A 40,992-nucleotide genomic window follows, 5' to 3' on the forward strand; every position below is an offset into this window, starting at 1 on the left:
GAGTCCAGCCTGATACGAAGGTGCCCCCTGTGGACTTGCTTGTCTTGGAAAAGAGAATGGAGGAGTTGAGTCTGGGAGAGAACCTGAAAGCCCCCTCTGCCGATGTGCTCTTTGCTCCTGTGCAGAAGGCGGCGTCCAAAGAACAGGCTCTGCAGGCTTGGCCTTTCTACAAGGAGGTGGCCAAGGCCTTCGAAGAGGCGAGGGGATCGGGTCAACCTTACCCGGGCCCTGAGTTGGCCGTGGAGATTGGTGCCGATGCTCTCAAGAATGAGAACGTCGAGGTCGATCCGGGTGAACAGAGGGTGATGGCACGCCTCTGCCTGACAGCCGCAAAGAAGATCCCGGGAAAAGGGAAGAACGGGAAGCTTGGAATCTCAGGGCCGGTCTCTCGACGAGAGCTCACCTATGTCCCGCCCGTACCGGATGTGAAGGCCCGGATTGAAACCGAGTTCGAGATGAAATTCTGGGTCCGCCCGGACGGGACGATAGATCGGGTTATCCCTCTGAACCGGGCCGGAGATGTTGAACTCGAAAGGGTGGCTGCAAACTACCTCCGAAAGTGGCGCTTTCGAGCCATTCCTGCCAACAAGCCCCAGATCGAACAGTGGGGGACTGTAACCATCAAGTTCAGGCTTCAATAGTTCCGGGGATCTGGAAAAGGGGGGGTCGCAGATGATCACCCTCGGGTCGGCAGGCCCCCAGGAGACCGCCTTGCATCCCCTCAGGGTTTTTCCCGTCTTCCTGCCGCAAAACGCCGGTAGACAGCCTCTTTCTCCCCTCTGAGTTCCAGGAGCCAGTCGACCACTTCACGGACGGCACCGTATCCTCCCCTTGCCCGAGTGACATAGACGCTGTGGTCTTTCACCTCGGGACAGGCGTTGGAGACGGCTACGGGCAACCCGACCCGCCTCATTACGGGAAGGTCGAGAATATCGTCCCCCACGTAGCCGATCTGCAAGGGATTGAGGCCGTGTTTTTCGATCAGCATCTCCAGGGCGTCTTCCTTGTGGAAATAACCCTGGCATACCTCGTCCATGCTCAGTTCTTTAGCACGACGATCAACGGGCATGGATACCCGACCGGTGATGATTCCCACTTTCAGACCTGCTGCCCGGGCCAGAGTCACCCCCATGCCGTCTTGGATGTCGAACCGTTTGGCCTCCCCCGTCCGGCCCACAAGGATCACGCCCCCGTCCGTCATCACACCGTCGACGTCGAATAGCAGGAGACGGAGCCCGCAGGCCCGCCTTCTCATCTCGTCCTCTTCAAGAGTCAGCACGCGTGGCTCCTCATTCGATCAGTCCCTCCCGGAGCAGATCTTGGACGTCGATCATACCAACAGGTCTGGTGTCGGCATCAACCACCACCAGGTTGTCGACCTGAGCCTGGCGGAGCCGTTCCAGAGCGTCCTGTAGAAGGGTCTCTTCCGACACCCACCTCGGGTTCCGCGACATCAGGCGGGCCACTTTCTCCTGGGCTAGGTCACCCCGGTCTATCAAACGCCGGAGGTCGCCGTCCGTCAGTATCCCGATCAGACGTCCATCGCCGTCCACGATGGAGACAGCTCCCAGCCTGGACTTGGTCATCTCGATGGCCGCCTCGGCGACGGTTGCACCCTCGGAGACGACGGGATTGGCCGGGCGGATGATCTGGCGCACCGTATAGGTGGTGAGCTTGGTGTGGAGGCTGAAATCGCTTATGCCACGGCCGGTGAGCACGTTCTCGGAAAGGATCCTCAGAACTCTCCAGGGAACCGTGATCGCATGGGCTCCACATAGGATCGCCATGCGCACGTGCTCCAAGTGCCGGACCGATGAGACCATAATCTTGGTAGGATAACGGTATCTCTCCACCATGTTGACCGCTTGTTCGATCATGGCGAAAGAATCGTGGCCCTGGTCGTGCAGCCGGCCCACCAAGGGACAGACATAACCGGCCCCCGATTCGGCCGCCAGATAGGCCTGATTAAGGGTGTAGACCAGATGAATGTTCGTCTTCTCTCCCCGCTGGGTCAGCCGGTAAGCGGCCTTGAGACCTTCGTTGGTAACCGGGATCTTGAAGGTCGGTGTCTTTGCCAATCCCGGCAGAGCCGAGATCCGCTCGGCCTCGGCCAGGATTTCGGAACAGGTCCTGCCCAAAGCCTCGACGTGGAGTTGCTCGGCAATCTTGGACAGCTCCACGATCGCACCATCCACGTCGCGGATACCCTCTCGGTGCATGAAAGTCGGTGTCGTGGTGATCCCCTGGAGGAAGCCGAAATCGAGAGCGGCTCTGATTTCATCGAGGTCCACCGAGTCAATGAAGAGTTCCATCTCTACCCCTCCTTTACTATGGCGTTGATCTCGAGGAGAGGCTTAAGGTACTCCTCAAGGTCGTCTAGGTACATCTGGCTGGAGGCGTCGCATCTTGCCTCCGGCGGGTTGGGATGGCACTCGATGAAGAGTCCATCCACGCCGGCAGCCACTCCGGCACGGCCGAGAACGGGCAGGTACTCACGGCTGCCTCCCCGAGGATCAGAGCTTGGGATGCCATAGCGGCGTACCGCATGGGTGACGTCGAAGACGACAGGATAGCCGGCCTGGCGCATGATGTGAAAACTCCGAGGATCGACGATCAAGTCGTTGTAACCGAAAGTGTAGCCCCGCTCCGTAACGAGGATCCGGCGGTTTCCCATGCGCTCGATCTTCTTCACAGGTTTGGAGATATTCTCTGGGGCGAGGAACTGCCCCCGTTTGATGTTGACCGCCTTCCCGGTTCTGGCTACCGCCTCTGCCAGGTCCGTCTGCATGCAGAGGTAGGCCGGAATCTGGATGAGGTCGAGTACCTGGCCTGCCGCCGCAACCTGGCCCAGGTGATGGACATCAGACATGACAGGCAGACCGAACTCGGAACGGATCTGATCGAGAATTCTCAGTCCCTCATCGAGTCCCGGGCCGCGGTAGTACTCGGCCGAGCTCCGGTTGTCCTTCTGGAACGAACTCTTGAAGATCACAGGGACTCCGAGGCGTGCTCCGATCCGGCCGAGGGTTTCGGCCGTCCGTTTCATTACCTCCGGCCCTTCAATCACACATGGACCGGAGATAAGGAAGAGATGGATCCTACCGCAGGGAATCCCTGATACTTCGACAAGAGCCACCGGGTCGATCAATGTCATATCCAACCTCCATGCTAATCCGGCTCTCCCTTTGGCCGCGACTCCAGGATGGCGCGAACCCGGGCCAGATCCTCAGGGGTGTCCACGGCTACCTGGCGGAAACGGGTGGTGAAAGTGTGGATCGCATAGCCTGCTTCCAGAAATCTGAGCTGTTCGAGTTTTTCAGCTTTTTCAAGAGCACTCGGCGGCAGGGAGGCGTTGAAATCCACGAGTACCCGCCGCCTGAAGCCGTAGATGCCGTACTGCGCCCAAAAGGTGGCCCTTTTCGGCCATTCGGCCATCGGCACATCTCGCACATAGGGAATAGGGCTCCTCGAAAAGTAGAGGGCGCGACCGTCTCTGGCCCTGACTACCTTAGCGATACCCGGGTCGGTGAGGTCCGAGACCCGTGTTACTCGAAACACGGGGGTCACGATGTCGGCCCCGGTGCCCTCGAATGCCCTGACCAGCCCATCGATCAACGTGGGTTCCACTAGGGGTTGGTCTCCTTGGACGTTGACGATGATCTCCCCATCGAGGCTGTCTACGATCGAGGCGATGCGAGCGGTTCCAGAGGGGAGTCCGGGATCGGTGACAACGACTTCTCCCCCCCATTCCCGAACCGGGTCGGCCACCTCGGTGCTGTCGGTTGCCACCAGAACACGCCGGATGCTCCGAGCCGAACGGGTGCGATCGTACACGTGACGGAGCATCGGTTTACCGGCGATATCGAGGAGCACCTTGCGGGGCAGCCTGGTAGAATGGAGGCGTGCCGGAATAACGGCGACTGCTCTGTCCTGCATGGATAGTCCCCTGGTGAAGATCTCACATCCATACATTTCCCCTGCCTTTGACAGGCGTAACACAAATTTACAGGCAGTTGACCCCCACGTCAACCGCTCTCCCTATTGAAGAGCGGCCAGGCCACGGCCGTCCACTCCTTCTTCTGCCCGGTCGGCGGGCGAGGGCAGATTCCTGTCATCACCGGGCGAGCCAGGGTGCGTTCTGACCCTCTTGGGGCTCAATCGAAAACGCCTGCCTGGACTTGCACCCGTTTTTCTGCTAGTATTCATATGTTTCCGGCGATTCATCACTCTTTGCCCTTCTCAATTGAGAACCCGCTGCGAGACGGATCGATGAAGAAAAAAATATATGCGGCTCTTTTCCTGGTTTTTTTCTTGATTATGAGCCTGCTGACTATTTTCGGCGATAACGGACTGCTCAGAGCTTTCAGGTTGAAGGGAGATCTGGAGAAACTGACCAGAACGAATGCGTCGCTGCGCCGGGAGAACACGGCCCTGATGGAGGAGATCGGTTACTTGAGAGGGGATAGGAGGTACCTGGAGCTCCAGGCTCACAAGCAAGGGCTGGTCAGGCAAGGTGAGATCATCTTCCGGTTTGAGAAAGAACGGTAAGGTAGGTCTTAGGGGTTACAGGATATGAAGGAGTCGCTGTCGATCTGGCGCCGGACACACGGGCCCAGGTGGGAATCCTCTCGGTTAGTGGAGGCCCGGTGAGATCCTTTCTTGTTTATCTGCTCCTCCGGGTCCTCACCTTTGTCGTTGACATTCTCCCTCTGGAGTTCGCCCTGAGGACGGGTCGATGCCTTGGGGGGTGGGCCTTCAGAGTCGTGAGGAATCGTAGAAGAGTCGCCTTGGACAATCTCCGGACAGCCTTTGGTGCGGAGAAATCCCCTGGAGAATTGGAGGCCATTGCAAGAGAGACTTTCCGTAATTTGGGGATGACTCTTGTCGAGTTCCTCAGGATGCCCAGGCTCGGTATGGACTATGTCCGCCGATACGTTCGCCTGGAAGGCAGGCAGCATCTGGACCAGGCCCTGGCTGACGGAAAGGGCGTGATCGCCCTGACCTTCCACTTTGGCAACTGGGAGATGCCCGGGCTGGGAGCCTCTTTGTTCGGATATCCGATCGTCGCCCTGGCCCAGAGGATCCATAATCCATGGATCGATCGTTATGTGAGAAGGACGCGGGAGGCTGCTGGAGTGACGATCCTTCCCAAGCGCCAGGTGAGCCGTCAGGTAATAAGCCATCTGCGTCAGGGAAAGATAGTAGCTATTTTCGTGGACCAGCGGGAGAGAACCAAGAGTCAGGTCAAGGTCGATTTCTTCGGCAAGAAGGCTCCCACTACGCCTTCCCCTGTGGTTTTCTCGCTCAGAACCGGGGCGCCTATGATCCCGATCTTCACCATCAGGGAAAACAATAGCCATCACCGAGTCACCATCGGGAGGCCTCTTGTACCGGTGACCACTGGAGACATGGACAAGGATCTCGAAACCAATACCGCGATCTACACCGAGATCCTGGAGAATATGGTAAGGCAGCATCCGGACCAGTATTTCTGGCTCCACCACCGGTGGGGTGGAAAGAAGAGGAGGCACCGTCGCAGGACACGGTAGGTTCTTGTCTGAGGGGTTGTTGCCCCCGGACTGCCGCGGGCTACCGTGGTCCCCTGGCCGCGGTTTCGGTGATCGAACGGATGAGCTCGGTCGTGGAGTGGGATTTGGAATCCCCCACAATGGCGATTTCACCGCCGTAAGAGAGGACGGCGTCCCGCTCCGGCACTGTCTCCTCGGTATAGTCGGTGCCCTTTGCATGGACGTGGGGTTTGAGAGCTAGGAGAAGACGATCGACCTTTTCCTCGGAGAAGAGTGTGATGTAATCCACACATTCCAGGGCCTCGAGAATCTCCACTCGTTCGCCCTCGGGCATGATAGGCCGGCCGGCTCGTTTCAGTTTTCTCATGGATTCGTCACTGTTCACCGCCACAATCAGGACATCGCCCAGTTCCTTGGCTCCTCTCAGGCAGCGGATGTGGCCCACGTGAAGGAGGTCGAAACATCCGTTGGTCAGAACGATGCGCTTGCCTCGGGATTTCAACCGGTCGACGATTTTGAGCAGATCCTCTTGATCTGCGATGAATTTGTTCCCCCCCATGCAAAGCCTCCGGATCGTCCCGGAAGATTCAGGACCTAGCCTTGAGCTTGTAATCCTCTTCTATGACGCGGAGCAATTCTTCGGGTGAGGCTGTGGCCGTGCCGCTCTTCATTACGACCACGGCTCCCGCGTAGTTGGACAGCCTGGCGGCTTCGTAGAAAGTTGCCCCTACGCTCAACGAAGCGGTCAGAACCACCGCAACCGTATCCCCTGCACCCGTCACATCGGTGATCTCGTCGCTGCCACAGATCGCGATGTCGTGGGCCTCACCGGACCGCTCCACCAGGACCATGCCCTTGTTGCCTCTGGTAATGAGTACAGCCTTCAGATCCAATTCCTCGACGAGCCTTCTCCCCACACGAAGAGCATCCTTGCTGCTTGTTATCTTTTCTCGAGAGACCGCCTCCGCCTCGGATTCGTTGGGCGTTATTGCAGTCACCCCGGAGAAGAGAGCAAAGCGGTGCCTGGAATCGACCACAACCGTCTTGTGCGCGGCAAGAGCCTTGAGCTTATCCAGAATCATCGGGGTGACCAGGTTGTACCCGTAATCGGAAACAATGAGAGCGTCGACTTGGCCTGAAATCCTGTCAAGGTAGGCGGCCAGCCGCTCTTCCACCTCTTTCGGGAGAGGTTCTCTCACCTCCCGATCGATACGGATTACCTGCTGTTTTGAGGTATGGTCATCCCCGGCCATGATGCGGGTTTTCGTGGTCGTGCCGCGATGTTCCAAGACGATCAGGCCCTCCAGATCGACGTTCATTCGTGAAAATTGATTTACCAGAGCCCTCCCCGCCTCATCATCTCCCACAACGCCGAGGGGAAGGACGCGGACCCCCAGACAAGAGAGGTTATGGATCGTGTTTCCCGCGCTTCCCGGGAGGATCTTCTCTCCCTCGTGGCGAACCACCAGGACAGGAGCCTCTCTCGAGAGCCTCAGCGGTTTGCCGTAGATGTAGATGTCCGCCACAACATCACCGAAGACGGCGATTCTGCGGTTTTCGAACCCTCTGATAATCTCCTTGAATCTCTCGACGGGTATGTCCATGGAATCCTTTCCATCGATCTGTTCGGCCGCTTGCTCAGCGGAACAACCGGGCCCTTCCCCTCCGGCGCACATCCAAATCTCGACCCCGGCCGAAAAACGACTTCACGGGCCGCGGGTTTCAGGGCAGAAAGGCATCAGGACGAGTCTGAGCCGGCCCAGGCTCAGGCCGTGCCTTTTCTCTGGGACCCTCCGGTCCGGCCGTGAGGCTCCACAAATCGATGGATCAGCCTCTCGCTCGCCTGGATAACCTGTTCCGGCTTGATAGCCGTCATGCACTGATGCTCGCGAGGGCAGATCTTAAGGTGGCATGGGCTGCACTCGAGATTCTCCCTTAAAAGGGCCGTCTTTTCAAGGTTCAGGTTGGTGTATCGTGGATCCGTAGGCCCCATGATGACCACCACGGGCCTGTCCAGGGCTACGGCAAAATGCCGGGGTCCGGTATCGTTCGTAATGACAAGGGAGGATCTTTGGATCACCGCCATCAGGACATCAAGGGGCACAATGGGATCGGAGAGCACAACGGGCCTGTTTTGCATCTCGGCCTCGATCTCCCTGGCGATTTGCTCTTCACCCGGGCCCGGGATTATGAGCAGACTGCATCCATATTCGTCTGTGAGGCGGTCTCCCACCTCGGCAAAGTAGGAAGGCTCCCAGCACTTTGAGGAACCGTAAGCCGCACCGGGGATCATTACGATGATCATCCCCTCCTGGTCTATGCCATGTCTGGCGAGGATCGCCCGGGCCTCCTGCCGGGCGGGGAGCGAAACGGCCAGTTCGGGTTTTGGGGGTGGGCTCGGGCATTCCATGGCCTCTGTGATTCTCAGGTAGTATTTCACCATGGGAACGGGAACGATTCTGGAGCCCTCACGGATAGGTTCTATGGGGTCTGTAAGGAGAATACGTCTCCCCTCGCGGCTGTAACCGATACGACGCTTGATGCCTGCGAGAAAAGCCATGAAGGCCGAGCTGAAGGAGTTCGGAAAAATGACGGCCAGATCGATCTTCCGCTCCCGCAGCCGTGCAGCCCAGGAGAGGAGCCTCCGCCTGGCGAAACCAGATCGTCTCTCCTCGTACTCGAGGATCTCGTCACAATAGGGGAGGTTTTCGATGACCTTCTTTAGCGAGGCCCTCACAAGCCAGGTGATATGAGAGTCTGGGAACCCGTTTCGGATCGCTTTCAGGGCAGGAGTGGCCATGGTGAGGTCTCCCACCCAGTTTGGGCAACGGACAAGAATCCTCCGCGTAATTTCCCTGTCTATGGATCGGACCAATCGCTTCGCACTCCCATGAAGTCGTTGTACTTGATGGCATAGTGGATCTTCCCGGCCTGAGTCAGGCGGGCCGACACCTCCTTGTCCCTCGAGCGGATGGTTCCCTTCGTTTCCTCCCAGATCCTTCTGTCCATGCCTTCGATCTCTGAGACCAACTCGCGATATGTGGCAGAAGATGGAAAACCCGCCCTTTCGTTGACAAACCACGGATACGCCGCAGCCAGTTTCTCGATAAGGAGGTTATGGTCCTCCCCGAAGTCCAGGCAAGATTCATCGGTGAAGTTGGAGAGGCCCTGCATCTTGTGGAAATCGATGAGACCCTTCTGCCGGGCGAGTTCATGGGCGACCGTTCCGGCGTACGGGAAGAAGATAGACCAACGAAACCGCCCCGGCTTAATCGTAGCCAGGAGGTCAATGGTGGCGAACAGATCCTCTATGCTCTCTCCGGGAAGTCCGATCATCACGAATGCGGATGTATGGAGACCCGACTCATGGGCGGCTCGGAAGGCCCTGATGATGTCTGCGTTGCTCATGGGGCGGTTGAGGATCTCCTTTCGGACCCTCTCGCTTCCGCTCTCCAGGCCGAACTTGACGATGCGGCATCCGGCTCGTCTAAGGCTTCCGGCGATGTCATGGTCGAAGACCTTGACGTGGGCATTACACACAAAGGGAAGGGGTATTCGTTCCTTGTAAGCCTGGCAGAATTCATGGACGTAATCCCTTCGGAATGTGAAGAGATCATCATCGAATATGAACATTCTGATGCCCTTGTACCGGCCGAGGAGATACTCCAACTCGCCGATGACCTCGTCCACGGGGTGATGGCGGATGTAGTTCAAACCGGCAGGGGAGAGGCCGGTATCCTCCTGGTAGATATTCACCAGCCGGTGGTTGAAGCAGTACGTGCACCGGAACGGGCATCCTCTGGACGCCATGACGCCGACCCATCCGTCCTTTGCGTCGATCATCTTCTGGAAATCGAAGATCTCATAATCCTTGGGAGGGAGATTCTCGACGGAGATGAACGGGCGGACCCGGTTCTTGACGATCGTACCGTCCCTTCTGAGCCACAGGTTCTGAATACGGGAGGTGTCCTCGTGTCTTTCCAAGGCATGGGCAAGGTCGGCAAGGGCTTCTTCTCCTTCTCCGACGCAGGCATAATCGAAGAGGCCGGTCGCGAGAACCTCCGAGGGGGCCACGGTCGCATGAATCCCTCCACATACAAAGGGAGCATCCGTGCAGCCTCGAACGGCCCTTGCGATCCGGAGGGCATATTGGAGCTGGTTGGTTACCACGGAGAAACCCACAAGATCAGGTGAGAAGGCCTTGACATCGTGTATGATTCTCTGGATGTCGAGAGGATAGCCGAGACTCTCGTTGACGTTCAGAAGGCCTGTGACATGCCCCTGCTGCCGGAGGACCGCCGAGAGATAGGCTATACCGTAGTTGAAGCCGATCTGCGCGTGGAGGTTGGGATAGATGAAGAGAATCCGCATCTTTAGCCTCAGGCAAAAGATATCACGGGCCGCCTTGAAGTTCAATAATGGTGCCCCTCCAAGGGGGAGATCGGACCTCTCCACTCAGACAGCAGCGTCGTATGCTTTACAACCTCCAGAGATCCTCGATTGAAAAGCCAGGAGACTCCGGCTACGCGTGTGGAGTTTCCTGAGTTTTCGGCCGAGGATTCTTGCAAGTATATGGCTTCACGATTTTTTTCTGTTTTGGCAGGAGAACACCCTTGTCCCCTCGCTCCTGAGCTCACGCGGTGACCCTATCAACGTTCGCGGGCGGGGAATTCCTGCCCCTTCCCCACGAACACGACCCACGAACACGAATCACGAACACGAATCACGAACACGACCTTTCCCCTCCCCGCTCACCGTTGATGGGTACCCCACTGCTTCCGCAATGTCGCTCGGAGGCAAGGGTGTTCTCCAAAAGTCAGGAAACTCCACCTACGCGTTGATTGACAGTTGGTGGGCCTGAGGGTATAAAGTCTTTTTGGACGCAATGCGGAGAAGGCCGCCGTGGGTGATGGAGAATCTGATCTGCTGCCAACGGCTGAGAGGGATGGAGAGATGGTCCCTGTCTCGGTTTACGTTTTGACACACAACAACAGGCGAACGATTGAGCGGTGTTTGAGGAGCCTCCAGTGGGCGGACGAGTTGATCGTGGTCGATTCCTTCAGCAACGATGGGTCCTTTGAAGTGGCCAAGAAGATGGCGGGCAGAGTTATCCAGAGGAGTTGGCCGGGGTTCCGGGAGCAGTATCAGTACGCCGCGGATCTGACCAGAAATGAGTGGATCATGTTCGTCGATGCAGACGAGGAGGTTGAGCCGGAACTGGTCGATGAGATCCGCCGGGAGCTGGAGCAGAACCACGGCGAATGGGACGGGTACATCTGCCATCGCCGGACGTTCTATCTGGGCCGGTGGATTGCCCATGGGGGGTGGTATCCTGATTATGAGATCCGCCTCTACCGGCGGCACAAGGGCCGCTGGATGGGAGATCTTCATGCCAAGGTGGTTGTGGAGGGCAGAGTGAAGCACCTGAAACACCACTACCTGCACTATACTTACAGGGATATCTCGGACCAGATTCAGACGATCGACCGGTATTCTCGGACAACCGCCCAGGAGATGGCCGCCTCGGGTAAGAGGTCGAGCTTGCCTAGACTCCTCTTCAGGCCCCCCTTCCGTTTCTTGAAGGAGTATCTGCTGAAGGGCGGATTCAGGGACGGGGTGCCGGGGTTGGTCATAGCGGTCTGTACCACCTTCTATGTTTTTGTCAAATACGCAAAACTCTGGGAGCTGGAGAGAACCTCCAAGTTCGGCGATAAAGAAGGGCAGGGGGAGGGATGGGGAGGTGTCTTCCCTGGGGAGTCGTCCTGAGTTCTTATCACCGGCCGTGTAGGGATTCTCTTCTGTGGATCCCGAAATGCCGCTTCTCTTCGGGGTGGAAACCGGAAGAGGGGATGTCGAATTCCTAGGGCCCTGAAAGGGACGAGTGTGGCATCCGGGAAACTCAAGATCGCCTTTGTTTTGGACCGGTATGTACCGTCGAGAGGTGGGGAGAGGTACTTCTCCTGGTTGGCCGGGGAACTCTGCAAGAGAGGGCACGACGTCCATGTTTTCGCCATGGAGATCGAAGATGCTCCGGAAGCTGAGTTTCAGGTCCACTCCGTATCTGCCCTGCCGTGTCCCCGGAGTTTGAGGATCCTCTCTTTTCTCGTCAATTCGGCTCGTGCCGTGGGATCTTATGATTTCGACATAGTTCACGGCGTGGGCGAGAGTTTTGCTATGAACGTTTTCAATCCCCACGGGGGCGTGGAGAAGGCCTATCTCAGACAGGAGTTCTCCTCGGTCCGAAACAGGTTCTACTTCTTGTACAAGCTCCTCAAGCGGTACCTTTCCGCCTATCACTACCTCATGCTTTGGATCCAGAAGAAGCAGTATCTGAGTGACCGTGTGAGGAAAATCATCGCCATTTCAGAGATGATCAAGAGGGACATCATTCGGTACTACGGGGTTCCAGAGGAGAAGATTGCGGTGGTACTCAACGCCGTGGACCTGAAGACCTTTCATCCGGAAGCAAGAGCGGTCTTTCGGACGCCGAAGCGGGAAGAACTCGGAATCGATGGGGATACGATCGTCCTCCTTTTCGCGGGAAACAACTATCGCCTCAAGGGACTCGAACCGCTTCTGCAGGCCCTTGTCATTTTGAGAGAGTGGTTTGCAGACAGGCCGTTCTTGTTGCTCATCGTGGGCAGGGGGCGGATCGGCCGCTACGAGAGGATGGCCCGGAGACTGGGTGTTTCGGGCCTTACCCGCTTTCTGGGACCCGTAAAGGGCATGGAACGGTTCTATGCGGCCAGTGACATCTATGTCCACCCCACCTTCTACGACTCCTGCTCGCTTACGGTCCTGGAGGCATTGGCGAGCGGGCTTCCGGTGGTCACCTCGAGATTCAACGGTGCCGCCGACGCCATCACGTCTGAAAGGGCAGGCAGGATTCTCGACGATCCGGGCGATGTGGACGATCTGGCCCGATCGATCGCCTACTATTTTGACGAGGACCGCCGCGAGCAGGCAAGAGTCGCCGCAAGACAGGGGATGGAGAGATACTCGCCCGCCTACAATCTCGAGGAGACCCTGAGGGTCTATTACGAGGTCGCAGGGGGGCGGCCGATGGGGCCGGGCGCATGAAGATACTCCACTTGTTCAGTGACTGGAAGTGGACCGGCCCTGCAGAACCGACCGTCCTGCTCTGTGAAGCTCTGCAGAAAAGGGGTCACCAGGTTACTCTCGCCTATCGTGCTTCCCCTTTTGAAGGTACGGACGGCATCTCCAGGAGGGTCGGGGCCAGGAGTTTCACGGCCACGGAGCGGTTCAGCCTCCGCCCTTTAAAAAAGGGATACATGCCCTTTGCCCTGGCCTACAGCCTCGGGGATCTCGTGTCTCTGCGGAGGTTCATCGACCAGGAGAGATTTGATATCGTCAATGTCCATCATTCCCATGACCATATTCTGGGCGGCCTGGCAGCACGCATCTCGCAAACAAGGCCTGTGGTTATCCGAACCGATCACAAGCGGGACTCCATTGCTCCGTCTCCGGGAAACCGGCTGCTCGTGTCGAAACTCACGGATGGGATCCTGACTTTTTCGGAGAGGGCCGAGAAGATAGATGCGGCGAATTTCTCTCTTCCTCCTGAGAGGGTTGGCAGGGCGGGTGTCGCCCTGGAGCTTGAGAAGTATGATCCCAAGGGACGTTTCCGAAACATGCGGGAGGACTTCAACCTCGGTGAGAGGGATCTGGTTATCGGTATGGTGGCCCGCTTTCAGAAGTACCGGAGAACCGATGTTTTTCTCACGGCACTGGCCGCCTTGGTAAAGGAATTTCCCCGTGTAAAGGCTCTTCTTGTGGGGAGGAGCGGCCAGATCAGGGATAGCGTGATCGAACCCACGCGCCGCCTGGGACTCGATGCAAGTGTGGTCATGGCCGGCTACCAGACAGATAACTATCTCGACACCCTGGCGGCCATGGACATATTCGTCTTTCTCATGGCAGGTTCGGACGGAACCGCACGGGCCCTTCGAGAAGCCATGGCCATGGCGAAACCCGCGGTCGTGGCCAGGCGAGGGATGCTTCCAGAGCTTGTCGAGGACGGAGAGACGGGCTTTGTGGTCGAAGACACTCCAGACAATCTACTGGCTGCCCTCCGCAAGTTGATTTTGGACGAGAATCTCAGAGACAGGATGGGGCGGGCGGCCCGGTCCAAAGCACTGAGGGAGTTTCGGCTGGACAAGCAGGCAATCGAGGTGGAGGGCTTCTACGAGAGGGTGCTGCGGATGGGACCCAGGGCGGGTGAGGGGCAAGGGAGTCGTGGGAGAAATTGAGAGCCAGAAGGTGAGGGTGAGTGTCATCATCCCCACTTACAACCGGGCCGACCTTTTGAAAGAGGCTATCGACTCGGTTCTCGAACAGACATGGAGGGAGTTCGAGGTCATTGTCGTGGATGACGGTTCCACGGACGCCACCGGTGATGCGGTCAGGCCCTACGGCGGCCGTGTAAGATATGTCTACAAGGAGAACGGAGGCCCCTCGTCTGCCCGGAACGTGGGGATAAGGGAGGCAAAAGGAACCTATGTGGCCTTCCTCGATTCCGACGACCTCTGGGAACCTGAGAAGCTGAAAGTCCAGATGGGCTTCATGCTGGAGCACCCGGAGGTCAAGCTCACCTGCACGGATTCCAGTCTCATCGGTTCTGGCGGGAAGAGGGAGAGAAGGCTCAGCCGGGACCTTGTGGGGAATCTGTTTCCCCTTCTCTATTCGAACAGCTTTGTCAGAACCTCGACGGTCGTGATGGCGAGGGAGTGCTTCCAGGAGATCGGGTATTTTGATGAGCGGTACCGGAGCGCGGAGGACTACGACCTGTGGCTCCGGGTGGCCAGGCGGTATCCCATCGCCTATCTCAGCCGGCCTCTGGTTCGCTACAGGAAGCAGGAGGACAATGTCAGCCGCGATAAGCTCACCCTGAGGCTGAATGCACTCCAGATCCTGGATTCCCACTACGATCCGCGGGTGATACCGCCATCGAGGTACCGGATGAGGATATCGGATCTCGAGATATACTGTGGCCGGGCATACCTGCGGGGGGGTGATCTCGGGAAGGCCCGAGAAGCCTTCGGCAGATCGTGGCGGCTCACACCCTTCCGATTTCGGCCGTTTCGATACTGGTTGGGGGCATGGCTCAAGGCCTCCGGAAAACCATGAACCTCTATGTATTGATGCACCGGTCTTTTGCCCCGCGATACAGGATTCCCCAGTTCATCCCCTTTCTAAGGGCGAGGGGGATCGAGACCGATCTGGTTCGACTCCCGGCCGGGCTGGTAGGCCGGTGGAGTCGGTTCACCCGGGCCGACCGGTACGACGCCGTTCTGTTGGAGAGAAGGCTGATCCAACCCTGGGAACTGGGCCTTCTCAGGAGGCGGTCTCGGAGACTGGTCTTCGACTTCGATGATGCGATCATGTACCGTTCTTCCCGTTGGGGGAAACCCGAGTCCGGCAGCAGGATGGGAAAATTCAGGCGAATCGTGGAATCCTGTGATATGGTCTTCGCAGGAAACAGCTTCCTGAGGGAAGTGGCCATGAGGTTCACCACCGGGGACCGCGTCTTTGTCATCCCCACCGTGGTCGATCTGTCGCGCTATGCCGTGAGAGAATACGGGGAGTCGGCAGGAGAGGTGACTATCGGCTGGATCGGAAGCAGCGGGACGATCCAATACCTCCAGGGGATCCTCCCGGCCCTCGAGGAGGTGGCAAGAAAAAAACCTCGGGTCTCTCTCAAGATTGTTTGCGACCGGTTCCTTGACAGTCCCTCGATCAGGATCGTCAAGAAATCCTGGGCCGAGGATCAAGAGGTGGGAGACCTCCAGAGCTTCGACATAGGTATCATGCCATTGACCGATGACCCGTGGGCTCAAGGCAAATGTGGTCTGAAGATCGTCCAGTATCTGGCTGTGGGGGTTCCCGTGGTCTGTTCCCCTGTGGGAATGAACCGGGATATCGTGAGGGACGGGTCGAACGGTTTCTGGGCGAAAACGAACAGGGAGTGGGTGGAGAAGCTGTGTACTCTGGCGGAGGATCCCGGGCTGAGGGAGAAGATGGGGCTTGAGGGGCGGAGGATTGTGGAGGGGGGGTACAGCCTCCAGGCAGTGGGAGAGAGGCTGGTGAGACTCCTGGACGGATTGGTCAAGGACAAGAGCCACCCTGGACCGATCCCCAGGGGGTGAAAAGCTTCCTCGTCAAGGTCGGCTTATGAAGACCGGAGAAGCGGATTGGGTCTACATCAGAGAGGGAGACCTCCACGGCCTCGTCGATTCCGAGGCGAAAGGACTTTTGGAGCCGGGCTCGGGTTTTTTCGATGACCTTGACGCCCGGGTTAAGGTTTGTGGGGGAAGGGTTCTCAAGGATTCCAGAATCAGATGGGCCGCAATAGTGCCCGTCGGGCAAGGGATGGCCGTTTTTATCAAGAGATTCCGGAGCATCGGTGGGTGGCAGAAATGCAAGTATCTCTTTCTCCCGTCACGGGCCGTGACGGAATGGCGCATCTCTCGGTTCCTCCGGCACAAGGGTATTCTCACTCCCAGGGCCGTGGCCGCATTGGAACGGCGAAAGCATGGGATTCTGGAGGAGAGTTTCTTTGTCACCCAGGCCCTTGAGGGCGCCTCGGATCTTCTCCATTTCTGCAAGGAGCGACTCCGGAACCAGAACGATAAGAAGCGCGACGTCATCGGGGTTCTGGCCGAGACGATCCGCAAGATTCATGACGCGGGGCTTTTCCACAGGGACCTCCACGCGGGGAACCTCCTCCTCACCGGCGGCCGGCCCCTCTCTCTCTATCTGGTGGATCTCCACCAGGCAAGAAGGCGGCGCCGGGTCTCCCTCGCGGAGCGGCTGTGGAATATGGCTCAGCTTTTCAATTCCCTGGACTTCATCATGGACCGTGAGGCGAGGGAGGCGTTCTTCCTGGCATACTCCGGTGGTTGCGGGCTGCGAGGCGGGAGCATGGAGGTGCATCTCAGGCGAGTGGAAGGCATGATCCGCAAGATGGCTGCACGGCACGAGAAGAGCCGGGCCAAGAGGTGCCTGAAGGAGAGCACCCTTTTTGCTCTTGAGAGGGGTCGCGGCTGGAGGGTGTTTCGGCGGAGGGAGATCGGTGCGGATGAGATCGAGGCGATCCTGAGTGTCCACAGGGAGACCGTCCGGCTCCGGCCCGAGGATCTGCTGAAGCACTCGGCAAAAACCATCGTTTCCCTGGCCGACCGCGTCGGGGCCCGGGGTTTGAGAGTGTGCGTCAAGCAGTACAGGTATGAGCGGCCGTGGGACCGCTGGAGAAACTCCATCCGCAGGCCAAAAGGCAAGGCCTCGTGGGTGGCGGGAAACACGCTTTTCAGGCTGGGTTTCTCCCCCCTCAAACCCCTGGCATATGCCGAGAGGCGGAGGCTGGGCCTGCTACAGGAGGCCTTCTTCATCACCGAATCCTGCGTGGGGGATACGGAGCTGGACCGGTATCTGGTTCAGAGGTTCGAGGAGAAGCCGAGGTCTCACCTGCGGAGGTTTATCGAGGAGTTTGCCGGCTGGCTGGGAAGCCTCCATGGTGCGGGGATCTATCACCGGGATCTCAAGACCTGTAACATTCTGGTGAGGGAGAGACCGGACGGGTGGAGCTTCAGTCTCCTCGACCTGGAGGATGTGACCCAGGGGACCGCCGTAGGAAGCGAGGAGGTCCTCAGGAACCTGGTCCAGATCAACTGCTCCATTCCAGGGTTTCTGAGCTACACTGACCGGGTTAGATTCTTCAAGGCATATCTCAGGTCGAATCCGATCTCCGTCGATGAAAGGGGGGTTATCAGGCGGGTCCTGGAGGAAAGCCGCAGGCAGGGGGTCGTCTATGTTTCTCCGGGCGGTTTGGTGGTGGAGGGATTTGAATAGCAGGTGGTGATGGAGCTTTCCGTGATCATAGTGAACTGGAACACCCGCGACCTCGTCCTGGAGTGTCTCCGATCCCTGTACAGGGACACAAGTGGTCTCTCCACAGAGGTATTGGTCGTAGACAACGGGTCTTGCGACGGAAGCGCTGAATCCATAAGGGCGGCATTTCCCGGGGTCATCCTGATCGAGAACAGCAGAAACCTAGGATTTGCCAGGGCAGGCAATCAGGGTCTGGCACGTTCCCGGGGGCGATACATCCTTTTTCTCAACACGGACGGCCTTGTTCAGGAAGGTGCTGTTCGTCTTCTCCTGGACTTCATGGAGGCCACACCCCGGGCGGCGATCGTGGGGCCCCAGCTTCTCAATCCCGACGGGAGCAAACAGAACTCCTTTGACAATTTCCCGACTCTCATCTCCGAGGGGCTCAACAAGAGCCTCCTGAGACTGCTTTTCCCAGCCCGGTATCCAAGCAAGCGGCTCTCCTTCTCCTCACCCGTAGAGGTGGAATCGGCGATCGGTGCCTGCCTTATGGTGCGACGGGATGCGATCGACGACGTGGGCCCCATGGATGAGGATTACTTCTTTTTCATGGAGGAGACAGACTGGTGCTTCCGGATGAGGCAGAGAGGGTGGAAGGTCTATCTCGTACCCCAGGCCAGGGTGATCCACCTCCAGGGGCGGACTGCGGGGAGAGTGAAAGCCCGGGCCAGGGTTGAATACTACCGGTCCAGATATCTTTTCTTCAAGAAGAACCGTGGGGAGCTCCAGGCTGGAGCCCTCCGGGTCATCCTTTTTTTGAAGTTGTCCGTGGCACTGCCGGCCCAGGGTCTTATCTGTTTCTTGACGCTTTTTCTGGGCAAAAGGGCCCGCCGGAAGCTGGCCGTTACCTGGACTCTTTTCCTGTGGCATGTGAGATTGTGCCCGGAGAAGCCCGGGCTCAAGGAATATGCATGAGCTTCTGTTGGGCTCACCCTCTTTCGGCGCTTGCATCGAATCATAAACCTCGATTCTACCAATCCATTGTGGCCATGAAACAAAAGAGGAGATGATCGCTTGCAGGGAGAAACTCCCTGGTCGTCTCGGGGGTGGCAAAAGAGCGCGGGGTCTATCAAGAACCGGCCATGGGATGGCACGCTATTTGATTATGAAGACGCGGAGGGTTCGCCTGATGCGGGCCTTTCCCAATGGGTGGCGGGTTGGCGATTGTAACGGAATCCGGAATCGGGAAGCATCGGGTTTTTGTCCTGGGAATCGACGGCGTTCCCTTCTCCTTGATCAAGGCTCTGACCGAGAAGAATCTCCTCCCTCACCTCAGATCGATCCTGTCCCAGGGATCGCTGAGGAGGATGAACTCCGTGCTGCCGTGTGTCTCTTCGGTTGCATGGGCCTCTTACATGACCGGGGTCAACCCGGGCCGACACAACATTTTCGGCTTCATCGACAGGATGCCCCGGACCATGGAAATGTACATCCCAACCTCCAGATACATGGCTGCAGAAACCCTCTGGGAAAGGCTGAGCAGAAACGGGAAGAAGGTGGTGGTCATCAACGTCCCCGGGACCTATCCCCCCCGGGCGGTCAATGGCCTGCTGATTGCAGGATTCTTATGTGCCAACATCGACAAGATTTCCTACCCGAGGGAGATAGCCCAGGAGCTGAAGGCCATGGGATACCGCATAGACATCGATTCCTGGAAGGCGAGAAGATCGAGGGACGATTTCCTGGCCGAGGTCAACGATGCCCTGGACAAACGATTTGCGGCTGCCTTCACCATGATGAACCGGCTTGATTGGGACTTCTTCCAGCTCCATATCATGGGAACAGACCGGATCAACCATTTTCTCTGGAAGCAGTGGGAGGACGGGGATCCCGTCTACTCCCCCCTTTTCCTCGAGTTCTACCAGAAGCTCGACCGCTATGTAGGGGCTCTCGTGGAGGGGATCGGGGTCGGGACAGAGCTGGTGATTCTGTCTGACCACGGCTTCTGCGAACTGAAACGGGAGGTTTTTCTGAACCATTGGCTCCAGCAAGAGGGTTTTCTAAAGATGCGCAGGGAGTCCGAGGCGCTCGCAGATATCCATCCCGAGTCGCGGGCCTACACCCTCTATCCGGGTAGAGTCTATGTGAACCTGAAAGGACGCGAGGCAACCGGGACCGTGACAGAGGGAAGGGAGTACGAAAGGACAAGGGAGGACCTGACCGAGGGCCTCCTCGGGATTCGTGATCCAGAGGGGGGCAACCCTATCATCCGAGCCGTGCTGAAGAGGGAAGAGGTCTATACTGGCCCGTATCTGGCTTCGGCTCCGGATCTGGTGGCGATACCTGCAGACGGCTACGACCTGAAGGGGAGTTTTGGCAAGCCTGCATTCACCATGCGGAGTGAGGTGACCGGCATGCACACCTATGACGAGGCATTCCTCTTCGTCAGGGACCGGGAAATCCACAAGGAGGACAACGGGTTTGCAATCATGGACGCCTATTCCGTTGTCCTGAAACTCGCAGGTGTAGAGAGGCCGGCGGACGTTGAAGCCGAGGACCTGATTTGACACAGGGGAGATGAGGAGCCATGAGGAACATCGCCGTCGTTGGCTGCGGTTACTGGGGAAAGAACCTGGTGAGGAACTTTTTTGAGCTCGGCTCTCTCCACACCATATGCGACACCGAGGAGGAACGGCTCAGGGAGTTTGCTTCCAGGTATCCCCAAGCCGGTACAACACAGGATTTCTCTCAGGTACTCGGCAACGAAGAGATCAGGGGGGTAGCCATTGCCACGCCGGCTGAGACTCATTTCAGCCTGGCCCGTGAGGCCCTCGCTGCCGGAAAGGACGTCTTTGTGGAAAAGCCCCTTTCCCTCAGAACCACAGAGGGCAGGGAACTCGTGGATCTGGCCGCGCAGAAGGGCGCGATTCTCATGGTTGGGCATATCCTGGAATATCACCCGGCTATCATCAAACTGAAAGAGATGGTGGACGGTGGAAGCCTCGGCAAGATCAACTACGTATATTCGACGCGCCTGAATCTTGGGAAATTCCGCACAGAGGAAAACATCCTCTGGAGCTTTGCCCCTCATGACATTTCGGTGATTCTGCTGCTGCTCGACGAGATGCCGACCCACGTCTCGGCTCACGGCGGGACCTATCTGAACCAGAAGATCGCGGATGTGACCGTGACGACCATGACATTTGCCAGTGGTGTCCAGTCGCACATCTTTGTCAGTTGGCTCCACCCTTACAAGGAACAGAAGCTCGTCATAGTGGGCGACAAGAAGATGGCGGTTTTCGACGATGTGGTTCCAGAGGACAAGTTGCTGCTCTTCAATCACCATATAGACTGGGTCGGCCGGGTCCCCATTCCCAGAAAAGAGGATGCCGAGGTGGTCCGGATTCCCGAGGCGGAACCCCTCAAGGCGGAATGCCGGCATTTCCTGGACTCCATTGAGTCACGGCGTCAACCGAGAACAGACGGCAACAGCGGCCTTCGCGTTCTTGAGATCCTGGAGTGCTGCCAGCGATCACTGGAGAAGTCAGGAGCCGTCATCTCTGTCGGAAGGGGAGGGTTTTTCGCACATCCCACGGCGCTCGTGGACGGGAGCTGCCAGATCGGGGAGGGAACGAGAATCTGGCATTATACCCATATCACAGAGGGAGCCCGGATCGGAAAAGACTGCAGCATCGGGCAGAATGTTTACGTGGGTAAGGACGTCCGAATCGGCAACAATGTCAAGATCCAGAACAACGTATCGGTCTTTTCAGGGGTAACCCTTGAGGACTATGTCTTTTGTGGCCCCTCCATGGTGTTCACCAATGTCCTCAACCCGAGAAGCCACATCTCCCGGAAGCACGAATTCCGGCCGACCCTTGTCAAGAAAGGGGCCACTATCGGGGCCAATGCCACGGTCATTTGCGGCCATACCATAGGCCAGTATGCCTTTGTCGGGGCCGGCTCGGTCGTGACAAAGGACGTTCCGCCCTATGCCCTGGTCTACGGCAACCCGGCCAGAGTCAAAGGATGGATGTGCGAGTGTGGCGTTGATATTGAGTTCAAGAAAGGCCTGGCCATCTGTCAGGCCTGTGGGAAGACATACAGGAAGGACCACAACAGGGTCAAACCCGTGTAGAGCAGCGGCACCAAGAAAAGGCGCAATGGAGAGCGCCCGCCCACCGTCGATTGGTGCCCCGCCGCTTCTGTAAAGTCGTTCAGGAAAATGGCGTTTTCCGAAAACCGGAAAACTCGAGCGGGTTTACATTTGAGGCGCCTTCGATTATAATCAGGCTCTACTTATCTACAATCGAATCTACAATCAAGCTGTACAGATTCCCTGGTCTGGATCGTCGGGCGGTCAGGAGGCAGGGCCTGAAGGGGACAGAGGCTCTGGCCAGTCCTTCCTGCCCGCATGGGATACCAGGAGTTCTCTCAGAGACCGGAGAAGAGAAGGGAGGTGAGAATCGTTTTCGAACAAGGAAATCTCTAAACAAGGAGGGAATAAAAGATGAAGAGAACCAAGCCGAGAATCTACGCTTTTTCTGTTGCCGCCTCGTTCCTAGTCCTGGCTTTTCTGGCTCTGGCGGTTTCCAGTCCGGCCCTTGCGGGTGATCGGAGGAAGAAGACTCTGGTTATCGTCAGCGTGAAGGAGGCCGTGACCATGGACCCCCATGTTTCCCTGGACGGGCAATCTCCATTGATCTGGAGAGGGGTATACGAACCCCTGCTCAATCTGAGGGAGGACACCTTCGAGATTATCCCGGGATTGGCGAAGAGCTGGGAGATCTCTCCGGACGGTCGGGCATATACGTTCCATCTTCAGCGAGGAGTGAAGTTTCATGACGGGACTCCCTGCACGGCTGCGACCGTGAAGTTCACCCTGGAGAGGAGCAGGTCCTTGGGCAAGGCGGGTTCGTACGTGCTTGCCCCGGTGGAGAAGATAGAGGTTCTGGATGACCTTACCCTTCGGATCACCCTGAAGTATCCGGTCCGCTCTTTCCTGTCGGCAATGGCGGGGATGTATACCCCCTCTTTTGTCGTGAACCCGAAGCTCGTGAAAGCCCACGAAATCGTCACCGAAAAGGAGGGGAAGAAGGTCAGCGACTGGGCGGAGAAATACCTCTATGACCATGCTGTCGGGACCGGGCCCTACCGATTCGTCAGGTGGGATCACGGCCAGCAGATTGTCCTGGAGAGATTTAAGGACTACTGGCGAGGGTGGAAGGATCGGAATTTCGACAGGATCATCATCAAGTACATTCAAGAACCCGCCACTGCCAACCTGATGCTCCAGCGGGGTGAGGCTGACATCGTCATCGGTCTGCCGGACCAGATGAAAAACGATCTGGAGAAGATAGAGGGCAAAGGGATAGTCGTCTACAAGCATCCCTCCTTGGAGACTTACTATATCGGCCTCAACTGCAAGAAAGGCCCTACGGCCGACGTGCGGGTCCGCAAGGCCATCGCCTATGCCTTTCCCTATCAGAAGTACGTGAAAGAAAATCTCGAAGGCCACGGGAAACAGATGGTGGGGTTTCTGCCCAGCACGTTTCCGGGATTCAATCCCAACATCCCCACCTACCACTATGATCTCGAAAAGGCCCGGAAACTCTTGGCCCAGGCCGGATATCCCAATGGTGGATTCACCATCAAGTACGTCTGGGAGACGGGGTATGAGTGGAAGAGACCGGTTGCCGAGACGCTCCAGGAGAGTCTCAAGCAACTGGGGATCAAGATGACGATCCAGGAACTCAACAACGCGGCTTTCAATGCCCTTCTGTCCAATCCCGAGACTGCCGAGCACGCATACGGAGTGGTATGGTGGCCCTTCGTGGATTCTCCTGTCGATTACTTCTGGTCCATGTGCCACAAGGATGCACAGGCCTCGGGCGGATGGAACTGGGTATACTACGACAACCCTGAGGTGAACGAACGGATCGACAAACTCGAGTCGATCCTGGACGACAAGGAGTGGTACGACAGTGCCACCAGGATTCAACAGATCCTCTATGATGAGGTTCCGTATCTCTGCCTCTATGAGACGGAGTACCGGCTTCCCATGAGGGATAACGTGAGAGGATTTGTCTACAACGGGCTCTACACGGATACAATGACCTTCTATGACATGTGGAAGGAATAGGGTGACCCCTCTACCCCCGAACATGGATGCGGGAGGGCTCCGGTTCGGGGGTATTGTCTGCCTGAGGTGTCCATGTACCGTTTGATTCTCAGAAGACTGGCATATCTGGGACTTGTGATTTTCGGGATGTCCCTGATTACATTTACGGTAAGCCACATCGTACCGGCCGACCCGATCAGGATCATTGCGGGCCAGCGGGCCACAAAGGAGACGATCGAAATCTACCGGAGGCAGTACGGAATGGACAAGCCTCTCCCGGTTCAGTACATGATATATGTCAAGAATCTCGTGAGAGGGGATCTGGGGGTGTCGATCATTTCCCGCAGGCCTGTCATTGAGGATCTCAAGGACTACTTCCCGGCAACCGTCGAACTGGTTGGATTTGCCATGTTCGTCACTCTTGTTATCGGAATTCCCCTGGGTGTGCGCTCAGCCGGCAAGAGAGGGCTTCTCACGGACCACTGCTTTCGCGTCTTTGCGGTCCTCGGAGTTTCCATGCCGATTTTCTGGCTGGGGCTGGTCAACCAGTTCGTCTTCTATGGAAGACTCGAGATCCTGCCCATCGGCGGGCGGTTGGATGTCTACACTCTTCCACCCAAGGCCTTCACGGGCCTTTATCTCATAGACAGTCTGATCGCAGGGGATATGGAGGTCTTTTGGGATGCCCTGAGACACCTTGTTCTGCCCGGAGCCACCATGGCCTTTGGCACTCTTGCCGTGGTCACCAGAATGACTCGTACGAGCATGCTGGAATGCCTGAGCCAGGAGTATGTTCGGACAGCCCAGGCAAAGGGGCTTAACAGGTTTCGGGTGACCTACATTCACGCCCTCAAGAACGCCGCCATCCCGATCCTTACAGTGGTCGGTCTCCAGACAGGATTCCTCCTGGCAGGGGACTTCCTGGCCGAAACGATCTTCAACTGGCCGGGCATCGGCAGGTACGGGGTGACGGCTATCAACAACATGGATTTCCCTGCAATCATGGGTGTGACCCTGCTCGTTTCCATGGTCTATGTGTTGGTCAATCTGGTCGTTGATCTTCTCTACACACTCTTTGACCCGCGGATCAAGTACTAGGGGGCCGATGGACTTGCTGGAGCAGAATTCTCAGATCGATGAGTGGGAAGCCGAGGCCGGCCTGAGCCCTGCCGGAGGTTTCCATGCGCTCCACCGGAGCCTTTCGAGGCACCCCCTTGCCCTGGTGGGCCTGGTCATGATCGTGATTTTACTCGCTGCCGCGGTTTTCGCTCCTGTAATCGCGGGTTATGATCCATACCACATCGTTCCTGAGGAGCGCCTGGCCCCCCCGAGCAGCCGTCATCTCTTTGGAACCGATGACATGGGACGGGATATTTTCAGCCGCGTGGTCTACGGTGCACGGCTCTCTCTGACGGCCGCCCTGGTCGTCCTGGCCATTGCATCGAGCGTGGGCGTTCTCATCGGCTCGATAGCCGGCTACTGGGGGGGGAGGGTGGACGAAGTCCTCATGCGCTTGACGGACATGTTTCTGGCATTCCCGGCCATGATTCTCGCCATGTGTATCGCCTCTGCCCTTGGTCCGAGTCTGATCAATGCGATGATCGCCATCTCCGTGGTTTGGTGGCCCTGGTATGCCAGACTGATAAGGGGACAGATCCTTTCGCTCAAGAACAAGGAGTTTGTCGAGGCTGCGAGGGCGCTCGGTGCCAGCAACACACGGATTCTGTGGAAGTATATTCTCCCCAACTGCACCGCACCTTTGATCGTGCAGGGAACACTGGACATCGGCTATGCCATATTGACTACGGCGAGCCTTTCTTTCATCGGTGTGGGAGCCGTCCCCCCCACGCCCGAGTGGGGCTCCATGATCTCCATAGGGAGGAGTTATATCCTCGTGCAGTGGTGGTATCCCACATTTCCAGGTCTCGCCATCTTTTTTGCGGTGGCCGGATTCAACCTGCTGGGTGACGGGCTCAGAGACATCTTTGACCCCCGCCTAAACGTGTAAGAGGAGCGGCTTTCGCCGTTGCCGTGAGTGAGAGAGGGTTTTTTCATGCAGGCCATGGTCACGTTGACTCCCGAAGAATCGAAGCGTCTGATCGCCAAATCCATTGCCCACATGGAGCCTGTACGCAAGGCGAAAGAGGAAGGACTCATCGGATTCTCTTTGTGCACCTCGGCGGGTTACGTAATCGAAGAGCTACTGGGTCGCGGGGCGGTCAGTCTGAGTGGATACTGCTGTGGTTTCATCTATTCCGGGGGATCCTGTGTGGTTCCTCCGGACAGGCGGGAAAGGCTCTTGCTGCTCGAAAGGGGGGAGAAGCGTTGGCTCGACTTCCCGGAAGAGAATCTCAAGGCCTTCATAGACAGGATGGATCAGGACGATATCATTATCAAGAGTGGGAACCTGATAGACCCCGAGGGAAACGTGGGAGTCCTTGTGGCGTCTCCGGATGGGGGAGAGGCAGGAGACTATCTGCCCCACATTCTGGCAAAAGGGATCCAGCTCATCGTGCCCATGACCCTCAACAAGACCATTCCCGTTCCTCTCACAGAGATTATCCCTCATATGGGAATATCCAGGTTCAGACCAGACATGGTCCATGGCATGTCCTGCGGGATGATGCCTCTTCCTGGAAGAGTGATAAGGGAGGTGGAGGCTTTCGGAAATCTCTTTGGGGTGAGGGCCCTTCCTGTGGCAATGGATGGTGTGGGCAGCGGGGCAGGGTCTGTGACCCTTGTGCTCATGGGAGACGATCTAGCCGTTGAGAGGGCTTTCCGGCTGATCGATCAAATCAAGGGGGAACCGCCCCTGGAGAACATGTTTTCCAGATGTGCCGGATGCGAGGGATCCTCTGGCAAGGTAGGGGCGGCCCGGTGTTCCACCCGGGCAAAAAGAGGTGCCTCGGCGGTCCGGAGGAGAAGGGGATAGGGAGATGCGTATCCTGATCGTAAATCCAAACACGACCTCTGAGATGACCGCGTCCATCGGAGAGGCTGCAAGGCGCTATGCCCGGCCTGACACGGAAATCGTCGCCCTGAACCCTGATAGGGGACCAGTGAGCATCGAGGGTTACTTCGATGAGGTGGTTGCTGCCGAAGCGACAGTCGAACTCCTGGCCGAGCACGGCGGGAGATTCGATGCTTACGTCATCGCCTGTTTCGGCGATCCGGGGCTGTTTGCGGCCCGGGAGATTCTGGACGCCCCTGTCATAGGGATTGCCGAGGCCGCCATGCTGACCGCTTGTATGCTCGGGTACCGGTTCAGCATTTTGGACGTTCTTGCCCGGTCGCGGCCGCAACTCGAGGATCTGCTGGATCGATATGGGTTGAGACAGCGTTGTGCCTCTATCAGGACATTGGAGATGACGGTGCTGGAAACACAGGCCAAGTCCGAAGAGGTTCGCAACCGTCTGGTCGAGGAGGCAAAAAGGGCGGTGGAACAGGATCGGGCCGAGGTGATTCTCTTGGGGTGTGCCGGAATGGCCGGACTCGACAGAACTATCGGCAGGGCCCTGGGTGTTCCTGTTCTCGACGGTGTGGTGTGTGCGGTGAAGATGGCCGAGGCCTTGGTCGACTACGGCGTCGCCACCAGCAAGATCACCGCGTTCAAATATCCCGAGCCAAAGACATTCAGGAATTGTTCGGCCACGATCGTCTCGGTGGGTCAGGGGCTCGGGCCTGCCCGGAAAGAGGGGGGCTGAGTTTCAGCCGGCAGACAGGAGCCTGGCAGGGAGAGTGGCCGGCTGTAACGAGCAGCAGACTGGGAACAAAGGGGCAAAGGCGATCAATTCAACATTACTGGGAGGTGAAAGATGGACCTGAGTTCAGAGAAGATCAAGGAACTTGATACGAAGTACGTGGCACAGATCTTTCCCCACCCCAAGCCCGTGGTGGCGCTGGAAGGCAAGGGGTGCATTCTCAAGACCGCCGACGGCAGGGAGTATCTCGATCTGATGAGTGGAGTGGCTGTGGCCTCCACCGGGCATTCACATCCGAAGGTGGTTGAAGCCATCTGCGATCAGGCACGGCAAGTCATCCATGCCAACTGCTTCGGCAATTACGCCTACGGTGTTCAAGCCGAGCTCTGTCAGATGATCGTGGAGCGTGCCCCCAAGGGCGGCCGACTCGAGACGGTCTTTTTGTGCAACAGCGGCGCGGAGGCTATCGAGGGGGCCATCAAGCTCGCTGTCAAGGCCACGGGCCGCAAGAGATTGATCTATTTCAATCGTGCCTTTCACGGGCGGACCTACATGACACTGTCGGTGAGCTCAAAGCGACTGTATAAGGATCCTTTTGAGCCGCTGTACCCCTGGACGATTGAAGTGCCCTTCAACGACATCGAGACCACACGGGGGGTCATGAACGACGACGTAGCCGCGATCCTTGTCGAACCGATCCAGGGCGAGGGTGGCATCCGCCCGTGTAGGGATGACTTCCTGCCCGCTTTGCGCGACCTGGCACATGAGTTCGGGGCACTGTTGATTGTGGACGAGGTACAGACGGGGTTCGGGCGGACCGGCCAATGGTTTGCCTCCGAACATTACGGAGTGGCCGGTGACGTCATGACCGTGGCCAAGGGGATAGCCTCGGGCATGCCCCTGGGAGGGTTCATTTCTTCCCGTGAGTTGATGGACACCTTCAGGGACCCGCCCATGGCCCACTGTTCCACCTTTGGAGGCAATCCGGTCTGCTGTGCTGCCGCCGTTGCGACCATCAAGGTCATAGAGGAAGAGAATCTGTTGGAGAACGCCAGGGAACGGGGGGGCGAGCTTGTCCGCGGGATGGAGGAGTTGCGGCGGAAATACCCGGATCTGATCAAGGAGATCCGGGGCCGTGGACTGCTGACGGCCATGGAGCTCATCAGGGATGATGATACCGGGGCATTTGTGACCAAGGTCAAGGAACTGGGGGCCACGGTGGGCTGGACGATGAATGCCGGTGCCACAATACGCGTGGCACCTCCCCTGGTTATTACCAAGGAACAGGTTGCCCAGGCGCTCGACATCTTCGATCGGGCCTTCGCTAATCTGAAGAGATAGGCCGGGCACCATCACGACTTCCCCAGGCTCGGAGGACAGGTCCGATCTGGCTGGTCCGCGCGGGTGGCGGACCACGTCATTGGAAGCCTGTTTTTCGGCGCTGCAGGTGAGGGCTGATCAGATTGAAAGGGGAGTTGAATCATGGCAAGGGTGATCATTTCAGGAGGACGAGTTGTTTGCGGGACAGGGACGTTCAAGGCGGACCTTCTTGTTGAGAATGAGAAGATAGCGGCTATCGGCAAGGCCAAAGGTTTCGGCCGGGCGGACAGGACGATCGATGCGACCGGTATGATCGTCTTGCCCGGGCTCATCGACGTGCATGTTCATTTTCTGGAGCCCTTCATGGGAACGGTGAGCCTCCAGGATTTCTTCACCGGCACACGAGCCGCGGCCTTTGGGGGAGTGACCACGGTTATCGATTTTGCCCATCAGGAAAAGGGCAAGTCCCTCGCAGAGGCGATAGAGCGAAGAAGAGAACAGGCAGACGGACATGTGGTAATCGACTACGGGCTCCACGTTGGGGTGACAGACCCGACCCGGGCGACCCTTTCGGAGGTGGAGAATGTCATCAAGTCCGGTGTTCCCTCCTTCAAGGTCTATACAATCTATCGAGACGAGGGATTGATGCTGGACGATGGTGCTCTCCTCGCTCTCTTGCAGGAAACCCGGCGCCATGGGGGGCTGGTGATAGTGCATGCGGAGAACGCCTTTGTCACAGAATATCGCCAGCGGGTCTATCTTGACCACGGGAAGACCAGCGCTCCCTATCATGCCCTGAGTAGGCCCAATGTCGTCGAGGAGGAGGCGATCCAACGGGTGGCGCTCCTTGCCAGATTTGCAGAAGCGCCGTTCTATATCGTTCATCTCTCGACCCGTGAAGGCGTGGGGATCATCGGGAGAAACAAGGCAGAGGGGTTTCCAGCCTTCGCGGAAACCTGCACCCACTACCTTTGCCTGACAGACGAAGTATACGACCGGGCCGATGGGATTCACTATATCATCAGTCCCCCGCTCCGGAAGAAGCAGGACATGACGGCCCTGTGGGAGGGACTGGCAGACGGCTCTCTCTCGGTGGTGAGTTCCGACGACATTTCGTTCAGCAATGAAGCAAAGCTCATGGGAAAGGACTCCTTTGACCGGGTGCCCAATGGCATGCCGGGTGTGGAACTGAGGCTGCCTGTGCTTTTTTCCGAGGGCTTTCGGAAAGGGCGGATCACCCTGGAGCGACTGGTCGAGATTACAAGCACCAATCCGTCGCGTCTTTTCGGGCTCTTCCCCCAAAAGGGGGTCATACAGGTCGGAAGCGACGCCGATCTGGTGATCCTGGATCCGACAAAGGAGGTCGTTTTGGGGAAAGATACCCTCCATATGGTGGCGGACTTCTGCTGTCTGGAGGGTATGAAAGTGAGGGGCTACCCGGTAGTGACCATGTCCAGGGGGAAGGTCATCGTTGAGGATGGCCGGTTCCTTGGCAAAGAGGGGGACGGGAGATTTCTCGAGAGGAAGATCGATTTGAAGGGCCTGAGGAATCTGCGATGAAACCCGGCAAACCGGGAATCAACTTGGAAAGACTGAAACGGAACCTTACGGAACTCTCGCGTTTCGGCCGACAGGAAGAGGGCGGTATCACGAGGCAGTCTTTTGGTGAGGCGGATCGCCAGGCCAGGGCATGGCTGGTCGATCTTATCCGTGACTCAGGGCTTCGGCCGGGAATCGACGAGGCGGGAAATGTCTTCGGCAGACTGGGGCCCGATGGGCCGGCGGTCCTGGCCGGGTCTCACATAGACACCGTGCCGCAGGGGGGAAGATTCGATGGCGCCCTGGGCGTACTTGCCGCTCTGGAGTGCATGCAGACTATCCGCGAGAAGAACCTTCCCATCCGTCGTCCTCTGGAGGTGGTGGCCTTCTCCGACGAGGAAGGAGCGTATTGCAGTTTCTTGGGAAGCCGGGCCCTCACAGGACGACTGAGCCCGGACGAGCTGAGTCGAGCCGAGAATGGAGAGGGCCACTGTCTGGTGGATGCCATGAGAAAGTGCGGTCTCGACGTCACAAGGGTCGGCCTGGCTCGGAGAGAGCCGGGCGAGATCCTCGCCTACCTGGAACTTCATATCGAGCAGGGGCCGCAACTCGAGTCCTGTCAGGTGCCGCTGGGAATTGTCCGGTCCATCGTCGGAATCGCGTCGTACTGGGTCACTTTTACCGGAGAGGCTGACCATGCCGGAACCACACCTCTTTCGATGAGGAAGGATGCTTTCTTGGGAGCGGCTGAGTTCTCCCTGGCCGTGCATGAGCGCATCCGTTCCGGCTCGAGAGGTGTCGTCACCGTGGGCAACGTTCTGCTCTCTCCCGGTGCCTTCAATATCGTGCCTCGCGTGGCACGGTTGGCTCTGGAATTCAGGGAGTCTTCCCAGGAACGGCTGAAAGAGATGGAGGAGGAGATTCTGGAAATCGGAGGCCGCATCGCCCGGGAGAGAAACCTGGGGTTCACGGCAGAAAGGGTCTCCTGGGACCCGCCGGTCCGGCTAAGCCGGCGCGTCCAGCGCATCCTGAGAGACGAGGCCGACGCCCTTGGGTACCCTTACCGGCTCATGGACAGCGGTGCCGGTCACGACGCACAGGTTCTCTCCCTGAAGACAGACGCAGGAATGATCTTTGTCCCGAGTCTTGGAGGGAAGAGTCACTGCCCCGAAGAGGACTCCAGGTGGGAAGATATCGAGAAGGGAGCCCAACTGCTCCTTTCGGCTCTGCTTCACCTGGCCAACGAATAATAGCAAGCAAGGCGGTTTACAGGGGAATCGATGAGTGATTCGGTCAGGCCGGGAGAAGATTCGCTCCTCAACGTGGAGAATCTGAGGACCTACTTTTTCACCTCCCAAGGCACGGCCAGGGCGGTGGACGGGGTCAGCTTCCATGTCGGAGACGGGGAAGCCCTGGGGATCGTCGGTGAATCAGGATGTGGTAAGTCCGTCACTGCCCTTTCGATCCTGAGGCTGATTCCTGATCCACCGGGCAGGATCGTAGGAGGCCGGGTCCTGTTCCAGGGAGAGGACCTGCTCGAGTGCCCGGAGAACCGAATGCAGAAGATCAGGGGGCATCGGCTCTCAATGATCTTTCAAGAACCCATGACCTCCCTCAACCCGGTCTTTACGGTGGGGTTTCAACTCGCCGAGATGTTCAGGTTCCACCTCGGGCTGGGAAGCAGAGAGGCAAGGGAGAGATCCATCGAGATGCTGCGGCTGGTGAACATTCCCTCACCCGAGAAGAGGATCCATGAATACCCCTACGAGCTCAGTGGAGGCATGCGCCAGAGGGTCATGATCGCCATGGCCCTGTGCTGCAATCCCCGGTTGGTTATTGCAGACGAGCCCACAACGGCCGTGGATGTGACGATCCAGGCCCAGATTCTGGAGCTCATGATGGAGCTCAGGGAGAAGTTTTCCATGGCCATCATTCTCATCACCCACGATCTCGGCATCGTGGCGAACACGGTGGAACGGATTCTGGTCATGTATGCGGGTCAGGTCGTGGAAGAGGGGGATGTATATGCGATATTCGAAAACCCCCTCCATCCGTACACGCGGGGGCTCCTCAAGGCGGTCCCGGTGATCGATAGGGGGGGGAGTTCAGTCGAAAGGCGGCTCTATGAGATCAAGGGTGTTGTCCCGAGCCTCTACAGACTCCCGGCCGGCTGTAATTTCTATCCGAGGTGCGAAAGACGAGAGGATCGTTGCAAGGAGGAGAAACCCGAGATCAGGGAGGTCGACCAGGGCCACCGGGTCCGCTGCTTTTACCCCCGGTAGCCCCGTAGAGAGGAATGGTCCCTTGAATACGGCACTCCTGGAAGTCAGAGGGCTCAAGAAGTATTTCCCCATTCGGTCAGGCCTGCTCTCCAGGGTTTCCGGATACGTATTTGCCGTAGACGGTGTGGATCTCGTCATTCACAGGGGAGAGACCCTCGGACTGGTCGGGGAGAGCGGATGCGGAAAGTCGACCCTCGGCCGGGCCATCCTCAGGCTTACCGAGCCTACAGCCGGTGAAGTGCTTTTTGAGGGCACCAGCGTCCTGGGTCTGGATAAAGAAGCCTTGAAAGGTATGAGACGCAATTTCCAGATCATCTTTCAGGACCCGTTTTCGTCACTGAACCCCAGGATGACGGTCGAGGAGATCGTAGGAGACGCGCTGACCATTCACGGTATCCGGGATAAGAATGAGAGAGAAGAGAGGGTGGCGGCGATCCTCAGAAAGGTGGGCCTCCGGAGAGAACACCTGAAGCGCTATCCCCACGAGTTCAGCGGGGGTCAACGCCAGAGAATCGGTATTGCCAGGGCTCTGGTTCTGGAGCCGAAACTCCTCGTTTGCGATGAACCCCTTTCTGCATTGGATGTCTCGATCCAGGCCCAGATCATCAATATGCTCATGGACCTCCAACAGAGCATGAATCTTTCCTATCTTTTCATAGCCCACGACCTGAGCGTGGTGGAACACATCAGCACCCGGGTTGCCGTCATGTATCTGGGAAAGATCGTAGAATTGGCGGAGAAACGCGACCTCTATGCTTCGCCCAGACATCCTTACACGCAGGCTCTTCTTTCTGCGGTGCCAGTTGCAAATCCCCGGGTCAAGCCCCGCAGAATCATGCTCCACGGAGATGTCCCAACCCCCATAGCTCCTCCCCCGGGGTGCCGATTCCATCCGCGGTGCGGAAGCAGGATGGAGGTCTGCGCCCGCGAAGAGCCGAGGTTGCGTGAGATCAGCCGTGATCATTTTGTAGCCTGCCATCGCGGGTAGGCTCCCGTGTAAGGGCCTGGATCTTTCCGGGGAAGGACAGGTGCCACGGGCCAACCTCTCTTCTGCCTCAAACCGAGGAGGATCAAAGGGGTTCAACGGGGAGTGGACCGGCTCTATCCACTGGCGATTGCGACGTAGATGAGGCTCTCCCCCTTGGCCGGGGAACTCTCCCTGACCTTGATCTTCTCGGCCTGATGGAAGACGGAGTTGAGTCTTCTCCAGTATTCCCTGTCTTCCTTTTCCACCCAAGTGGAGACGACCCCGTTGGGCGTGAGGACGTCTCTGATCCTCCGGAGGCCCTGCTCCGTGTAGAGCCTCCTGTTCTTTTCAAGGACAAGCCAGCCCGGCCCGTTGTCAACGTCGATGAGGACGGCGTCGAATCTCTCCTCGGTCTCGTTGAGGAAGTCGAAAAGATCGGAATGAATCAAGACCGTCCGTGGATCTTCGAGAACCTTGCCGTTGAGGTCTTGAAAGTACTGCTGGTTCCAATGGATGACGGCTTCCTCGATCTCGGTGACAGAGACCCGTGAAACCCGTGGAGAAGAGAGTGCCTCCTGGAGGGTGAAGCCCATTCCCAGCCCCCCTACGAGGATCTGGTATCCATCTGTCTTGGGCCGGAGGCGCTCAAGAGCAGACCTGGCGAGGACCTTCTCCGAACGGTTATTGTAAGAGGCCATGAGGAAGGTGCCGTTGTAGATAATCTCGTAGATGCCCCCGTCTCGCCGCTGGAGCTGGATCTCACCCCTCTTCGTGTAACGCCGTTCCAGGACCTCACGCATCTTAGTACCCATTTTAACCCTTTTCGAGTGAAAGGGCACGGTGCTGGTCGTAGACCTCGGTTCTGGGGAAACCTGTTGGGTGCCCCCCGGACTTTCCTCACTTTTGGAGCGCGCCGGTCGCCCTAGGCGAGATTGCGGGAGAGTCAAGCACCTCGATAGGTGAACATGAGCGGAAAAGCCCACAAAAATTCCTCTTGACAGTTGTTCCCGTGTATGCAACTATAGTAGCAAAATGGCAAACTATAGTAGGGATAATGCCTCGACGAGTCGGTAAGCAGACAGAAGAGTTTGAGATTCTACGGAAGATCAAACAACTCAGGCGAGAGAAGGGAATCTCCTTGCGCGAGATGTCCAGGAGAACGGGCCTGTCTGAATACTACCTGAGTCAAGTTGAAAGAGGAAGGGCAAACCCCTCGATCGGAGCGATCAAGAGAGTCACCGACGGTCTGGGTGTGCCCCTCATGGCTCTTCTGACCACGGGGGGAAAAGAAAACCGGAGCTCCGGAGAAGTTGAGGAAGTGAGGGTGGTCAGAGCAGACAAGAGAAAGACCTTGGTCTATCCAGGGTCACTCAGGACAGCTTCACTGCTGACTCCGGATCTTCAAGGCAGGCTGGAGGTTCTCCTCACAGTGGAGAAACCGGAGCCGGAAGGAAACGATGAGTGGTACTGCCACGAGGGAGAGGAGTTTGGCCTGATCTTGGAGGGGAGATACGAGGTGACTGTGGAAGACAGGGTCTACTTGTTGGAGGAGGGCGATAGTATCTGTTTTCCCAGTCGTCTTCGTCACAAGATGCGAAACCCAGGCAACAGATTGTCCAAGACCCTGTGGGTTATCACTCCACCATCGTTTTGAGGCGCTTGTGAGAGTTTGTCCAATGAGGCCGTCATTGGAAGAGAGGTGGTGATCCCAATGGATGGATGAGGTTTCGGTGTGAGGTGAATGAATTCCGCGTGTGAGTGCTCTGGAAAGGAGGGAGGAACATGAAAAGAACGAGGAGGTATTCGAAAGGGAAACAGAAGATGACGAGGAGAGAGTTCCTCAAAACCACGGCCGCCATAGGCGCCAGTGTTTCTGTGGGCCCTTTCATATTAGGGACCAAGGGTCAGAAGTTGGCAAAAACCCTGAGAGTGGACAACTGGGGAGGGGCATACCAGGATGCCTGCCGAATCGGATACAGGCTCTTTGAAGAGAAGTACGGTGTCAAGATCATTGAAGGGAGTTTTGCCACGACCGACGAGATGCTTGCAAAAATCAAAGCCAGTCCTCCTGGGGAATACGATGCCGTGTACTTGGACGACACGGGGGTATATAAGGGAATCAAACAGGGCCTTATCGAACCCCTTGATGAGAACAACCTGACGAATTACAAGTATCAGATGAAAAAATTCCAGCATCCCCCGTATGACCCTGGTCCTGAAATCTACTCCATGGCGAACGAATATTACTCGACTGCGCTGGTTTACAATACGGACGCGATTGCAGGGACGCCTGAATCGTGGGAGATCCTGTGGGATAAGAAATACAGCAAGAGGATATCCCTTTGGGATTGGGCGTGGTGCCGGATTGCCAATACTGCACTCTACTTGGGGCAGAACCCGAACGATATCTCCGATATTGATGCGGTCTTCAAGGCTATGAGCGAACTCAACAGGTCCGTGCTGAAGTATTACAAGTCCGGGATGGAGATGCAGCAGCTTTTGACGAATAGAGATGTTGTCTTGGGAGAGTTCTGGAGTGGTCGGACGCTGGCCCTTAAAGATCAAGGTGTGCCTGTCTGGTTCAAGATCCCCAAGGAAGGAGCGTTCATCAATGTGGGCACGGTCTGCGCGGCAAGAGGGACGAAGAAGAAGCTGACAACGGAACTGTTTATCAACTTTATCACCGGCCCAGAGTCCTATCCGAAAATAGCAGAAAAGATTCACTATGTCCCCTGCCTCGACCCAAAATACTACAAGGTGAGTGAGCCGATCCGGTCCAACCCCGAGTTCAATCCGGAGGCTGTAGAAAAGTGTGTCATCACCGACAACGCGTATAAGGACAAACACGAGAAGGAGTGGACCGAGCGCTTCAATCTGATGAAGGCAGCTGGATGATGCTTACCGGGGAAACGGTGCCTACGTCGGTTTCCGATGGAGGAACTCGAGGCACCGTCTCCCTTTCCGGGCCCAACTATGATTGACGTCGAATTGCGACGGATAACAAAGAGATTTGGGGACTTCACGGCTGTCAATGATATTTCCCTCGGAGTCGAGAAGGGAGAGTTTCTCTCGCTGTTGGGTCCGAGCGGGTGTGGCAAGACGACCACGTTGAGAATCATTGCAGGATTTGAGGAGCCCTCCAAAGGTTCTGTCTTCATAAAGGGAAGATGTGTCGATGATGTGCCGCCCTACCAGAGGAACATCGGGATGGTTTTCCAAAACTACGCCCTGTTCCCTCACAAGACTGTTTTCGGTAACATAGCCTACGGGCTTCGGATGCGAAATATTGAAAAGAGGGAGATCAGGAGACGGGTGGGAGAAATCCTCGAGATGGTCAAACTCTCGGGCTTCGAAGATAGGAAGCCGCATCAACTGAGCGGCGGGCAGCAGCAGCGTGTCGCTCTTGCGAGGGCACTGGTCATACGGCCGGACGTTCTTCTTCTGGATGAACCCTTGAGCAATCTCGATGCGAAACTCCGAGAAGAGATGCGGGTAGAAACTAAGAGAATCCAACAGAGTGTGGGTATTACTACCCTCTATGTGACACACGACCAGGTGGAAGCCCTCTCCATGTCAGATCGTGTCGCTATCATGGAGCAAGGGTCGATTGTACAGATGGGGACTCCCCGCGATGTTTACGAAATCCCCGCCAGTCCCTTTGTTGCCGACTTCATGGGGCAATCGAATCATTTGGATGGGGAGATCGCCTCAACCCGGGACAGAGAATCAGAGATCCGTACCGAAAGTGGGCTTAGGATTGTTGCCAAGTTGACAGAGGGGTTGCAGGAAAAGAGGCGTGTCCGGCTTTTCGTCCGCGTGGAGACTGTGGAGCTTTCACTGGAGCCTTTCCCAGAGCGTGAGAATGTGTTTGCAGGAAGGGTGGAGAGTATCTCCTATCACGGCAGTAGCACCCTTTACTACGTCCGCCTGGATGAAAGAACACGCTTGGTAGTGGAAAAACCAAGGCACGATGCTCAGAACATGAAAATCCAGGAAGACTCGCGGGTCTGGATCAGGATCCCACCTCAGGAATGTATTACGCTTCCCTTAGGGTGATTCCGAAAATGAACGTTCTGAGGTCGAGAGTAGTTCTCCACCTGCTTCTCTATCTTCGGAAGAGGAAGAGGCTCAGGAGTTTCTTGCCTGTTCTTCCCTCGGCAATCTGGGTTCTCCTTTTCCTCTTTGTCCCCTTAATGATCATTTTGTTTTATAGTTTCTCCATGCGAGGTGAGGGAGGCACTATCATCGCCTCCTTCGGCTTGCAGAATTACAGGCACTTTTGGACGACTCCCATATACACGAGAACCGTTTTCAAGTCCCTAGCCATTGGGTTTGAGGTGACCCTTGTCTGTCTCGTCCTCGGCTACCTCCCCGCTTACTACCTTGCCCGCTTGAAGACGGCGCGGCGTATTTTTCTGATTATCCTTTTGATCATACCCTTCTGGACTTCGATTATCATAAGAACCTACTCATGGATTCTCATCTTGGGTAGGCGCGGCCCCATAAACTACTACTTGATGAAATGGAGATTGATCGAGCAGCCCATCCAACTCCTGTATAACGAGTTTTCCGTCATACTGGGTCTGGTCCACATCATGCTGCCATTTATGATACTTCCGATCTTTGCCTCCATTGACCGGATGGATCAGAGCCTGCTGGATGCTTCCAAGAGCCTGGGGGCAGGAGAGAGACGGACCTTTCTTGAGATCACCTTCCCGCTGAGTCTTCCGGGAGTGAGTGCAGGATGTCTTCTCGTTTTCATCATATCCGTGGGGGCTTTCTTGACGCCGGCCATGTTGGGAGGGCCCGGAGATATGATGATAGCCATGTTGATTCAGCAGAATTTCTTGATGCTTTTCGACTGGCCCTTCGGCTCCGCAGCAGCGATTATCTACTTGATTATGATCGTGTTTATTGTCTTTGTCTTCAACAAGGCCATAGGGTTGGATAAGATCTGGATGGGAACCCAGAGGTAGGCGGCCCGTGCCCGGGTCCAGGCGATAGACAAGACCATGTCCCATACCAAGAAACACAGGATGGATGCTCTCTTAGTCATAACCGTGTCGATTTATGTGTTTCTTTTCGTCCCGGTGTTTATCGTCATTTTGATGTCCTTTCATCCCCACAGCGTTGTCTCCTTCCCCATGCCCGGCTATACATTGAAGTGGTACAGGGAGTTCTGGCATGACAGGCCGTTGATTGACTCTTTGGTTAACAGCATTCTTCTCGGCGTGTTCTCCTCGGTTCTTGCGGGTGCCATCGGCACCCTGGCAGCTGTCGGTTTCGTGAGATCCAGGTTCAGGGGCAAGCAACTATTCGGAGCAATCATCCTCTCCCCAATGATACTCTCAGGCATTATCACCGGGATCGCCTTGCTCAGTTTCATCACAGCGGTCCATGTATACAAGTCCTTCACCGTACTGGTGATCGGCCACACTCTTCTGACGTTTCCATATGTCTTTCTCGTTGTTCAGACCCAGCTCTATGGTTTCGATCGATCCATGGAGGAGGCCTCCATGAGCCTCGGCGCCAATGAGCTTGAAACGTTTTTCTACGTAACCTTACCGAATATCCTGCCCTCAGTTGTTGCCGGGATGCTCTTCGCATTTACCATCTCGATCGATGAATTCGTGGCCACTCAATGCTGGGTTACGCCGTCGACCGAGACGATTCCGATCAAGGTATTTTCCATGTTGCGGTTTGAAGTGACCCCTAAGGTCAATGTTTTGGGGACAATCATCGTTGCCGTGACCATCACCTTTCCCCTTTTGGCTGAGAGACTGATGGCCCGCAGGATGGGAGTGAGATTGGCCCGCCAACAGAGGAGAGCTGAGGCTGGGGCGGATCTGGGCCTCAAGGGGGAGAGTTTCTGTTCGGGGAGATAGCAATCATGAGGAACGATTTTCTTGTTCGTTGTCAACCGAAGCTCAGCCTCCTCGATGAGGAGCAGAAGCGGGAGATCCATCTGGCGAGTTTGAATGTGCTTGAGCGGACGGGTATCGTGGTGCATGATGAGGAGTCTTTACGGCTGTTGAGAGAGGCGGGTTGTGAAATCAGGGAAAACAAGAGGGTCCATATTCCACCAGCAGTAGTCGAGGAGGCTCTTCGAAGCGTGCCGCCGAGAATATCGATATACGACCGTGACGCTAAACTCTCCATGCTGCTGGAAGGCCGCAAATCCTATTTCGGTACGGGCTCAGATACGCCCAATGTCATTGACTTCGAGACGGGGAGACGCAGGAAGGCCGTACTGGCGGATGTCGAGAGGGCTGCACTGTTGGCCGACGGCCTGAGCGAGGTTGATTTTGTCATGAGCATGGGACTGGCCAGTGATGTGCCAGCAGAGCTTTCGGACAGATATCATTTTGCGGCCATGGTTTCGAACTCAACGAAACCTATCATGTTCACCGCGTGGAGTCTCGATGGATTGAGAGACATCTACCAGATGGCTGCCGCCGTAGCGGGGGGCGAAGAGAGGCTAAGGAGAAACCCTTTTATTATCCATTATGCCGAACCCATCGCGCCTTTTGTACATCCCAGGGAATCTCTCGAGAAACTCCTCTTCTGTGCAGAAAAAGGGATCCCGGTGGAATACCATTGTATAAGTATGGGTGGAACGACCGCCCCGGCAACCCTTGCAGGCAGTGTTGTTCAGGCCAATGCCAGGATGTTGAGCGGTGTAGTCATCCATCAGCTGAAAGCAAAGGGTGCCCCGCTCATCGTGCAGGCACCGGTGATCTTCTTCGACATGAGGACCTCTTTGATGCCCTATTTCGGGCCAGAGTGGTGCGTGAGTGCAGCGACCAGTAAAGAGATGGCAATGTTCTACGGAATCCCCACTTTTGGCAAGGCGGGTGTGACCGATTCCAAGGTGTTCGACCAACAGGCTGGTATAGAGATCGGGATGTCGATTCTTGCCGAAAATCTTGTGGGAAACAACCTGATTCACGATATGGGTTATCTCGAGTCTGGCCTGACCTCTTGCCTCGAGTCCCTTGTTGTTTGCAGCGAAGTTGTCAGCATGGCAAGAAGAATCATGCGGGGAATCGATCTGAGTCCTGAACACTTCTGTTTGGATTTGATGGACCGTGTTGGGCCGGAAGGCAACTATCTGGCCGAGGACCATACAGCACGTCATTTTCGAAGGGAGTTTTGGTTTCCAAGAATCCTGGACCGCTATCCCTATGAGGCCTGGATGGAAGAAGGGGGCAAGACATTGGCAGAGAAAGCCCACATGGAGGCTGAGAGAGTTTTTCGAGAACATGTGCCAAAAGCACTGCAGCCCGAGATTCGAGAGGCTCTTTATGAAACTCTCGAAAAGGGCAAGGAGAGGGCATAGAGGAAATCGCAGGTTGTCCTTGATGTGCCGAGAAATGAGAGTCTTTTGCGTCCTCTCGAACCTTACCGGTTCTCTCTGGACTGTGGAAAAGGAGCTCGCCACAGACCCCGGGAACCGAGGGGGTGGTCCGCTTTGATCCATCCTCCTGGTCTCTTTTGAAGCAGATCTAACGGTTTGACAAAAGGTGGTTTTTTTGGACAATTCGGTCTTTACTTTCCTATACCGCAGGGAACCGGTCCGTTTCAACCCACCAGGTGGATCCGTCAACCCCCTATCCCTCAAGATAAGCCCCCGTTATCATTGGTAAACCAGGAAATCCCCACCACGTGGCACGACTTTCGCTCTACC

The 40,992-nt window shown here is 56.8% G+C and carries 37 protein-coding genes (1 of these 37 cut by a window edge); 28 read left to right on the forward strand and 9 right to left on the reverse strand.

The window, feature by feature from the left end:
- Positions 1–641 carry the 3' portion of an energy transducer TonB gene (locus JRJ26_02300; protein ID MBW2056305.1) on the forward strand. The gene continues 202 nt to the left of window position 1, outside the view, so 641 of the gene's 843 nt are visible here — the last part of the coding sequence; its start codon lies off the left edge, out of view; it ends in the stop codon at positions 639–641.
- Positions 642–721: 80 nt separating this feature from the next.
- On the opposite strand, the gene JRJ26_02305 is transcribed toward JRJ26_02300, so the two are convergent.
- From JRJ26_02305 to kdsB, 4 genes are read right to left on the reverse strand one after another with little or no spacing between them, the layout of a single operon-like run.
- Positions 722–1,255, reverse strand: coding sequence for an HAD-IIIA family hydrolase (locus JRJ26_02305; protein MBW2056306.1), 534 nt, complete (start codon positions 1,253–1,255; stop codon positions 722–724).
- 34 nt (positions 1,256–1,289) lie between these two features.
- Complete coding sequence (locus tag JRJ26_02310) at positions 1,290–2,312, reverse strand: CBS domain-containing protein (protein ID MBW2056307.1); 1,023 nt, start codon at positions 2,310–2,312, stop codon at positions 1,290–1,292.
- Positions 2,313–2,314: 2 nt separating this feature from the next.
- The gene (gene kdsA, locus JRJ26_02315; protein MBW2056308.1) at positions 2,315–3,154 is read right to left on the reverse strand and encodes a 3-deoxy-8-phosphooctulonate synthase; all 840 of its coding nucleotides are present in this window, start codon (positions 3,152–3,154) and stop codon (positions 2,315–2,317) included.
- Positions 3,155–3,168: 14 nt separating this feature from the next.
- On the reverse strand, positions 3,169–3,936 hold the full coding sequence (gene kdsB, locus JRJ26_02320; GenBank protein ID MBW2056309.1) for a 3-deoxy-manno-octulosonate cytidylyltransferase: 768 nt from the start codon (positions 3,934–3,936) through the stop codon (positions 3,169–3,171).
- Positions 3,937–4,269: 333 nt separating this feature from the next.
- Between kdsB and JRJ26_02325 the strand changes: the two genes are divergently transcribed.
- Both JRJ26_02325 and JRJ26_02330 read left to right on the forward strand, forming a co-directional pair.
- Positions 4,270–4,548 carry a septum formation initiator family protein gene (locus tag JRJ26_02325; GenBank protein MBW2056310.1) on the forward strand — a complete coding sequence of 93 codons (279 nt, stop codon included), beginning with the start codon at positions 4,270–4,272 and terminating at the stop codon, positions 4,546–4,548.
- A 98-nt stretch (positions 4,549–4,646) separates the two neighbouring features.
- The gene (locus tag JRJ26_02330) at positions 4,647–5,549 is read left to right on the forward strand and encodes a lysophospholipid acyltransferase family protein (GenBank protein MBW2056311.1); all 903 of its coding nucleotides are present in this window, start codon (positions 4,647–4,649) and stop codon (positions 5,547–5,549) included.
- Between the two features lie 40 nt (positions 5,550–5,589).
- Here JRJ26_02330 and JRJ26_02335 read toward each other — a convergent pair whose 3' ends face one another.
- From JRJ26_02335 to JRJ26_02350, 4 genes are all read right to left on the reverse strand, one after another.
- On the reverse strand, positions 5,590–6,087 hold the full coding sequence (locus JRJ26_02335; GenBank protein MBW2056312.1) for an adenylyltransferase/cytidyltransferase family protein: 498 nt from the start codon (positions 6,085–6,087) through the stop codon (positions 5,590–5,592).
- Between the two features lie 28 nt (positions 6,088–6,115).
- A complete protein-coding gene (locus JRJ26_02340) occupies positions 6,116–7,132 on the reverse strand; it encodes a bifunctional hydroxymethylpyrimidine kinase/phosphomethylpyrimidine kinase (protein ID MBW2056313.1) in 1,017 nt (338 codons plus the stop codon).
- Between the two features lie 161 nt (positions 7,133–7,293).
- Positions 7,294–8,403, reverse strand: a complete 1,110-nt coding sequence (waaF, locus tag JRJ26_02345; GenBank protein ID MBW2056314.1) for a lipopolysaccharide heptosyltransferase II — start codon at positions 8,401–8,403, stop codon at positions 7,294–7,296.
- On the reverse strand, positions 8,388–9,944 hold the full coding sequence (locus JRJ26_02350; GenBank protein MBW2056315.1) for a B12-binding domain-containing radical SAM protein: 1,557 nt from the start codon (positions 9,942–9,944) through the stop codon (positions 8,388–8,390). The genes waaF and JRJ26_02350 overlap by 16 nt, the downstream gene beginning before the upstream one ends.
- A gap of 486 nt (positions 9,945–10,430) precedes the next feature.
- Between JRJ26_02350 and JRJ26_02355 the strand changes: the two genes are divergently transcribed.
- The 19 genes from JRJ26_02355 to JRJ26_02445 all read left to right on the forward strand — a co-directional run bounded on the left by JRJ26_02355 (position 10,431) and on the right by JRJ26_02445 (position 33,326).
- The gene (locus JRJ26_02355; protein ID MBW2056316.1) at positions 10,431–11,294 is read left to right on the forward strand and encodes a glycosyltransferase family 2 protein; all 864 of its coding nucleotides are present in this window, start codon (positions 10,431–10,433) and stop codon (positions 11,292–11,294) included.
- 117 nt (positions 11,295–11,411) lie between these two features.
- Positions 11,412–12,608, forward strand: coding sequence for a glycosyltransferase family 4 protein (locus tag JRJ26_02360; GenBank protein MBW2056317.1), 1,197 nt, complete (start codon positions 11,412–11,414; stop codon positions 12,606–12,608).
- Complete coding sequence (locus JRJ26_02365) at positions 12,605–13,798, forward strand: glycosyltransferase family 4 protein (protein MBW2056318.1); 1,194 nt, start codon at positions 12,605–12,607, stop codon at positions 13,796–13,798. Before JRJ26_02360 ends, JRJ26_02365 begins: the two co-directional genes overlap by 4 nt.
- Positions 13,785–14,675, forward strand: a complete 891-nt coding sequence (locus JRJ26_02370; protein MBW2056319.1) for a glycosyltransferase — start codon at positions 13,785–13,787, stop codon at positions 14,673–14,675. Before JRJ26_02365 ends, JRJ26_02370 begins: the two co-directional genes overlap by 14 nt.
- A complete protein-coding gene (locus JRJ26_02375; GenBank protein MBW2056320.1) occupies positions 14,648–15,694 on the forward strand; it encodes a glycosyltransferase family 4 protein in 1,047 nt (348 codons plus the stop codon). Before JRJ26_02370 ends, JRJ26_02375 begins: the two co-directional genes overlap by 28 nt.
- A 25-nt stretch (positions 15,695–15,719) precedes the next feature.
- Positions 15,720–17,396 carry a hypothetical protein gene (locus tag JRJ26_02380; protein ID MBW2056321.1) on the forward strand — a complete coding sequence of 559 codons (1,677 nt, stop codon included), beginning with the start codon at positions 15,720–15,722 and terminating at the stop codon, positions 17,394–17,396.
- A gap of 9 nt (positions 17,397–17,405) precedes the next feature.
- Complete coding sequence (locus JRJ26_02385; GenBank protein MBW2056322.1) at positions 17,406–18,350, forward strand: glycosyltransferase family 2 protein; 945 nt, start codon at positions 17,406–17,408, stop codon at positions 18,348–18,350.
- A gap of 242 nt (positions 18,351–18,592) precedes the next feature.
- Entirely contained in the window at positions 18,593–19,942 is a 1,350-nt protein-coding gene (locus JRJ26_02390; protein ID MBW2056323.1) for an alkaline phosphatase family protein, read from the forward strand.
- A 20-nt stretch (positions 19,943–19,962) separates the two neighbouring features.
- On the forward strand, positions 19,963–21,513 hold the full coding sequence (locus tag JRJ26_02395) for a Gfo/Idh/MocA family oxidoreductase (protein ID MBW2056324.1): 1,551 nt from the start codon (positions 19,963–19,965) through the stop codon (positions 21,511–21,513).
- A gap of 372 nt (positions 21,514–21,885) precedes the next feature.
- A complete protein-coding gene (locus JRJ26_02400) occupies positions 21,886–23,517 on the forward strand; it encodes an ABC transporter substrate-binding protein (GenBank protein MBW2056325.1) in 1,632 nt (543 codons plus the stop codon).
- 66 nt (positions 23,518–23,583) lie between these two features.
- Complete coding sequence (locus tag JRJ26_02405) at positions 23,584–24,594, forward strand: ABC transporter permease (protein MBW2056326.1); 1,011 nt, start codon at positions 23,584–23,586, stop codon at positions 24,592–24,594.
- Positions 24,595–24,601: 7 nt separating this feature from the next.
- Positions 24,602–25,504: an ABC transporter permease gene (locus JRJ26_02410; GenBank protein MBW2056327.1), complete on the forward strand. Its 903-nt coding sequence runs from the start codon at positions 24,602–24,604 to the stop codon at positions 25,502–25,504.
- A 45-nt stretch (positions 25,505–25,549) separates the two neighbouring features.
- Positions 25,550–26,428 carry a hypothetical protein gene (locus JRJ26_02415; protein MBW2056328.1) on the forward strand — a complete coding sequence of 293 codons (879 nt, stop codon included), beginning with the start codon at positions 25,550–25,552 and terminating at the stop codon, positions 26,426–26,428.
- Positions 26,429–26,432: 4 nt separating this feature from the next.
- The gene (locus tag JRJ26_02420; protein MBW2056329.1) at positions 26,433–27,200 is read left to right on the forward strand and encodes an aspartate/glutamate racemase family protein; all 768 of its coding nucleotides are present in this window, start codon (positions 26,433–26,435) and stop codon (positions 27,198–27,200) included.
- A gap of 111 nt (positions 27,201–27,311) precedes the next feature.
- A complete protein-coding gene (locus JRJ26_02425; GenBank protein MBW2056330.1) occupies positions 27,312–28,538 on the forward strand; it encodes an aspartate aminotransferase family protein in 1,227 nt (408 codons plus the stop codon).
- 141 nt (positions 28,539–28,679) lie between these two features.
- Entirely contained in the window at positions 28,680–30,077 is a 1,398-nt protein-coding gene (hydA, locus tag JRJ26_02430) for a dihydropyrimidinase (protein ID MBW2056331.1), read from the forward strand.
- Positions 30,074–31,306, forward strand: a complete 1,233-nt coding sequence (locus JRJ26_02435; GenBank protein MBW2056332.1) for a Zn-dependent hydrolase — start codon at positions 30,074–30,076, stop codon at positions 31,304–31,306. Before hydA ends, JRJ26_02435 begins: the two co-directional genes overlap by 4 nt.
- A gap of 30 nt (positions 31,307–31,336) precedes the next feature.
- Positions 31,337–32,338, forward strand: coding sequence for an ABC transporter ATP-binding protein (locus JRJ26_02440; protein MBW2056333.1), 1,002 nt, complete (start codon positions 31,337–31,339; stop codon positions 32,336–32,338).
- 22 nt (positions 32,339–32,360) lie between these two features.
- A complete protein-coding gene (locus JRJ26_02445; protein ID MBW2056334.1) occupies positions 32,361–33,326 on the forward strand; it encodes a dipeptide ABC transporter ATP-binding protein in 966 nt (321 codons plus the stop codon).
- A 113-nt stretch (positions 33,327–33,439) separates the two neighbouring features.
- Here JRJ26_02445 and JRJ26_02450 read toward each other — a convergent pair whose 3' ends face one another.
- A complete protein-coding gene (locus JRJ26_02450; GenBank protein ID MBW2056335.1) occupies positions 33,440–34,117 on the reverse strand; it encodes a spermine/spermidine synthase in 678 nt (225 codons plus the stop codon).
- 242 nt (positions 34,118–34,359) lie between these two features.
- Between JRJ26_02450 and JRJ26_02455 the strand changes: the two genes are divergently transcribed.
- The 6 genes from JRJ26_02455 to JRJ26_02480 all read left to right on the forward strand — a co-directional run bounded on the left by JRJ26_02455 (position 34,360) and on the right by JRJ26_02480 (position 40,644).
- Positions 34,360–34,959 carry a cupin domain-containing protein gene (locus JRJ26_02455; protein MBW2056336.1) on the forward strand — a complete coding sequence of 200 codons (600 nt, stop codon included), beginning with the start codon at positions 34,360–34,362 and terminating at the stop codon, positions 34,957–34,959.
- A gap of 128 nt (positions 34,960–35,087) precedes the next feature.
- Positions 35,088–36,200, forward strand: a complete 1,113-nt coding sequence (locus tag JRJ26_02460; protein ID MBW2056337.1) for an extracellular solute-binding protein — start codon at positions 35,088–35,090, stop codon at positions 36,198–36,200.
- Between the two features lie 78 nt (positions 36,201–36,278).
- Positions 36,279–37,361: an ABC transporter ATP-binding protein gene (locus tag JRJ26_02465; protein MBW2056338.1), complete on the forward strand. Its 1,083-nt coding sequence runs from the start codon at positions 36,279–36,281 to the stop codon at positions 37,359–37,361.
- A gap of 8 nt (positions 37,362–37,369) precedes the next feature.
- A complete protein-coding gene (locus tag JRJ26_02470) occupies positions 37,370–38,281 on the forward strand; it encodes an ABC transporter permease (GenBank protein ID MBW2056339.1) in 912 nt (303 codons plus the stop codon).
- 60 nt (positions 38,282–38,341) lie between these two features.
- Positions 38,342–39,190, forward strand: a complete 849-nt coding sequence (locus JRJ26_02475; GenBank protein MBW2056340.1) for an ABC transporter permease — start codon at positions 38,342–38,344, stop codon at positions 39,188–39,190.
- Positions 39,191–39,195: 5 nt separating this feature from the next.
- Positions 39,196–40,644, forward strand: a complete 1,449-nt coding sequence (locus JRJ26_02480) for a trimethylamine methyltransferase family protein (GenBank protein MBW2056341.1) — start codon at positions 39,196–39,198, stop codon at positions 40,642–40,644.
- The last annotated feature ends 348 nt before the right edge of the window (positions 40,645–40,992 follow it).

The sequence above is a fragment of the Deltaproteobacteria bacterium genome (assembly GCA_019308905.1).
Lineage (GTDB): Bacteria > Desulfobacterota > BSN033 > WVXP01 > WVXP01 > JAFDHF01.

What these genes read in the sequence shown, in the direction of transcription:
- JRJ26_02325 (MBW2056310.1), top strand. Translation starts at nt 4,270, where the DNA reads ATGAAGAAAAAAATATATGCGGCTCTTTTCCTGGTTTTTTTCTTGATT.
- JRJ26_02425 (MBW2056330.1), top strand. Translation starts at nt 27,312, where the DNA reads ATGGACCTGAGTTCAGAGAAGATCAAGGAACTTGATACGAAGTACGTG.
- JRJ26_02385 (MBW2056322.1), top strand. Translation starts at nt 17,406, where the DNA reads ATGGAGCTTTCCGTGATCATAGTGAACTGGAACACCCGCGACCTCGTC.
- JRJ26_02475 (MBW2056340.1), top strand. Translation starts at nt 38,342, where the DNA reads ATGGATGCTCTCTTAGTCATAACCGTGTCGATTTATGTGTTTCTTTTC.
- JRJ26_02395 (MBW2056324.1), top strand. Translation starts at nt 19,963, where the DNA reads ATGAGGAACATCGCCGTCGTTGGCTGCGGTTACTGGGGAAAGAACCTG.
- JRJ26_02470 (MBW2056339.1), top strand. Translation starts at nt 37,370, where the DNA reads ATGAACGTTCTGAGGTCGAGAGTAGTTCTCCACCTGCTTCTCTATCTT.
- JRJ26_02400 (MBW2056325.1), top strand. Translation starts at nt 21,886, where the DNA reads ATGAAGAGAACCAAGCCGAGAATCTACGCTTTTTCTGTTGCCGCCTCG.
- JRJ26_02380 (MBW2056321.1), top strand. Translation starts at nt 15,720, where the DNA reads ATGAAGACCGGAGAAGCGGATTGGGTCTACATCAGAGAGGGAGACCTC.
- hydA (MBW2056331.1), top strand. Translation starts at nt 28,680, where the DNA reads ATGGCAAGGGTGATCATTTCAGGAGGACGAGTTGTTTGCGGGACAGGG.
- JRJ26_02440 (MBW2056333.1), top strand. Translation starts at nt 31,337, where the DNA reads ATGAGTGATTCGGTCAGGCCGGGAGAAGATTCGCTCCTCAACGTGGAG.
- JRJ26_02310 (MBW2056307.1), bottom strand. Translation starts at nt 2,312, where the DNA reads ATGGAACTCTTCATTGACTCGGTGGACCTCGATGAAATCAGAGCCGCT.
- JRJ26_02455 (MBW2056336.1), top strand. Translation starts at nt 34,360, where the DNA reads ATGCCTCGACGAGTCGGTAAGCAGACAGAAGAGTTTGAGATTCTACGG.
- kdsB (MBW2056309.1), bottom strand. Translation starts at nt 3,936, where the DNA reads ATGCAGGACAGAGCAGTCGCCGTTATTCCGGCACGCCTCCATTCTACC.
- kdsA (MBW2056308.1), bottom strand. Translation starts at nt 3,154, where the DNA reads ATGACATTGATCGACCCGGTGGCTCTTGTCGAAGTATCAGGGATTCCC.
- JRJ26_02460 (MBW2056337.1), top strand. Translation starts at nt 35,088, where the DNA reads ATGAAAAGAACGAGGAGGTATTCGAAAGGGAAACAGAAGATGACGAGG.
- JRJ26_02415 (MBW2056328.1), top strand. Translation starts at nt 25,550, where the DNA reads ATGCAGGCCATGGTCACGTTGACTCCCGAAGAATCGAAGCGTCTGATC.
- JRJ26_02410 (MBW2056327.1), top strand. Translation starts at nt 24,602, where the DNA reads ATGGACTTGCTGGAGCAGAATTCTCAGATCGATGAGTGGGAAGCCGAG.
- JRJ26_02305 (MBW2056306.1), bottom strand. Translation starts at nt 1,255, where the DNA reads ATGAGAAGGCGGGCCTGCGGGCTCCGTCTCCTGCTATTCGACGTCGAC.
- JRJ26_02335 (MBW2056312.1), bottom strand. Translation starts at nt 6,087, where the DNA reads ATGGGGGGGAACAAATTCATCGCAGATCAAGAGGATCTGCTCAAAATC.
- JRJ26_02365 (MBW2056318.1), top strand. Translation starts at nt 12,605, where the DNA reads ATGAAGATACTCCACTTGTTCAGTGACTGGAAGTGGACCGGCCCTGCA.
- JRJ26_02465 (MBW2056338.1), top strand. Translation starts at nt 36,279, where the DNA reads ATGATTGACGTCGAATTGCGACGGATAACAAAGAGATTTGGGGACTTC.
- JRJ26_02450 (MBW2056335.1), bottom strand. Translation starts at nt 34,117, where the DNA reads ATGGGTACTAAGATGCGTGAGGTCCTGGAACGGCGTTACACGAAGAGG.
- JRJ26_02375 (MBW2056320.1), top strand. Translation starts at nt 14,648, where the DNA reads ATGGCTCAAGGCCTCCGGAAAACCATGAACCTCTATGTATTGATGCAC.
- JRJ26_02420 (MBW2056329.1), top strand. Translation starts at nt 26,433, where the DNA reads ATGCGTATCCTGATCGTAAATCCAAACACGACCTCTGAGATGACCGCG.
- JRJ26_02435 (MBW2056332.1), top strand. Translation starts at nt 30,074, where the DNA reads ATGAAACCCGGCAAACCGGGAATCAACTTGGAAAGACTGAAACGGAAC.
- JRJ26_02340 (MBW2056313.1), bottom strand. Translation starts at nt 7,132, where the DNA reads ATGGACATACCCGTCGAGAGATTCAAGGAGATTATCAGAGGGTTCGAA.
- JRJ26_02480 (MBW2056341.1), top strand. Translation starts at nt 39,196, where the DNA reads ATGAGGAACGATTTTCTTGTTCGTTGTCAACCGAAGCTCAGCCTCCTC.